The sequence below is a fragment of the Amycolatopsis sp. NBC_00438 genome, from assembly GCF_036026695.1.
In the GTDB taxonomy this organism is placed as follows: domain Bacteria; phylum Actinomycetota; class Actinomycetes; order Mycobacteriales; family Pseudonocardiaceae; genus Amycolatopsis.
Map to the genome: position 1 here is coordinate 2,953,261 of NZ_CP107923.1, position 57,671 is coordinate 3,010,931.

The following is a 57,671-nucleotide window of genomic DNA, read 5'->3' on the forward strand; positions in this document are numbered from 1 at the left end:
GCCGCAGCGCCTTGCCGGGGCCGTCCGGCAGCGGGAGCGTGAAGTGCTCCCCCGCGTACTCCAGCCGCTCGCGCCGCAGCGCCTTGCGCACGATCCCGGCGTACTCGCGGGTGCGGCCCAGCGGCGACGCGAACCGCACGCCGTGCCAGCCCTCGGACACCTGCGGGCCGGAGACGCCGAGGCCGAGCCGGAACCGGCCGCCCGACAGCGTGTCGAGCGTCGCGGCCGTCATCGCGGTCATCGCCGGGGTCCGGGCCGGGATCTGCAGCACCGCGGCGCCGACGTCGATCCGCGACGTCTGCGCCGCGATCCACGAGAGCACCGTCACCGCGTCCGAGCCGTAGGCCTCCGCCGCCCACACGACGGCGTAGCCCAGTTCGTCCGCTTGTTTCGCCAGGGCCAGGTTCGCGGGGTCGTTCCCCGCTCCCCAGTAGCCGAGATTCAGTCCGAGTCGCACGGGGCCAGACCCTAACGGGGGCCCTTGTGGGCGACACGACTCACCTTGGTCAGGTCGAAGCGGGGCGGCCCACTAGGCTCGGCGGTCGTGGAAAAGCGACAGCTGGGCCGCTCGGGACTGCGCGTCTCGCGGATGGCGCTCGGCACCATGACCTGGGGTGGCGACACCGACGCGGAGGAAGCGGCGAGCCAGCTGGTCGCCTTCGTCGACGCCGGGGGCACCCTGGTGGACACCGCCGACATCTACGGCGAGGGCGAAGCCGAACGGGTGCTCGGCTCACTTCTGGGTGATCTCGTCCCGCGCGACGACGTCGTCCTCGCGACGAAGGCGGTCGCCCGGCGCACCGACGGCCCGTTCGGCGGCGGCGCCTCCCGCGGCGCGCTGCTCTCGGCCCTCGACGGCTCGCTGAAGCGCCTCGGCACCGATCACGTCGACCTCTGGCAGCTGCACGCGTGGGACACCACCGTGCCGGTCGCCGAGACCCTCGCCGCGCTCGAGTACGCCGTCAACAGCGGCAAAGCCCGCTACGTCGGCGTCTCCAACTACTCCGGCTGGCAGCTGGCGACGGCCGCCGCCGGCGCCGCCGCGGTCGCGCCGCTCGTCTCCACCCAGGTCGAGTACTCCCTGCTGGAACGCGGCGTGGACCGCGAGGTCGTGCCCGCCGCCGAGCACCACGGCATCGGCCTGCTGCCCTGGGCACCACTCGGGCGCGGGGTGCTGACCGGCAAGTACCGCACCGGCACCCCGGCTGACTCCCGCGGCGCCTCCAGCGTGTTCGCCGGGTACGTCGAGCACCACCGCACCGACCGGGCCGCCCGGATCGTGCAGGCGGTCGCCACCGCCGCCGACGGGCTCGGGACGTCCCCGCTCGCCGTCGCCCTGGCCTGGGTCCGCGACCGGCCCGGCGTGGTCGCCCCGGTCGTCGGCGCCCGCGACACCGGCCAGCTCACGGGCTCGCTGACGGCGGAGGCGATCACCCTCCCGCCCGCCATCCGGTCGGCGCTCGACGACGTCAGCGCGATCGACGTCGGCTACCCGGAACGCTGGCCCCGATGATCGACACCGTGATCGACACCACGGCAGGTGTCTGTTGGGTGACATGCACGTGACGGCAGAACGATCGTGGAGGATGCTGGTGAGCACCACCCGCCGAGGAAAAACCGGAGGCCCCAACGTGCGTCGGCTCACCGCCGCGTCGCGGATCGCGATCCCGCTCGCCGGTGTCCTGGTGCTCTCGGGCTGCTCCTCGGCCAAGTCGGACAGCGACGACCTGCAGATCGTCGCGAACCCGGTGGCGGCCACCGCCGCCGTCTCCCCCGCGGTCACCGTGAAGCCCGCCGGTCAGGTCCTGCCGGGCGCGGCCGTCTCGGCCGTGGCCGTCTCGGGGTCGACGCTGGTCGTGGCTCTCGCTCAGCAGCCGTCTTTGCAGCTTTACGACCTGAACGCGCTCGCGTCCCCGCCGGTGAATATGGCGTTATACGGCACAGCCTCGCGGTTGACCGTGGCGCCGGGGCGGGTGGAGATCGCGGAGCCGGCTCAGGGTGTGGTGCAGCAGCTGTCCTTGCCGGACCGGAAGCTCTCGGAGACGAAGACGGGCGGGCAGCCGACGTCGAGCATCGCCTACGGCGCCGACCGGCTGGTCTCGATGGGGGCGGCGAAGGACATCCAGGTGCTGCCGGCGAGCGGTCCGGCGCGGACGATCGGCGGGCAGCTCTACAGCGCCGACGACGTCCTGGCCGCCGGGGACGGCGTGGTGGTGCTGGACCGGCTTCGCACGGCGGTGTTCTCCGTGGACGTCGCCGGCGGGAAGATCAACGAAGGCCTGCGGGCCGGTGACGGCGCCGCGAACGCCGTCGCGGACTCCTACGGCCGGATCCTGGTGACCGACGCGCGGGCGGGCGCGCTGATCGCCTTCTCGGCGTCGCCGCTGATCATGCGGCAGCGCTACCCGGTGCCGGGTGGCGCGTACGGGATCGCCTACGACGCGAAGCGGAGCCTGGCCTGGGTGACGCTGACGGAGCGCAACGAAGTGGTCGGGTTCGACGTCCGCGGCGGCGAACCAGTCGAGAAGTTCCGGTTCCCCACCATCCGCCAGCCGGACTCGGTGGGGGTCGACGACCAGAGCGGCCGGGTGATCATCGGCTCCGCCGCCGGAGAAGGGACCCAGGTGATCCAGCCATGACGACGGTCAGCGAGGCGGTGGTCGAAGGGGATTGGGAGTACCGCCGTCTGCACCTTCCCCCGGGCGTGTCCCGGCGTGCGGCGGCGATCCAGCTCTCCATCCACGCGGAGTTCGCGGGCTGGGAACTGCGGAACGTCCGGCTCTACGCCGACGGCACCCGCAGGGTCTGGCTGCGCCGCAAGAAGACGGCGGAATCCCTGCCCGGCGGCCTGCCCACCTGACCGCCCCCGGGTGGACGCACCCGGTACCCGAGCATTTCCCCCGGTCCGTGAAGGCCTCCTTGAGGGACTCAGAGTCCCTCAAGGAGGCCTTCACGGACTTGCGGGCGGCTTCAGACCACGCCGTCCAGTTCCGTGCGCAGGCCGATCGCCTTGACCAGCAGGTGCCGGCCGGCGAAGAGGAGCAGCACCGCCGCCGTCCCCACCGCCACCGCGGCGGCCGTGCCGAGCCAGAGGCCGATGACGTCCATTCCGTCCGCGGGCGACGGGATGTCGGCGAGGGTCACGTAGGCGAAGACGCCGGCGGTGACCACCGTCGCGGCCGCGGTCGCGCCGACCACGACGTTCGCCCCGGTGAGGGCCGACGGCTGGAAGACCGTGCCGCGGCTCGCCCGGCGCAGCAGCAGGCCGAGGCCGAGCAGCGCGGCCTGGCCGCAGGCCACGAACAGGATCGCGGCCGTCACCAGTGGCACCCGGTGCGGCGCGAGCGGCGGGAACAGCTCGACCTGGTCCGCCGCGGCCGTGGGGATCACCACGACCTGGGCGTACAGGCCCGCAAGGAACGCGCAGGCGACGACGGCGTGCAAGGCGGCGACGAGTAGACGAGGCATGTATCGATATTCGATGCCTACCACTCGATTGTCAATCGAACACGCGGGCCAGCCAGCTGCTCCAGGCCTTTTCTTCGGCTGCGGCGTCCGCGCCGGGCGTGAAGACGTGATGGGCCGCGACCATCGGACCGTGGAAGCCCCGGATGAACCGGATCATGGCGTCGGGCACGCGGATGCCGACGGCCTGGTCGTTCACCGCGTAGACGACACCCTCGACCGGCTCCCGGCCCTCCGGCTCCAGCCGCACCCGGTCGCCGGTCGCGGGCCGCGCGGACAGCCCCAGCGCCGCGCCCAGCGTCGCCCAGGCCGTGTCCCAGTCCCCCACCGGCGGGCCGAACGCGGTGATCGGCACCGCCGCGCGGCCGGTGAAGTGCGTGACGTATTCGACCAGCGTGCGGAAGAACAGCGCGCCGCCCGTGGTCATCGCCTCGAACTCGGCCTCCCAGTCGTCGCCGGGCAGGAAGCCGCTCGTGACGCACCGGATCACCGAGCTGCCGCCTTCGCGGCCCTCGATGAGGAACTCGTAGGCGATGCGACGGCCGTCCGGCGCGGCGTCGGTGCCGTAGACCAGCCGCTCGAGCGGCTCCCATTCGCGGATCCCGAATTCCGGCCGGTAACCGCCGAAGGCGCCGCGGATCACGCCGCCCGTGCCGCCCTCGACCTCGTTGCGGCCCATGAACCACGAGTCGATGCCCGGGCCGGTGGCGATGGCCTCCCACAGCTCTTCCGGTGTCGCGTCGACCTCGGCGGCGTCGGTCAGCTCGAATTCGTGCCCCACGTCAGGATCCTTCCGGGACGCTCGGATGGACGGCGACGATCACCCGGTGCTTGCGGCCCTTTGCGGCCGTCTCGTCGTGGTACTTCCCCACCAGCGTGGTGACGGCCGTCGCCAGCTCCTCGGCGAACGCGGCCCGGTCGGCCGGCGACGCGAACCGCACCTCGCCGTCGAGCGCGAAGGTGGCCACACGCTGGTTCGCCTTGGCCGCGCCGGTGATGAGCAGGCCGACGTCGCGCACCAGCCGTCCGGCCACCGCGAGCAGCCAGCGGGCCGAGAGCCGGTCCGGCGACCGGGCCGGGTCGGGCTGCACCGCGCCCAGCGCCGCCGGCGAGATGACGTACGACGACGCCGTCGCCCGCATCATCCGCTCGGTGACGTTGCCCTTCCGCCGCTCCTCGACCAGCTCCACCAGGCCGTGCGCTTCCAGCGCACGCAGGTGGTAGTTGACCTTCTGGCGCGGCAGGTCCACCCGGCCGGCCAGCATCGTCGCGGACGCGGGTTCCGCCAGCTCGGCCAGGAGCCGGGCCCGGATGGGGTCCAGCGACACCTCGGCCGCCGCCGGGTCTTCGATCACCGCCACGGAGAACATGCGCCCAGGATGCTACCGAACAGAGAAGTTGTCAAGAATCCTGGTCTTGTCGGTAGCTCGCGTTCACCAGGGCGACCACCCGGGGCAGCACCTGCGGCGCGGCCTCCAACGGCACGACGTGCCCGACGCCGGGCAGCACCACGGCCGTCCCCTCCTCCAGGCCACCCACCCACTGCTCGACGTCGCCGGCCCGGACGATGCGGTCCCGCTCCCCCACGATCGCCGTCACCGGCACGCCGCTGACCTGCGCCAACGCCGCGTCGCGGGCGTAGGCGTCCAGCGCCGGGCGGAAGAGCGAGACGGTGTGCGGCCAGTTGCCGCGGATCATCTGCACGGTCAGTTCGACCAGGTCCGGCTCGGGATCGTCGCCGAAGAGCCACCACCGCAGCCCCGCGCTCACCGCCCGGCTCGTGTGCTCGTGCACCACCCCGAACAGCTTCGAGCCGAGCACCGCTTCGAGGTCGCGCGCCAGCTTGCCCAGCGCGTTCGGCCAGGTCGCCGAGACCTCCGTCGCCAGCTTGCCCGACGACGTCGCGAGCAGCGCCAGCCCGGACACCCGGGCGCGGAACAGCGCCGGGTGCCGCTGGGACAGCGACATGATCGCCAGCCCGCCCATGTCGTGCCCGACCAGGACCACCCGCCCGGCCGGGACTTCGCGCTCCAGCAGCTCGGCGAGGTCGTCGCCGAGCTGGGACATCGTCGCCGTCCGGCGTCGCGCCCGCCCCGAGCCGCCGTGGCCGCGCTGGTCGTAGGTCAGCACGGCCACCGGGCCCTCCGCCGCGTCCGGCACGAGCGGCGCGATCCGGCTCCAGCTGCGCTGGTCGAGCGCGTAGCCGTGGACGAACACCACCGTGACCGGCGCGGCCGGGTCGCCCCTGCGGACGATCTGCAGGGGCGTGCCGTCGGCGAGCGCGAACCGCGTCATCAGGACGTGCGCAGGAACCGGTCCAGCACGCGGGTGCCGAACTTGAGCGCCTCGACCGGGACGCGCTCGTCGACGCCGTGGAACAGCGCCGAGAAGTCGAGGTCCGCGGGCAGCTTGAGCGGCGCGAAGCCGAAGTTGCGGATGCCGAGGTCCTGGAAGGACTTCGCGTCGGTGCCGCCGGAAAGCATGTACGGCAACGTCTTCGCGCCGGGGTCCTCGGCCAGCACGGCGGCGGTCATCGCGTCCACGAGCGCGCCGTCGAAGGTCGTCTCGACCGGCGGCAGCTCCATCCACTCCTTCTCGATGTCCGGGCCGAGCAGCTCGTCGAGCTCCCGGTCGAACGCCTCCAGCCGCCCCGGCAGGATCCGGCAGTCCACCGACGCCTCGGCGACCGACGGGATGACGTTCGACTTGTAGCCGGCGGTCAGCATCGTCGGGTTCGCGGTGTCGCGCAGGGTCGCGCCGATCATCCGGGAGATGTTGCCCAGCTTGGCGACCGAGCCCTCGATGTCGTCCTCCGGGAAGTCCCAGCCGGTGATCTCGGTGACGCCGGCGAGGAACTCCTTCACCGAATCGGTGAGCACCAGCGGGAAGCGGTGGTTGCCGAGCTTCGCGACGGCTTCGGCCAGCTTCGTCACGGCGTTGTCGCGGTGGATCATCGAGCCGTGCCCGGCGGTGCCGCGCACGCGCAGCTTCATCCAGCGGATGCCCTTCTCCGCCGTCTCGATCAGGTACGCCCGGACGTCGTCCTTCAGCGTGATCGAGAAGCCGCCGACCTCGCTGATCGCCTCGGTGACGCCTTCGAACAGCTCCGGCCGGTTCTCTACCAGCCACTGCGCGCCGAACTTGCCGCCCGCCTCCTCGTCGGCGAGGAAGGCGAAGACCAGGTCGCGCGGCGGGACGATGTTGTTCATCTTGTAGTGCCGGGCCAGTGCGAGCGCCATCCCGCACATGTCCTTCATGTCGACCGCGCCGCGGCCCCAGACGTAGTCGTCCTGGATCGCACCGGAGAAGGGATGGACCGACCACTCGGACGGGTCGGCGGGCACGACGTCGAGGTGGCCGTGGATCAGCAGCCCGCCCCGCGACCGATCGGCGCCTTCGAGCCGCACGATCACGTTGTGCCGGTTCTTGCCCCCCGACTCGACGTAGGTGATCTCGTAGCCGGCGTCGGTCAGCTTCTCCGCGACGTACTCGGCCGCCACCCGCTCGCCGACCAGCGTGTCGGGGTCGCCGGTGTTGGTGGTGTCGATGCGGAGGAGCTCGCTGGTCAGCGTGACGGCCTCGGCCGCGGCGGCTTCGATCAGGTTCGGTTCGGTCAGGTCAGGTTCGGTCACCGGCCATTCCTATCATTCGCCGGGGCCGGTACGCCGTATGTGGGATCAACCGCGGTCGAGACCACTTCGGACACCGGGCGCAGGTGCTGGTCGAGGACGCCCAGCGCCACCTCGGTGTCGTGGCGGTCGATCGCCGCGACCAGGGCACGGTGCTCGGCGCCGATCACCGGCAGCCGCCCGGGACGGGCGTGCAGGGCACGCACCGCGACACGCTGCCGGCGGGAGCGGAGTGTGTCGTACGACTCCGTCGGCACCGTGTTCCCCGCCGCGTTGACGATCGCGCGGTGGAAGGCGCGGTCGGGACCGGACACGGCGAACCGGTCCCGGCCTTCCCAGCCCGGTCCATGTCCTCGATCAGAGCGGCGCGGCTGCCTGGAATCCGACGTGGTCAACTCGCCCGGGTACCGCCACGCCGAACTGGCGGCGGGCGGCGCGACCGGCTCTACGACCGGATCCGCCGCCGGTGCTCGCGACGGCGGGGAGTCGGGCGGGGAGGCACCGGCCGGGCAGCTGCGACCGGGGAGAGCCCGCGCCACTGTCGGCGCACCCGGTCCAGCTCCCCGGCGGCCGGCCGGGCGCCGGTGGCCGGACCGGTGTCACTCCCCCGCGGTGCGGCCGCCCAGGGCGCCGGCCAGGTCCGGGCGGCCGTCGATCTTGAGCTTGCGGTAGGAGCTCGTCAGGTGCTTCTCCACCGCCCGGCGGCTGATGCTCAGCTGCTCGGCGATCTCGGAGTTCGTCCGGCCGCGCACGGCCAGTTCCGCCACCGTCGCCTCGCCGCGGGTCAGCTCGGCGGTCGCGCGGGCCGGCTCGGTGTGGGTCACCGGGCCGTTCTCGTGGGTCAGCAGCCGGCCCATGCCGCAGCTCTCCGCCAGCGACTGGGCGCGGGCCAGCAACCGTTGCGCCGCTTCGGGTTCCGTGGGCCGGAGCCGCTCGGCCAGGTCGGCGCGGGCCTTGGCCTCCTCGAGGTCGTCCGGCGAGCGGCCGAGCAGCTCGACCGCCTCCTGCAGCAACCGGATGCCGTCGCGGCCGCCGTCCAGCGCGGCGAGGACCCGCAGGGCACCACCCACGGTCGCGGGCGCGCCCCACGCGACGCAGCGGCGGTGGTGCTCTTCGGCCAGCCGGCCGGCTTCGTCGGCGCGGCCGAGCCGGTGGGCCAGCAGCGCCGCCGAGGCGCGCCACGGGTACATCGCCGGGTTGCGCCAGCCGGCCCGGTCGAGCCGGCGCCCGCAGTCGAGGAACTGCGCCAGCGCCGCGCCGGGGTCTCCGGCGGCGGCCAGCATCCCGCGCAGGCTCCGCTGTGCGGCGAGGACCGCGAGGCTGTCGTCGACCGGGAGACCGTCGAGCACCGTGCGCGCCAGGGCCCGGTCACCGGTCGCGGACGCGACCAGGCCGAGCGTCGTGGCCGGCAGCGCGAGCACGTCGTAACCGGCGGGCTCGGCGAGCCGGAACGCGCGGCCGGCCGGTTCCTGCGCCGCCGCGGCCCGGCCACGGGAGAGCAGCGCCAGCGCGCGGTGGACGTCCAGGAGGGAACGGGTCGCCACGGTGCCCGCCGCGCCCGTGGCCGACAGCCACGGCGTCACGGCGTCCACGTGACCCGCCGCAACCAGCACCATCGGGACGATCCGCAACGCCGCTCCGGCGCGGATGGACCGCGCGGGCTCGTGGTCCAGGAGGCAGCCCGCTCGGTGTGCGGCTTCGTCGGCGCTGATCCGCCCGGCCAGCGTCGCGGCCAGCAGCAGCACGGCCCGCAGTTCGCGTTCGGCCGCGCCGGGGCCCGACGGGGTGTCGGTCAGCTCGCGCAGCCGCGCCGGGGCGACGGCCAGCCGGGCCGGGTCTTCCAGCGCCGCGAACCAGTCGCGCGCCTCCAGCCGCAGGGCGAGGTCGCGGTCGTGCCCGGTCAGCGCGCCGGCCGGGCCGAGCGAGCCGGCGACGGCGCGCACGAGCTCGGTCACCAGCGGGCCGCGCGCGGAGATCGTGAACGGGATCCGGGCGACCGCCGCGGCCCGGTCGCGGATCGTCGGCAGCAGCGGCGCGGCCTGGACCAGGTGCCGCACGGCCGACGCGGGGTCGGGCCCGAGTTCGGCGGCGGCGAGCTCGACCAGCAGCGGCGCGCGGCCGGCGCTGCCCGGCGGCAGTTCGAGCAGGGCCCGCCGCAGGTAGCGTGCGGCGGGTTCCGGGGCCCCCCGGCGCAGGGCGGCGACGGCGGCCGCCCGCAGCGTCTCGATCTCCGGGCCGCCGTTCAGGGTGTCCACACGCAGCAGCTGCCCGGCGACGTCCTCCGCGGGGTAACCCTGCGCGGTCAGCAGCCCGGCCGCGGTGCGGTGGGCGGCGGCGGTGTCTGCGGCCGACGCGGTCTCCTCGACCACCCGCACCAGCGCGGCCTCGGGCACCAGCCGGCCGTCCGCGGCCACCGTGAGCCAGGGGCCCTCCAGGGCGGCGCGGGCCGCGGCGCAGGCGGCGTCGGCCAGCCCGCTCAGGCGCGCGACGAGCGCGGGCTCGGCGTGGCGCCCCAGTACGACCACGGCCCGGGCGAAGGCCTCGACTTCCCGATCACGCCGGACGAGGACCCGCAGCCGTTCCCGGCGGAGGTCCGCGCCGAGGGCCCGCAGTCGCGCGCGGTCGTCGGCCTTCGCCGTCAGCCGCGCGGAGAACGCCCGGTCCAGCAGGGCGCGCAAGTCCTTGGGACGGCCGCCGGTGAGCTCGTGGCAGGCGGCCGCGAACTCCGGGTCGTGGCCGGCGTCGAAGCGCGCGGCGACCAGCCGCCCGGTCGCGGCGACCGACAGCGGCTCGGCCCGCACGTGGTAGCGGGCTGCGGCCTCGATCTCCGGCACGAGCGCCGTGCGCGCGCCAGCACCGTCGCGCAGGACCGCGCCGATCAGGACGCGCATGCCGGACAGCCTGGCGACCAGGAAAGCCAAGGCACGCAAGGAAAGCTCGTCCACCCAGTGCAGGTCGTCGACGAGCACGACCAGCCCGCGCGTCCGGCTCAGCCGGGCCAGCAGCGCGTGCAACCCGTGCAGCAGCGTCGCCAGTTCCGCCGGGCCGGCCGAGCCGTCGGTCAGCGGGCCGAGCGCCTGCCGGGCCACCGGTGGCAGCGCCGGATCGTCCGGGCCGGCGAAGATCGGCAGCACGAGCTGCCGGACGACGCCGAGCGGGAAGGCCTGTTCGAGCTGTGCGCCGCTCGAGCGCAGGATCCGCGCCCCGTGGGCCGCGCCGAGGTGGGCCAGGTGCCGCAGCAGCGCCGAGCCGCCGGCGCCGGCCTCCCCGTGGATCAGCAGCAGGCCACCGCTGCCGGCGTCGGCGTCCCGCAGCGCCTCGTCCAGCACCGACAGGTGGGCTTCCCGTTCCAGCAGCACCGGTCAGTCCCCCAGCGTCCAGGTCGCCCAGCGCTCGGTGAGCGCGGACCGGCCCTTGAGGCCGAGCTTCCGGTACACCTTCGTCAGCCGCAGTTCGACCGTGCGCAGCGCGATCGAGAGCTCCCGGGCGATTTCGCGGTTCGGCAGCCCGCGCGCGGCGAGCGCGGCGACGTCCTGTTCGGCGGGCGAGAGCACCTCCGGCCGGCGCGGCTCGAACCGGCGTCCGGCCGGCAGCACGGGCTCGGGCACCGGCTCGACGGGCCGCCGTTGCGCGGGCACGCTGCGCCGCAGTTCGGCGACCGCGCGCTCCCGCAGGGAGTCGAAGGCCACGACGGTGCCCCAGTGGCCGGCCAGCGCCTGTTCCTCGGCCACCAGGGCCGACGCGGCCGCGGCGTCGCCGAGGGTGCGCAGCGCGAAGGCGGCGAAGGTGCGCCACGGGGCCAGCATCGGGTTGACCCACTGCCGGGACCGCAGGATCCGGCCGCACTCGCGCGCCGCGGCGAGGGCGGCTTCCGGCTCGTCGGCGGCCAGGGCCAGCTCCGCCCGCGCGTAGAGGAGGAACGCCGGGGCCGCGGTGTGCTCGCCGCCGCGCGGGAGCGGTTCGGCGGCGAGCCGCCGGGCGCGCTCCACCCGGCCCAGCTTGAGGTGCGCGGAGATCTCGACGGCGAGGTAGGCCGGGACGAGCGCGGGGTGCCAGGACCGGACGGGCAGCTCCCGCCCGGCGGCGGTGAGGTCGTGGAGGGCGTCCTCGGGCCGGTTCCGCCGCAGGTCGACGACGGCCCGGTACAGCAGGGCCTGGGCGGCCGCGGTCCGGGCGTCGCGCCGGCGGGCCGCGGCGGCGACGGCGGTGAGCCCTTCGGCGGCGGACTCGGGCTCGTCGCAGCACAGCAGCGCCCGGCAGGCGGCGATCCGCGGCATGAGCGGCGCGTCCTCGCGCACGATCAGGGCCTGTTCGGCCAGGTCGAGCGCGCGGCGGCGGTCTTCGCCGCGGGTGGCGAGCCGCCAGGCTTCGGCGCCGGCTTCGGCGGGACCGCCGGGCCGGGTGGGCCACCGGAGCGGCGCGACGGGCATGTCCGGATCCACCGCGGCTTCCTCTTCGGCGAGCCGGCCGAGCGCGATCAGGTCCGAGTCCACAGTGGACGAGTCGTCGGCCGCACGCCGGGCGGGGTCGCGGATCTCGGTGTCCATAGTGGACGATTCCGGGGCCGGTTCACCGGACCGGGCGTGCGCTTCCGCCCGGCCGCGAAGCTCGGACACCGCGCGGCGGGTCGTCTCGACGTCGCCGCGGGCCAGGAGGAGGTCCGCCGCGGTCACCGCCGCCGGCAGTGTGCTCAGTTCGGGTTCCGCCAGGATGCGGCGCAGCCGGCCGTCCGCCGCGTCCGGATCCTGCGTGACCTCCATCGACGCCAGGCGCAGCAGCAAAGCCGCGCGATCCGCCGGTTCGAGCGGCTCCAGCAACGCCCGGCGCAGCGCGTCGGCCGACGCCGAGGTGCGGCCTTGGAGGAACCACTGCTCCGCCGCCTCCACCAGGACCGTCCGCGCCCACGGCTCCCCCACCGCCGGCGCCGCGCGGAGCAGGTCGGCCGCCACCGTCGCCCCGGCGCCGGTGGCGTGCGCCAGCTCCGCCGCCCGCCGGTGCAGGTCGCCGCGGGCGTCGGCGTCCAGCTCCGCCAGCACCTCCGCCGCGAGGTGCGGCTCGGCGGGGCGGCCCGCCGCCACCAGGCCGCTCGCCACGAGCGGCTCCAGCGCGCCGGTCACCGCGGACTCCGGCAGGCCGGCCAGCCGGCCCGCGAGCACGACGTCCGACGTGGACACCGACATCGCCCGCAGCAGCGCCAGCGCATCCGGCGGCAGGCCGCGCCGGACACGGGCCGCGCGCGCCGACGTCACCGCGCGGCCGATCCGCACCAGGTGCGGTACTTGCTCGGGCTCGGGGCCGTGCCCACCGGACGTCCAGCGCGCCACGATGTCGCGCAGCACAGCGGGCCGGCCGGCGGCGATGCTCAGCACGGCCGCGGTGAACGCCGCGCCGCCCGGCTCCCCCGGCGTCTCCCGCAGCAGGGCCGTGGCATCCGCTTCGGTCAACGGCGGCAGGTCCAGCTGGTGGCGGGTGCCCGGCCCGGCGTCGTCGCCGAGGTAGTGCGACAGCGGCCCGTGCGCGGCCGCGACCAGCAGGATCGGGCCGGGCCGGGCGGCCATCGCCGTGAAGCACCGCAGCGACCAGGCGTCCGCCCACTGGAGATCGTCGACGGCCAGCACCAGCGGTCCGTCGACGGCCAGTTCGGCGAAGACGTCGCACAGCAGCGGCACCGTGCCTTCGCAGGGGCCGGCGAAGCACTCGGTCGTCAGGTCCGCGAACCGCGCCGGCGGGTGCAGGGCGGCGACCAGCTGCGACGCCGTGCTGAACGGGATCCCGGCCTCCACCGGCGAGCACGTGGCCAGGCCGGCGACGGCGCCGCGGTCGCGTGCGGTGGCGAGCAGCCGGCGCAGCAGCGCCGTGCGGCCGGTCCCGGCCGCGCCCGAGATGCCCACGCGGGCGGGGCGCCCGGCGAACAGGCCGTCGACGAGGTCGTCGAGCACCGCGAGCTGGCGTGCCCGGCCGATCAACCGCCCGGCCGGGCGGTTGTGCCCGGAGTTGATGACGGACAGTGGCCGGTGGTACGGCACGGACGACCTCCCTCGGCGCATCGACGGGCGCTCGGACCGGTGGATCCACCAGGGAGGCTAGCTCCGCACTACGGCATCCGCGGGCCCCGCGGGTGCCGCCAGGGAATTTCCGTCCCCCTTGACCATTCCGGGTGGCACAAGCGGGCAATGCGTGACGCCGGGTAAGCAGTGGCAAACGGAGCCGGGCCGGGGACTCCGCCACCCGGACCCCGGAGAGCGTTCACCAGGTGCGCAGGGCCCCCGCGAGGTCCGCCCGGCCCTTGATGCCGAGCTTGCGGTAGACGCTGGTCAGGTGCACCTCGACGGTCCGCTGGGTGAGGAACAGCGACTCGGCGATCTCCCGGTTGGTCGCGCCGGTCGCGGCCCGCTCGGCGACCCGCCGCTCGCTGCCGCTCAGCGCGTCGGCCGGCGAGTCGGTCCCGCGGCGCATCCGCCCGCCCGCCTCGGTCAGCGCCGGCAGCGACAGCCCGAGCTGCTGCTTGTCCCGGCTGAGCACGGACAGGTCGATCGACCGCCGCAGCCGTTCCCGGGCGCCCTCGGTGTCGCCGCGCCGCAGCAGGCGCCGGCCCAGCAGGTACTCGGCCTTCGCGTGCTCCAGCTTGGCGGGCGAGCCGGCCAGCACCTCGGCGGCCGCCGTCAGCCGGTCGATCGCCGCGTCGCCCTCGGCCAGGACACCGCGGGCGGTCTCCAGCATGCCGAATCCCCGCGCGGTGCCCCAGCGGCGGATCGCCGGCTCCACGGCGTCGAGGACGTCGACGCCCTCGGCCGCGCGGCCGAGGCCCGCCAGCAGCTCCGCGGTGTCGAACCACCACGGCGCCAGCACGGGGTTGCCGATGCCGCTGCCGCGCAGGCTGTCCCCGCACGTGCGCAGCACGGCCAGGGCGCCTTCGGCGTCACCCTGCGCGGCCCGCGCCCGGGCCCTGGCCATCAGGAACCAGTGGTACTCCAGGGTGAACTCGGCCAGCCGGGGCCGGGTCACCGTGTCGAGCACCTGCTCGGCGCGGACCGGGTCGCCCTGCCGGACCAGCATCGCGCCGAGCGCCGCCTGCGGCATGGTGACGCCGGGGGCCCACCGCTCCTGCGTGACGACGTCGAACGAGTACTGCGCGTCCGACAGCGCTTCCGCGAGGTTGCCGGTGAACTCGTGCATCAGCGCGCGGGTGCTCGCGCCGAGGGCGTAGGTCCACGCCTCGCCGCGGTTCTGGGCGTGGTTGAGCAGCTCGTTGATCGCGGTCAGCGCCGGCTCGCCGTGGTCGCCGAGGTAGAGCGAGAGGACGGCGCCGAGCACGGCCCAGCCGCCGGGGGCGACGTCGCCGATCAGCAGGACCCGGCTCGCCTGGTCGGCCACCTCGGCCGCCGGCCGGCCCTGCAGCGTGCCCAGTGACGAGAGCATGCCGAGCAGCTGGCGTTCCTCGGCGGTGTCGCCGGGCGGCGGCGTGACGTCGCGCAGCCGCGCGCTCACCCGCGGCACGGAGGACTTCTCGTCGAGACCCGAGAGCAGCAGCGCGGACTCGGCCAGCATCCGCAGCGCCCGGTCGGCGGGCGAGGGATCGGGACCGCTGACCGCGACCAGGGCGTCGAGCGCCTCCTCCCCCAGCGCGTAGGCCCGCTGGGAGTTCTGCGCGGCCAGTGAGATCATCGTGTACTGCATGACGACCGGCACCCGGCGGCGCGGGTCGGTCACCAGGCCGAGCACGCGCTCCAGGTGCCGCAGCGACGACGCCGGGTCCAGCTGCCCCTGCACCCGCGACAGGTGCACCAGCACGGCGATGTCGTCCTCGTCGGCCCGCAGGGCGCGGGTCAGGTACCGGGCCGCGGCCGCGGGCGCGCCGCGTCCCTCGGCCGAGACGGCCGCGTCGCGCAGGACGTTCACCATCCACGGCTGCGGCACCGAGTCGAGCAGCAGCAGGTGGACGGCGACTTCCTCGGCGGGCCGGCCGCGGTCGTTGAGCAGCACGGCCGCGCGTTCCCGCAGCCGGGCGAGCTCGGCGGGCGGCACCGAGTCCAGCACGGCGGTGCGGATCAGGTCGTGCGCGTAGTCCAGCCGGTCCGGCACCAGCAGCTCACCGGCGCGCAGGGCCCGCACGGCCCCGCCCGCCGGGCCGGGCTGGGTCCCGGCGAGCGCGGCGATCGTCTCCAGGTCTTCGCCGCTCAGCACGGCGATCGCGCGCGCCACGGCGAACGCGCCTTCGGGCAGCCGGTCCAGCAACGGCCGCGCCACGACCTCGCGGCCGACCCGGTCCAGCAGCGCGATGTGCTCGGCGCCCGGCGCCCCCTCGTCGCGGATCCGGCCGACGACCCGGTCGAGCAGGAACGGGTTCCCGCCGGTCAGGTCGAGGACGCGGGCGGCGAAGACCGGGTCCGGCGGCCCGCCGAACGCCGCTTCCAGGACGTCGGAGACGGCGTCGGGAGACAATGGCGCCAGGTCGACCGTCAGGCAGCTCAGGGCCGCGCCGATCTCGCCGAGCACCTCGGGGGCGGGCTCGTCCGGCCCCGTCCGCTGGGTCATCAGCACCAGCAGCGGCAGGTCTTCCGCCCGGCGCAGCAGGAACCCCAGCCACCGCAGGGACGTCTCGTCGCACCACTGGACGTCGTCGAGCGCGAGCACCACGAGGCCGCGGGCGGCCAGGCCGGCGGTGAGCCAGTGCAGGCCGTGCATCACGGAGTAGGTGTCGGCGGTGCCCTGGCCCTCGCCCAGCGCGGGCACCAGGGCCGGCAGCGCCAGCCGGGCGCTGCCGGTGAGCAGGTCGGCCGCGGCGGCGCCGGCCGGCTGCAGCGGCTCGAACAGCGCGCGGACGGCTTCGTAGGCCGCGACCCCGCTGTCCGGGCAGGCCACGGTGAGCACGGTGGCGGCGATCCCGTCGAGCTCGTCGAGCGCGGCGGCGAGCAGCTTGGTCTTCCCGATCCCGGCGGGTCCGCGCAGCAGCACGGCCTGTCCCGCGCCGACGGCGGCGGCCCGGGCCCGGTCGGCGAGCAGCCGGACCTCCCACTCCCGGCCGGCCAGTTCTGTCCCGGGCAAGGCCCGGAGGCCGCTGCGTAGGGCCACGGATCTCCAGTCTCAGGTGCGATGCGAGGTCCCGGGGCGGTGCCGGGCGGTGGATCGCACCGCCTTGCGCTCGCCTACCGGAGCTCGGGACGCCGCCGTCGCGACGTCTCCCAGCAGGGCCGAAACCCTCCGGACACCTTACTGGCCGGGCCTCGGAATCCGATCACCCCGCCGGGTGCCGGCCGGGATGACAGGATGCGGCCATGGCTTCCCTCCCGCTCGCCGGCGTCACCGTCGTCTCCTGCGAACAAGCGGTCGCGGCGCCCCTGGCGACGCGGCACCTGGCCGACCTCGGCGCGCGGGTGCTCAAGATCGAACGGCCGGGCACCGGCGACTTCGCGCGTGCCTACGACGAGACCGTCCGCGGGCTTTCGAGCCACTTCGTCTGGCTGAACCGCTCGAAGGAGAGCGTCACCCTCGACCTGAAGCACGAAGCCGCGCCCGAGGTGATGGGCCGGCTGATCGACGGCGCCGACGTCTTCGTGCAGAACTTCGCCCCCGGCGTCGCCGAGCGGCTCGGCCTGGGCGCCGCCGCGCTGCGGGCGTCCCGGCCGGGGCTGATCACCTGCTCGATCTCGGGCTACGGCTCGACCGGCCCGTACCGCGACGCGAAGGCGTACGACCTGCTGATCCAGTCCGAGGCCGGGCTGGTGTCGGTGACCGGAACGGCCGAGGAGCCAGCGAAGAGCGGCATCCCGGCGGCCGACATCGGGGCGGGCATGTACGCCTACTCCGGCATCCTCTCGGCGTTGTTCCACCGGGAACGCACCGGCGAGGGCACCGAGCTGGAGGTCAGCCTGTTCGACGCGCTGATCGAGTGGATGGGCTTCCCGCTGTACTACACGGGTTTCGGCGGTACCCCGCCGCCGCGGGCCGGCACGAGCCACCCCGCCATCGTGCCGTACGGCACGTTCACCGCCGGCGACGGCACCCAGCTGGTGCTGGCCGTGCAGAACGACCGCGAGTGGGCCGCGTTCTGCCGGCACGCGGCCGGCCGTCCCGAGTGGACGTCCGACGAGCGTTACGCGACGGGCAGCGCGCGGGTCGCCCACCGGGCCGAGCTGGAGCGGGAAATCAACGCTGTTTTCGCCTCGCTGACCGGTGAGGAGCTGGTCGCCCGGCTGAGCGAGGGCCGGATCGCGCACGCCCGGCGGCGTGAGCTGCCGGAGGTGCTGGAGCACCCGCAGCTGACCGAACGCGACCGGTTCGCCGAGGTCGGCTCACCGGTGGGGCCGTTGCGGCTGACGGTGCCGCCGGTGACGGTGCCCGGCCGCCCGCCACGCCTCGACCCGATCCCGGCGCTGGGCGAGCACACGGACGCGGTGCTCGCGGAGTTCGGCTTCGACGCGGCGGACCTTCGGCGGCGCGGCTTGTCGTGAGTGGTCAGGGCGGTTCTAACCGCCCTAACCACTCACGACGGGCCACGGCAGACTCGTCCAGGCGCCCCTTCCCCCGTACTCGCGCTACGCGGTCGAGGCCAGTTCCTCCAGGCGGCGGCCGTCCGGCTTTCCGTTGCGGTTCAACGGGAAGCTCTCGACGACGACCACCCGGTTGGGGACCTCGTACGGCGGCAGGATCCGGGCCATCCGCTCGCGCCAGTACGCCGGGGCGTGGCCGTCCTCGTCCTCGACGAAGGCCACCAGGCGGCTGCCGTGGCGTTCGTCGGGGACCGCGACCACCTTGGCGCAGCAGCCGGCTTCCGCGACGCGCAGCTCGATCATGTCCGGGTACAGCGTGTAGCCCATCCGGTGGACCGCGCGCTTGCGGCCGAGGACGTGGAGGTTGCCGGCGCCGTCGACCAGGCCGAAGTCGCCGGTGCGGAACCAGCCGGCCGGTGCCGGGGTCAGCTCGCCGTCGTCGTCCAGCACGCCGGCCGGCAGGTCGGGAGTGCGCACGAGCAGCTCGCCGACTTCGCCGGCCGCGACCGTGACGCCGTCGTCGTCGACTACGCAGACGTCCACCCCGCGGACCGGGCGGCCGGTGGCGACCGGGTTGGCGGGCACGGCGAAGGAGATGTTGCCGAGCTCGGTGCTGCCGTAACCGTCGAGCAGGGGCTTGCCGAACTCCGCGCGGTACTCGGCGACCAGCCGGTGGTTCAGCGGCGCCGCGCCGACGCACAGCATCCGCGCGCGCCGCAGCGCGGCCCGCAGGACCGGCCGCTGCCGCGTGATGTTCAGCATGCTGCGGTAGGTCGAGGGCGCGGCGTCGAGCACGGTCGCGCCGCGCAGACCGGCCAGGCCGAGCGCGTGGTCGAGCCGCCGGTAGGGCACGACGACCAGCGAGCAGCGCACCAGCCAGGCCAGCAGCACGATCGACAGTCCGTACTGGTGGGAGAACGGCAGGAACGGCGCGAGGACGTCGGAGCGGGTGTAGTCGAGCGCCTCCGCGGTGCGCCGGAGGTTGGCGAGGAACACGGCCCCGGACTTCACGACCACCTTCGGCCGCCCGGTCGACCCCGAGGACGACATCAGCAGGCCGTCGGGCAGCGCGGCCCACGCGGCGGCGTCGATCCCGCCCGGCACGGGCCGGGCGGCCGCGGCCAGCTCCGCCAGCCGGATCGCCGGGGCCGGGGCGACGTCGGCCGGGTCGTCGACCAGGCACACCTTGACCTTCGCACGGACGAGGACGTCGCGTGTGGCCACCGGGCTGTCCCGGTGGTCGAGCAGCACGATCGACGCGCCGAGGTGGACCAGGGCCAGCACCGCCGTGACGTAGCCGATCGAGTTGTCCGCCTTGAGCAGCACGCGGTCGCCGGGGCCGAGACCCCGCGCGGCGAGCTCGGCCGCTGTCCCCGCCGCGTCGGCCTCGAGCTCCTCGAGGGTGTACGCCGCATCGGTCCCGCAGATGGTGGCCATCGCCCGCCCCTTCGTCGCCGGCAAGCTCCTGGCCCGAGTCTCGCCGATCGGGTTCAAGGATTTGTCCAGTACCGGCCGGACGGGTGGCGAGGTGTGCGCATCGCACTAGATTTTCCGCCCGGTGCTGGGCAGTGGCCGAGAGTCCACGATCCACTGGCGTCTCCCGCGCGAGGGCAGTAGGAGACGGAGAAGGGGTACCGGGCACATGCGGATGGCTGAGCTGAGCACCGAATCGGGGGTCCCGGTCGCGACCGTCAAGTACTACCTGCGGGAGGGTCTGCTGCCCGCCGGGCGGCGGATCGGGCCCAACCAGGCGGAGTACTCCGACGAGCACCTCCGGCGCCTCCGGCTCGTCTGCGCGCTGCGGGAGATCGGCGGCCTCTCGCTGGCCGAGGTGGCCGCCGTGCTGGCCGCGCTCGACTCCGGCCACGCCTCCCCCGTCGTGCTGGGCGTCGCGCAGGACGGCCGGGTCAGCACCCGCCCCACCGGTGAAGCCGCCCGGGCGTGGGCGCTGGACCGGGTCCGGGCGCTGCTGGGTGCACACGATGTCCATCTCGGTGGCCCAGTGGACACCGCCGATCCCAGCATCGCGAACCTCGTGACCGTCCTGGCCACGTTCCACGCCCTCGGCCACAGCGCCGTCACCGGCAAGCTCGCCGACTACGCCGCGCTCGCCCGGGCGACCGCCGAGGTCGACGCCGGGCTGATCGCGGACGTCGGGCCCGCCCGGCGGCCCGCCGAGACGGCGTTGATCACGACCCTGCTCGGGGAACGGCTCTTCGCCGGTCTCCGCCACCTCGCGCTCGTCGACGTCGTCCGGACCGAAAGCGCCGATTCGTTGGAGGTCACGGAGGCCTGACACGCAGCGGCGTCCGGCCTCCGTGACTTCCTTTCCTCAGCGCACCTTCCGGGTCAACGGGTGCCGGCCCGCGTACCGGGCGGCGGTGCCGAGGTCTTCTTCGATCCGCAGCAGCTGGTTGTACTTGGCCGTGCGGTCGGCGCGGGAGAGCGAACCCGTCTTGATCTGGCCGCAGTCGACGGCGACCGCGAGGTCCGCGATGGTGGTGTCCTCGGTCTCGCCGGACCGGTGCGACAACACGACGCCGTAGCCGGCCTGGTAGGCGACCTCGACCGCCTCCAGGGTCTCGGTGAGCGTGCCGATCTGGTTGACCTTGACCAGGATCGCGTTGCCGACGTCGTGCTCGATGCCGTGCTTGAGCAGCTCCACGTTGGTGCAGAAGACGTCGTCGCCGACGAGCTGGCAGCGCTCGCCCAGCACCCGCGTGACGAGCTGCCAGCCGGCGATGTCGTCCTGCGCCATGGCGTCTTCGATCGACGCGATCGGGTACCGGTCGACGAGCCCGGCCAGGTAGTCGACGTGCTCCTCGGCCGAGCGCTTCCGCCCTTCGCCGCGGTAGTGGTAGACGCCTTCTTCGGCGAACTCCGACGCCGCGAGGTCGAGCATCAGCACGACGTCCTCGCCCGCCGCGTAGCCGGCCTGCTCGATCGCGCGGACGACGTAATCGAGCGCCTCGTCGGCCGAGCCGAGCTGCGGGGCGAAGCCGCCCTCGTCGCCGACGTTGGTGTTGTGCCCGGCGTCGCGGAGGATCCTGCGCAGCGTGTGGAAGATCTCGGCGCCGATCCGGACGGCGTCGGCGAAGTTCGTCGCGCCGACCGGGGCGATCATGAACTCCTGGTAGTCGATCCCGTTGTCGGCGTGGGCGCCGCCGTTGACGATGTTCATCATCGGCGTCGGCAGCAGGTGCGCGTCGGGGCCGCCGAGGTGGCGGTAGAGCGGCAGGACGTGGGTCTGGGCGGCCGCTTTCGCGGCGGCGAGCGAGACGCCGAGGATGGCGTTCGCGCCGAGGCGGGCCTTGTTCGCCGTGCCGTCGAGCTCGATCATCGCGCGGTCGACGGCGGCCTGGTCGTCGGCGTCGAGCCCGAGGACCGCCTCGGCGATCTCACCGTTCACGGCCGCGACCGCGCCGATGACGCCCTTGCCCAGGAACCGGTGCGGGTCGCCGTCGCGCAGCTCGACCGCTTCCCGGGTGCCCGTCGACGCGCCCGAGGGCACCGCCGCGCGCCCGAACGAGCCGTCGGCCAGCTCGACGTCGACCTCGACGGTCGGATTGCCCCGGCTGTCCAGGATCTCCCGGCCCGTGACTTGGACGATCGCTGTCATTTCACTCCTCGGCGGCGGGTGCCCGCGACTTCGGCGCACCCTGGGATTCGGTTGCGGGAAGTCGTCGTCGACACCACACGCACCCGCCGGGCCGCGATCGCGTCGTCGCCGGCCGCCGGGTGCGCCTCGTTGTACCGCGTCCCCCACTGGGGAAAACCCCAGCGATGGGTCACAGCCGCCCGGCGCGGCGCGGCCGTCACGCTATGTTCGACGGGTTCCCCCGCCGGAAATCGAGAGGACCTGACCGATGCCCATCGCGACCCCCGAGGTCTACGCGGAGATGCTGGATCGGGCCAAGGCGAACGAGTTCGCCTACCCCGCCATCAACGTGACCTCGTCCGAAACCGTGAACGCCGCCATCCGCGGCTTCGCCGAAGCGGAGAGCGACGGGATCATCCAGTTCTCCACCGGCGGCGCCGAATTCGCCTCCGGCCAGAAGATCAAGGACATGGTCGTCGGCGCGTCCGCGCTGGCCGAGTTCGCGCAGGTCGTCGCCGCGCGCTACGACGTCAACGTCGCCCTGCACACCGACCACTGCCCCAAGGACAAACTCGACGGGTTCGTCCGCCCGCTGCTGGAGATCTCCGCCGAACGGGTCAAGAACGGCGGGCTGCCGCTGTTCCAGTCCCACATGTGGGACGGCTCCGCCATCGACCTCGACGAGAACCTCGTCATCGCGCAGGAGCTGCTGGCCAAAGCCGCCGCCGCGAAGATCATCCTCGAGGTCGAGATCGGTGTCGTCGGCGGCGAAGAAGACGGCGTCGAAGCCGAGATCAACGAGAAGCTCTACACCGCCGAAGGCGACTTCCTCAAGACGATCGACGCGCTCGGCTCCGGCGAGAACGGCCGCTACCTGCTGGCCGCGACATTCGGCAACGTCCACGGCGTCTACAAGCCCGGCAACGTGAAGCTGCGCCCGGACGTCCTCAAAGGCGGGCAGGAAGCCGCGTCGAAGAAACTCGGCCTCGACGCCGGCTCCAAGCCGTTCGAGCTGGTCTTCCACGGCGGCTCCGGGTCGCTGCCGGAAGAAATCCGCGAAGCCGTCTCGTACGGTGTGGTGAAGATGAACGTGGACACCGACACGCAGTACGCGTTCACCCGCCCGATCGTGGATCACTTTTTCAAGAACTACGACGGTGTGTTGAAGATCGACGGTGAGGTCGGCAACAAGAAGGTCTACGACCCGCGGTCGTACCTGAAGGCTGCTGAGGGTGGCATGGCTGCCCGGATCGTGGAGGCCTGCCAGGCCCTCGGCTCGGCCGGCACCAAGCTCAAGTAAAGCCCATGTGAAGGGGCCGCACTTTCATAGAGAAAGTGCGGCCCCTTCGTGTGCCCGCGGTCAGTCCCAGTCGGCGCTCAGCTTCTCGTCCAGGAGGGCGAAGACGTCTTCGTCGCTGGCGGCGTCGAAGTCGAAGCCGTCGCCGTCCTCCTGGCGGGCGCTCCACGTGCCGCGCAGCTGCTCCAGCCGGGTCGCGATCTCCTCGTGCGAACCGGGGTCGAGCACGACCTCCTGCAGCACCTTCTCCAGCCGCGCGAGGTCGGCCAGGATCGCCTGCTCCGGCTTCTCCTCCGGGGCGACCAGTTCCGCGAGGTAACCGGCGAGGTCGCGCGGGGTCGGCTGGTCGAACGCCAGGGTCGCCGGCAGCTGCAGCCCGGTGACGCCCTCCAGCCGTCGCCGCAGTTCGACCGCCGTCAGCGAGTCGAAGCCGAGTTCGGTGAACGCCTGGTCCGCGCCCACGACGTCCGCCGGTCCGTGCTCCAGCACCACGGCGACCGCGTCGGCGACGACGTCGAGGAGCACTTCGATCCGGTCCGCCGGGGACAGCCCGGCCAGCCGCGGCGCGAGGTCCGCCCGCGCCGGAACCGACGACACGGTCCGCCGCGGCGGCACCAGCTTCCGCAGCACCGGCGGGACGTCCTGCCCGCGCAGCAGCGGCAGGTTCAGGTGGACCGGCACGGACAGGGGTTCGCCGCCGGCGCGGACCGCGTCGAACACGGCCAGCCCGTCTTCGGCGGCGAGCAGATCGACGCCGGCCCGGGCCAGGCGCCGGATTTCGGTGTCGGGCAGGGCGGCGGTCATGCCCGCCTCGGCCGTCCACGGGCCCCACGCCAGCGACACCGCGGGCAGGCCGTGGGCGTGCCGGTGGACGGCGAGGGCGTCGAGGAACGCGTTCGCCGCGGCGTAGTTGGCCTGTCCCGCGCCGCCGAAAGTGCCGGCGAGGGACGAGAACAGCACAAAACCCGCGAGATCCTGCCCGGCGGTGAGTTCGTGCAGGTGCCACGCGCCGTCGGCCTTCGGCCGCAGCACCGTCCCGAACCGGTCCGGGGTCAGCGAGCCGAGGACGCCGTCGTCGAGCACTCCCGCGGCGTGCACGACGGCCGTGAGGTCGACGCCCTCGAGCAGAGCGGCCAGCGCGGCGCGGTCGCCGACGTCGCACGCGGCGACGGTCACCGAGGCCTCCAGCGCGCGGAGGTCGTCTTCGAGGCCGGCCTCGGCGGTGCCGGATCGGCTGACCAGCAACAGTTTCCGCTGCCCGGCCGCCGCGAGCCGGCGTGCCACGAGCGCGCCGAGACCGGCGGTGCCGCCGGTGATCAGGACCGTGCGGTCCGGGTCCCACTCGGTGACGTCGGCGCCGGTGGTCGCCCGATCGAGCCGGGCCGCCGACGCGGCACCGTCGCGAAGGGACAGTTCCGGCTCCCCGGCGCCGAGGAAGTCCCTCACGGGCAGCGAACCATCGGAGTCGGCCAGGACGAACCGGCCCGGATTCTCCTGCTGCGCCGAGCGCACCAGGCCCCACACCGCGGCGGCCGCGAGGTCGTCGCCGGTCAGGGCCCCGCTGGTGCGCAGGACGAGCACGTCGTCGAACCGCGGATCCGCCAGCCAGGCCTGCAGCAGCGCCAGGACGTCGGTGGTCGCGGCGCGGGTCGCGGCCGTCGGGTCGCCCGGATACGCCGGGACCGTGACCACGACCGGACCGTCGGTGCCGAGCGCGGCCAGGTCGTCGAGCGCGCGGGCCGGGTCGGTCAGGGTGTGGTCCGGGGCCGTCACCTCGGCCGCCGGAGCCGCGGACAACGGGGCCCAGGTGAGCCGGTACAGGTGGTTGGCCTGGCGCTGGCCGGCGGCCGGTTCGCGGACCGTCAGGCCGTCGACCGACACCACGGAGGCGCCCGCCGGGTCGGTGACGGTGATGCTGATCGTGTCCGGGCCCGCCGGGGCCAGCCGGACCCGCAGGTCCGCCGCGCCGGGCTGGTGCAGCGAGACGCCGCGCCAGGTGAACGGCAGCGCAGGCTTGCCGTCCGGGTCGGCGACCATGGTCGGGTGCAGCGCGGCGTCGAGCAACGCCGGGTGCAGCCCGAACGCGCTCGTCTCGGGATCGTCGAGCCGCACGTCGGCGAACAGTTCGTCATCACGCCGCCACAGCGCCGTCAGGCCCTGGAACACCGGGCCGTAGGCGAAGCCGCGGTCGGCCAGTTCGGCGTAGGCGTCGGTCAAGTCGACCGGCGACGCTCCGGCGGGCGGCCACTCGCTCGTGTCGAGCCCGGGCATCGGGGTGGCCGGGGCCAGGACACCGGCGGCGTGCCGGGTCCAGGTGCCGCCTTCGAGCAGGGAGTGGATCTCGACCGGCCGGTTCCCCGCGTCGTCGGCCGGACCGGCCGAGACCTGGATCGTGGCCACGCCGTCGTCGGCCAGGACCAGCGGTGCGAGCAGCGTCAGCTCGTCGACGCGGTCGCAGCCCACCTGCGTCCCGAGGTGGCGGGCCAGTTCGAGGAACGCCGTGCCGGGCAACAGGATCGAGCCGAAGATCGTGTGGTCGGCCAGCCACGGCTGGGTGGCCGGGGAGAGCCGGCCGGTGCAGACGGCGCTCCCGGACGCGCCCAGGTCGAGCACCCCGCCGAGCAGCGGGTGCCCGGCCGCGCCCCGCGCGTCACCCTGACGCACGGGCGGCCAGAACCGGCGGTGTTCGAACGGATACCCCGGCAGGTCCGCCCGCGGCCCGGAGCTGTCCCAGGCGATGTCGACGCCGGAGACGTACAGCTGCGCCAGCGCGGTCAGGAACGTCCGCTCCTCGTCGCGGTCGCGGCGCGCCACCGGGACGACGAGCGCGCCCGGGACGTCGACCAGGCTCGCGAGCACCGCGTCCGGGCCGACCTCGACGAACCGCGTCACACCGGACTCGGCGAGGCGGTCGACCGCGTCGGCGAACCGCACCGCGTCGCGCACCTGGCGGACCCAGTACTCCGGCGACGTCACGTCGCCCGCCGCGATCATCGGCACGGCCGGCGTCGAAAACTCCAGACCCGCGACGACGTCGCCGAACTCGGCCAGCATCGGTTCCATCAGCAGCGAGTGGAACGCGTGTGACACACGCAGCCGGCGCTGCTTCCCGAACTTCGCCGCCACCGCCTCGACGGCGTCTTCCAGGCCGGACAGCACGACGGACTCGGGGCCGTTGACCGCGGCGATGTCCACGCCGGCGCCCAGTAGCGGCAGGACGTCCGCTTCGGACGCGCGGACGGCGATCATCACGCCGCCTTCGGGCAGCGCGCCCATCAGGCGCGACCGGGCGGAGACCAGCGTGCACGCGTCTTGGAGCGTCAGCACGCCGGCGATGTGCGCGGCCGCGATCTCCCCCACCGAGTGGCCCGTGACGAAGTCCGGGCGCACGCCCCGCGCCTGCAGGAGCCGCGCCGAGGCGACCTCGAACGCGAACAGCCCGGGCTGGGTGTACTCGGTGCGGTCGACGAGATCGGTCTCCAGCGCGGCCCGGACGTCCGGGTCCAGCAGGCCGAGGACCTCGTCGAACGCCGTGGCGAACACCGGGAACCGCTCGGCCAGCCGCCGGCCCATCCCCGGTCGCTGCGCGCCCTGTCCGGAGAACAGGAACGCGGTCGTCCCGGTCCGGGCGGTGCCCTCGACGACGTCGGCGGCGGTGCCGGACTCGACGTACGCCGCCAGCGCGGCCGCCGGGTCCTCGGAGACCACCGCGGCGCGGTGCGGGAACGGCGACCGCAGAGCCAGCGACCGGCCGACGTCGCCCGCGTCCAGGCTGCCGACGACGCCGGCGAGCCGCGCGGCCTGGTTGCGCACCGCGGCGGTGGAGCGTGCGGACAGTGGCCAGACCGCGAGGCCGGCCGTCGGCGCGGCGGGCGTCTCGGGAGCCTGCTCGATGATCACGTGGGCGTTCGTGCCGCTGATCCCGAACGACGAGATCCCGGCCCGCCGCGCCCGGCCGACCGCCGGCCAGCCGCGCGTTTCGCCGACGACCTCGACGGCACCGGCGTCCCAGTCCACATGGGACGACCGCTCGCCGACGTGCAAGGACTTCGGCACGATCCCGTGCCGCATCGCCTCGACCATCTTGATGATGCCCGCGACCCCCGCGGCGGCCTGGGTGTGCCCGAGGTTGGACTTCACCGAACCCAGCAGTAGCGGGGTTTCCCGCTCCTGACCGTAGGTGGCGAGCAGGGCCTGTGCCTCGATCGGGTCGCCGAGTTTCGTGCCGGTGCCGTGGGCTTCGACGACGTCGACGTCCGAAGTGGACAGTCCGGCGCTCGCGAGGGCCTGGCGGATGACACGCTGCTGCGAGGGACCGTTCGGGGCCGTGAGGCCGTTGGACGCGCCGTCCTGGTTGACCGCGGAACCGCGCACGACGGCGAGGATCTCGTGGCCGTTGCGGAGCGCGTCCGAGCGGCGCTCCAGCACCAGCAGGCCGACGCCCTCGGACCAGCCCGTGCCGTCGGCGTCGTCGGAAAACGCCTTGCACCGGCCGTCCGGGGACAGCCCGCGCTGACGCGAGAACTCCACGAAGGTGGCGGGGGTCGACATCACCGTGACACCACCGGCCAGCGCGAGGGAGCACTCCCCCGCCCGCAGGGCCTGGGACGCCCAGTGCAGCGCGACCAGCGACGACGAGCACGCCGTGTCCACCGTGACCGCCGGTCCTTCGAGGCCGAGCGTGTAGGCGACGCGGCCCGAGGCGACGCTCGGGGCGCTGCCGTAACCCTGCTGGCCCTCGTACTCGCCGCCGGTGAGGAGGCCGCCGTAGTCGCTGTACATCACGCCCGCGAACACGCCCGTCGACGAGCCGCGCAGGGTCACCGGGTCGATCCCGGCGTGTTCCAGGGCTTCCCACGACGTCTCCAGGAGCAGCCGCTGCTGGACGTCGGTGGCGACGGCCTCGCGCGGGCTCATCCCGAAGAACGCCGCGTCGAACTCGGCCGCGGCGTGCAGGAAACCGCCTTCGCGCGTGTAGGTCGTGCCCACGTGGTCGGGGTCCGGGTCGTAGAGCGTGCCGAGGTCCCAGCCGCGGTCGGCCGGGAAGCCGCCGATCGCGTCGGTGCCGGCCGCGACCAGATCCCACAGTTCCGCCGGGGAACCGGCGCCGCCCGGGTAGCGGCAGCCCATGCCGACGATGACGATCGGGTCGTCGTCGGCCGCGCGGACCGGCCGCGTCTCGACGGCCGTTTCCGTGGTGCCGACCAGTTCGGCGAGCAGGTGGGCCGTCAGCGCGGCCGCGTTCGGGTGGTCGAAGACGAGCGTCGTGGGCAGCCGCAGCCCGGTCGCCGTGGCGATCCGGTTCCGCAGCTCGACACCGGTGAGCGAGTCGAAGCCCATCGCCGAGAACGCCCGGCCGGGGTCGATCGACGTGCTGTCGGCGTGGCCGAGCACCGCGGCGACCTGGCCGGCGACCAGGTCCGCGACGACGTCCCGGCGTCCGGCTTCGGTGAGCCCGGCCAGCCGCCGGCCCAGTTCGCCCGTCCCGGACGTCTTGGCGCGCCTGGTCGTCGCGCGGACCAGCCCACGCAGCGGCGGGGCGACTTCGCCGGTCGCCGACGCGGCCGGGCGGACCGGCGCGAGCACCGGTGTCCCGGCGCCGAGCGCGGCGTCGAACAGCTCCAGGCCGTCTTCGGCGGTGAGGACCGAGATGCCGTCGCGGGCCATCCGGCGGACGTCGGCGTCGGTGAGGTCCGCCGTCATGCCGCCGGCGCCGGACCACGGGCCCCAGGCCAGCGACACGGCGGGCAGCCCGAGCGCGGCGCGGTGGTGGGCGAGCGCGTCGAGGAAGGCGTTGCCCGCGGCGTAGTTCGCCTGGCCCGCGCCGCCGATGGTGCCGGCGATCGAGGAGAACAGCACGAACCCGGCCAGGTCGGTGGTCAGCTCGTGCAACGCCCAAGCGGCGTCGACCTTGGGCCGCAGGACGCGGTCGAGCTGGTCGTCGGTGAGGGTTTCGACGGTCGCGTCGTCCAGGACGCCGGCCGCGTGGACGACGGCGGTGAGCGGGTGCTCGAGGCCGTCGATCAGGGCCTTGAGGGCGGCGCGGTCGGTGACGTCGCAGCGCGCGACGGTCACCTCGGCACCGAGGTCGATGTCGACCTGAGCGCTGCGGCTGACCAGCAGCACGTGCCGCATCCCGTGCTCGCGCACCAAGTGCCGGGCCAGCAGCCGGCCCAGTCCCCCGGTGCCGCCGGTGATCAGGACGGTCCCGTCGGGATCCCAGGTCCACGGCTCGGGCGTCACGTCGGCGCGCACCAGGCGCGGCACGGACAGTTCGCCGTCACGCACGCGGACCTGCGGTTCTCCGGCGGCGAAGGCGAGTTCGCCGTCGACGAGCAGGAAGCGGTCCGGGTGCTCGGTCTGGGCGGACCGGACCAGGCCCCACACGGCGGCCGCGGCGAGGTCCGTGCCGTCGGTGGCGCCGTGGGTGTGGAAGACCAGCTTCGCGTCGGCGAAGCGCGGGTCGGCGAGCCAGTCGCGGATCAGGGCGAGCGCACCGGCGGTGACTTCGCGGACGTCTCCCCCGGTGATCGGGACGACGACGTGGTCCGGTACCTCCGCCAGGTCGGCCAGCGTGCCTTCGAGGACCACGGACGATGTGCCCGGTGCGGCCGTCGCCGGGATCCAGTCGAGGCGGAGCAGCGCGTCCTTGACGGCGGACCGGGACCGGGCGATCGCCGCGGGGCGGAACGTCACGGCGTCGACCGAGGCGACGGGGGTGCCGTCGGCGTCCGCGAGGGCCAGGGAGACGGTGTCGGTCCCGGCCGGGGTGATGCGGGCCTGGAGGAACGACGCGCCGGTGGCGTGCAGGCGGATGCCCTGCCAGCCGAACGGCACGTGCGGGCGGGTGTGGTCGGAGGTGAGGGCGACCGCGTGCAGGACCGCGTCGAGCAACGCGGGATGCAGGCCGTACGCCCCGGTGTCCTCGTCCAGTTCGATCTCGGCGAAGACGTCGTCGCCGCTGCGCCAGAGCCGGCACAGGCCCTGGAACGCCGGCCCGTAACCGAGGCCGAGCGCGGCGAGCTTTGCGTAATCGACCTCGACCGGGGTCGCGTCGGCCGGGCGGGTCACGTCGAGCGTGGCCGTTCCGGCCGACGGCTCCAGGACACCGGTCGCGTGCCGGGTCCAGCTGCCGTGGTCGCCTTCGGCCCGGGAGAACACATCGACGTCGCGCAGTCCCGCGGCGTCCGGTGCGGCGACGCGGATCTGCAGGTGCGCCGCCGTGTCGAGGACCAGGGGCTCAAGGAGGGTCAGCTCGCGGACGGCCGGGCAGCCGGCCTCGTCGCCGGCGCGGCGGACGAGTTCGACGAACGCCGTGCCGGGCAGCACCGTCGTGCCGAGGACGGTGTGGTCGGCCAGCCACGGCTGGGTCCGCGTCGAGAGCCGGCCGGTGAACAGCAGCCCGGCGTCCTCGGCCAGTTCGACCGACCCGCCGAGCAGCGGGTGCCCGGGCGCGCCGAGGCCCAGCCCGGCCGGGTCACCGGCCGGGTCACCGGCCGCGACGCGGGCCTGCGGCCAGAAGCGCCGATGCTGGAAGACATACGTGGGCAAGGAAACCGGGCGTCCCTCGACCAGGCCGTCCCACGACACCGGCAGGCCGGAAACGAAGAGGCGGGCGAGCGCGGTCAGGAACGTGCGGGCCTCGTCGTGGTCCCGGCGCAGGGCCGGGACCACGACGGCGTCTTCGCCGACGACGTCGGCCGCGAGCCCGGCGAGCACCGCGTCCGGGCCGAGTTCGACGTACCGGTCGACGTCCCACGCTTCGAGGGCCCGCAACGCGTCGAGGTAGCGGACGGGCTCGCGCACCTGGCGGACCCAGTACCCGGGCGAGGTGACGATGCCGGCGGCCACGACCGGGATCGACGGCTCGTGGTAGGTCAGTCCCGCCGCGACGGCGGCGAACTCGGCGAGCATCGGGTCCATCAGCGACGAGTGGAACGCGTGCGAGACGCTGAGCCGCTTGGCGTCGTCGAACTGTTCCGCGACGGCCAGCACGGCGGCCTCCGGGCCGGCGATCACGACCGAGCGGGGGCCGTTGACCGCGGCCAGGGAGACGTCGTCGCCGAGCAGCGGGAGGACGTCGGCTTCGGTGGCGCGCAGGGCGACCATCGCGCCGCCCGGCGGGAGGGCCTGCATCAGCCGGCCACGCGCGGCGACCAGGCGACACGCGTCATGCAGGGAGAACACCCCGGCGACGTGCGCGGCGGCGATCTCGCCGATCGAGTGCCCGGCGACGTAGTCCGGGCGGACGCCCCGAGCGGTCAGGGCCTCGAACAGCGCGACCTCGACGGCGAAGAGCGCGGCCTGCGTGTGTTCGGTGCGGTTGAGCGCGGCGGCGTCGTCGCCCCACATGACCTCGCGGACCGCCGGGGCGAACCCGGCGAGGACAGTATCCAGCGCGGCCGCGAACACCGCGTCGGCCGCGGCCAGGTCCCGGCCCATGCCGAGGCGCTGGGAACCCTGGCCGGAGAACAGGAACGCCGTCCGGCCGGTGGTCTGAGCACCGGTCACGACGTCCGGGTGCGTGCCGCCCGCGGCGAGTGAGGCCAAGGCCGCGTCGTGGTCCGGACCGGCGAGGACGACGGCCCGCGCGTCGAAGCGGGACCGGCCCTGGGCGAGGGTCCACGCGATGTCGCGGTGGTCGGCGCCCATGACGTGCTCGCGCAGGACGGAAGCCTGGGCCCGCAATGCCTCCGGGGTCTTGGCGCTGAGCAGCCACGGCACGGTCGCGGCTTCGGGACGTGCGGCGGCAGGGGCCGGCGCCGCGGGCTGTTCGAGGATGACGTGAGCGTTCGTTCCGCTGATCCCGAACGACGAGACGCCGGCGCGGCGCGCGCGACCCGCGTCCGGCCAGGCAGTTTCGGCGGTGATCAGCTCGACGGCGCCCGCGGTCCAGTCGACGTGCTTCGACGGTTCGGTGACGTGCAGCGTCCGCGGCACGACGCCGTGACGCATCGCGTGGACCATCTTGATGATCCCGGCCACGCCGGACGCGGCCTGGGTGTGCCCCAGGTTCGACTTGACCGACCCCAGCAGCAGCGGGGTCTCCCGCTCCTGACCGTAGGTGGCCAGCAGGGCCTGGGCCTCGATCGGGTCGCCGAGTTTCGTGCCGGTACCGTGCGCTTCGACGACGTCGACGTCCGAAGTGGACAGTCCGGCGCCGGCGAGGGCCTGGCGGATGACGCGCTGCTGGGACGGGCCGTTCGGCGCGGTGAGACCGTTCGACGCGCCGTCCTGGTTGACTGCGGAACCCCGTACGACGGCGAGGATCTCGTGGCCGTGGCGCTGGGCGTCGGAGAGGCGCTCCAGGACCAGGATGCCGACGCCTTCCGACCAGCCGACGCCGTCGGCGCTGTCGGAGAACGGCTTCGAGCGGCCGTCGGCGGCGAGGCCGCGCTGGCGGGAGAACTCGACGAACGCCGCCGGCGTCGACATCACCGTGACGCCGCCCGCGAGGGCGAGGTCGCAGTCGCCGGCGCGCAGGGCCTGCGACGCCCAGTGCAGGGCGACCAGGGACGACGAGCACGCGGTGTCGACGGTGACGGCCGGGCCTTCCAGCCCGAGCGCGTACGACACGCGCCCGGAGGCGACGCTGCCCGCGCTGCCGCTGGTCTTGTAGCCCTCGACGTCCTCACTGCCGTCGAGCAGGCGGCTGTAGTCGCTGTACATCACGCCGGCGAACACGCCGGTCGCGCTGCCGCGCAGCGAAACCGGGTCGACGCCCGCGCTTTCCACCGCGGCCCACGACGTCTCGAGGAGCAGCCGCTGCTGGACATCGGTCGCGACGGCTTCGCGCGGGCTCATCCCGAAGAAGTCCGCGTCGAAGTCCGCGGCGTCGTGCAGGAACCCGCCGTGGCGGGTGTAGGACGTCCCGGCGTGGTCCGGGTCGGGGTCGTAGAGCGCGGCGACGTCCCAGCCGCGGTCGGCGGGGAACTCGCTGATCGCGTCGCCGCCTTCGCGAACGAGCCGCCACAGGTCCTCGGGTGACGCCACGCCGCCCGGGTACCGGCAGGCCATGCCGACGATGACGATCGGGTCGCCGTCCACGACACCGGTCGCGCGGACGGTCTCGACGGGAGCGTCGCCGAAGATCTCCCCGACGATGTGCGCGGCCAGGGCCCCGACGGTCGGGTAGTCGAACACGAGCGTCGCGGGCAGCCGCAGTCCGGTGGCGGAGTTGAGGCGGTTGCGCAGCTCGACGGCAGTGAGCGAGTCGAAGCCGAGTTCGGCGAAGGAGCGGGTCGGCGCGATCTTGCGGGTGCCGGTGTGGCCGAGGACGTGCGCGACCTCGCTGGCGACGACGACGCCCGCTTCCTGCAGGCGTTCCTCGGCGGACCGGGTCCGCAGGCGGCGTTCGAGCGCGCCTTCGGTGACCGCGAGGGTGCGGCGGGCGGGCGCGCGGACCAGGCCGCGCAGGGGGTGCGGGATGTCGTCGCGGGCCTGGAGGGCGGCGCGGTCGAGCCGGACCGGCAGCAGCACCGGCGCGGCCGCGGACAGGGCCGCGTCGAACAGCTGCAGGCCCTGCTCGACGGACAGGGGCGGGAAGCCGGCGCGGGCGAGGCGGTCGAGCCCGGCCTCGCCGAGGTCGGCGGTCATGCCCGTGGTCGGGACCCACGGGCCCCAGGCGAGGGAGACGGCCGGGAGACCCTGGGCGCGGCGGTGCGCGGCGAGCGCGTCGAGGAACGCGTTGGCGGCGCCGTAGTTGGCCTGCCCGGGGATGCCGAGGGTGCCCGAGACCGAGGAGAACAGCACGAACGCGGCCAGGTCGCCGGTCAGTTCGTGGAGCAGCCAGGCGGCGTCCGCCTTCGGCCGCCGCACGGTCGCGAGCCGCTCGGGGGTCATCGCTTCGAGCGGCGCGTCGTCGAGGACGCCGGCGGCGTGGATGACGGCGGTCGGCGGGTGGTTCGCCAGCAGGGCGGCGAGCTGGGCGCGGTCGGCGACGTCGCAGGCTTCGACGACGACGTCGGCACCGGCGGTCCGCAGCTCCGCCACGAGGTCCGCGGCACCCGGGCTCTCGGCCCCGCGACGGCTGACCAGCACCAGGCGCCGTGCCCCGTGCCCGGTCACCAGATGCCGGGCCAGGACGGCGCCCAGTCCCCCGGTGCCGCCCGTGATCAGGACGGTCCCCTCGGGCTCCCAGGCTCCGCCTTCCGTCGGCACGGCGGGTGCGAAACGGGCCGCGAGCAGTTTGCCGTCACGCAGCGCGAGCTGGGGTTCTTCAACGGCGAGCACCGCCGGCGGCAGTACAGAGCCGTCGAGTTCGAGGAGGCCGAAGCGGCCCGGGTGCTCAGCTTGCGCGGCCCGGACGAGACCCCACACGGCGGCGGCCGGGAGGTCGCCTTCGCGGGTCACGAACACCAGCTTCGTGTCGGCGTAGCGGTCGTCCGCGACCCAGCGCTGGGCCAGGTCGAGGGCTCGTTCGGCGAGGTCGGCCGCCGAGCCCGGCACGTCGGCCGGGTCGCCGGTCAAACAGGTGACGACGACGTCGGCGCGGTCGTCCAGCGCGGCCACTCCGATGCCGAAGGGATCGTCGCCCAGGAGCGCGACCGACAGCGAGGTCGCGTCCGGGATCGGCACCGGTGTCCAGTCGAGCTGGAACAGCGCGTCGTTGCGGCGCACGGCGTCCCGGGCGGCTTCGCGCACGACCAGGGAATCGATGGTCGCTACCGGGTCACCGTCGGCAGTGGTCAGGTCGAGCCCGATGCCGGGGGTCACCCGGACTCGCAGGGCCACGGCACCGGCGGCGTGCAGCGAGAAGCCCTGCCAGGAGAACGGCAGCTCACGCGCGGCCGGGGCGTCCGGGCGGAGCGTCACGGCGTGCAGGGCCGCGTCCAGCAACGCCGGGTGCAGGCCGAACCCGGCCGCTTCGGCGTGGTGGGCGGGATCCAGTTCGACCTCGGCGAAGACGTCGTCGCCGAGCCGCCAGGCCGCGCGCAGGCCGCGGAATCGCGGGCCGTACTCGAAGCCGTCCGCGGCGAAGGTCTCGTAGAAGCCCTCCAGGGGAACGGGAATCGCCTCCGGCGGCGGCCAGGCCGTAGTGTCCGATGTAGACACTGGGGTGGCCGGGCTCAGCGTGCCCGTGGCGTGTTCGGTCCAGGCGTCCGCGGCCCGTGAGTGGATGCCGACCGGACGGCGGCCGCGGTCGTCCGACTCGCCGACCCGGACCTGCACCTGGATACCGCCCTGCGGCGGCAGGACCAGGGGGACGGCCATGGTCAGCTCGTCGATGCGGGGGCAGCCGGTCTCGTCGCCGGCGCGGACGGCCATCTCCGCCAGCGCCGTGCCCGGCACCACGACCTGGCCGAACACGACGTGCTCGGCCAGCCACGGCTGGGTCCGCAGGGAAAGCCGGCTGGTCAGCACGACCTCGTCGGAGCCGGCGAGGCGGACGGTCCCGTCGAGCAGCGGGTGCCCCGGCGCGCCGAGCCCGTGCGACGTGGCGTCGCCGCCGGTCCGGGTGACCGGCGGCCAGAACAGCTCACGCTGGAACGGGTAGGTGGGCAGGTCGGTACGGCGGCCACCGGCCAGGGCCGGCGTCCAGTCGACGTCGGCGCCCGAGACTTGCAGCCGCGCGACGGCTTCGGTGAAGGCGATCTCCTCACCGCGGTCGCGGCGCAGCAGCGGCACCGCGACGGCGTCCGGTGCCACGTCCGCGACCAGCGCGGACAGCACTCCGTCCGGGCCTGCCTCGACGAAGCGGGACGCGCCCGCGGCCACCAGCGCCGTGACGCCGTCGGCGAACCGGACGGCGTCCCGCGCGTGCCGCACCCAGTGCTCGACGGTGGTGACGTCGGCGTCGGCGCTCACGGTGGAGACCAGCGGCAGGCGCGGTTCGTGGAAGGTCAGGCCCGCGAGGACGTCGGCGAAGTCCGCGAGCATCGGCTCCATGAGCGGCGAGTGGAACGCGTGCGAGACGGTGAGCCGCCGCGTCTTCTCGAACCGCGCGGCGATGGCGACGACCGCTTCTTCCGCCCCGGCGACGACGACCGAGCGCGGCCCGTTCACGGCGGCGATCGAGACGTCGGGGCCGAGCAGCGGACGCACTTCGTCCTCGGTGGCCTGCAGCGCGATCATCGCGCCGCCGGCCGGGAGCGCCTGCATCTGCGCGCCGCGGGCGGCGACGAGCGTGCACGCGTCTTCGAGGGACAGGACGCCCGCGGCGTGGGCCGCGGTGATCTCGCCGATCGAGTGGCCGGCGACGAGGTCGGGTTCGACGCCCCACGACGCGGCCAGTCGCAGCAGCGCGACCTGGAGGGCGAACAGCGCGGGCTGGGCGAACTCGGTGCGGTCGAGCGCGTTCTGGTCGTCGCTGCGGACGACGTCGGCGATGCGGTCGCCGAACCGCGCGAGCACGGCGTCGTGGGCCTCGGCGAACACCGGGAACCGCTGGGCCAGCTCATGGCCCATGCCGGTGCGCTGGCCGCCCTGTCCACTGAAGACGACCGCGGTGCGGCCCGGGACGACCTCGCCGGTGACGGCCGCGGGGTGCGATCCGAGTGCGGTCAGGGCGTCGGCGTGGTCGGCGAGTACGACAGCCCGGTGCGCGAACCGGGAGCGGGTCGTGGCCAGGGAGTGGCCGACGTCGAGGGGGTCGGCGGTCAGTCCGGCCAGCTTCGCGGCCTGGGCGTGCAGGGCCTCTTCGGACTTCGCGGACAGCACCCAGGGCACGACTTCCGGCCGGGGCGCTGCGGGGGCGGTCGGTGTGGCGGGCGGCTGTTCGACGATTGCGTGGGCGTTCGTCCCGCTGATGCCGAACGACGAGACGGCCGCGCGGCGCGGGCGGCCGGTCTCCGGCCATGGCATCGGCTGGGCGAGCAGCGTGACCCCGCCCTCGGCCCAGTCGACGCGCGACGACGGCGTCTCGGCGTGCAGGGTCCGGGGCAGCAGGCCGTGGCGCATCGCCAGGACCATCTTGATCACCCCGGCGACCCCGGCGGCGGCCTGGGTGTGCCCGAGGTTCGACTTCACCGAACCCAGCAGCAGGGGCGTTTCGCGGTCGCGGCCGTAGGTGGCGAGCAGGGCCTGGGCTTCGATCGGGTCGCCCAGCGACGTCCCGGTGCCGTGGCCTTCGACCGCGTCGACGTCCGATGTGGACAGTCCGGCGTTGGCGAGGGCCTGGCGGATAACGCGTTGCTGCGACGGGCCGTTGGGCGCGGTGAGGCCGTTCGAGGCGCCGTCCTGGTTGAGCGCGGAGCCGCGGACGACGGCCAGCACCGGGTGCCCGAGCCGTTGCGCGTCGGACAGCCGTTCCAGCAGCAGCATCCCGGCGCCTTCGGACCAGCCGGTGCCGTTCGCGCCGTCGCCGAAGGAGCGGCAACGGCCGTCTTCGGACAGGCCGCGCTGGCGGGAGAACTCGACGAACGTCGACGGCGTGGACATCACCGTGACGCCGCCGGCCAGCGCCAGGTCGCACTCCCCCGACCGCAGCGCCTGCGCGGCGAGGTGCAGCGCGACCAGCGACGACGAGCACGCCGTGTCGACCGTGACGGCCGGGCCTTCCAGGCCCAGCACGTAGGACACCCGGCCGGAGGCGACGCTGCCCGCGCTGCCGCTGGTCTGGTAGCCCTCGGCGTCCTCGCTGCCGTCGAGCAGGCGGCTGTAGTCGTGGTACATCACGCCGGCGAAGACGCCGGTGGCGCTGCCGCGCAGCACGACCGGGTCGATCCCGGCGCGCTCGATCGCCTCCCACGACGTCTCCAGCAGCAACCGCTGCTGGACGTCCGTGGCGACGGCTTCACGCGGGCTCATGCCGAAGAACTCGGCGTCGAACTGGCCGGCGTCGTGCAGGAACCCGCCGTGGCGGGTGTAGGACGTGCCGGCGTGGCCGGGGTCCGGGTCGTAGAGCGCGTCCAGGTCCCAGCCGCGGTTCACCGGGAACTCGGAGATGGCGTCGCCGCCGTCGTTGATCAGGTCCCACAGCTGCTCGGGCGTGGTGACGCCGCCGGGGTAGCGGCAGCTCATGCCGACGATGACGATCGGGTCGGTCGTGGTCGCGGCTTTGCGGACCTCGCTGACCGGCGCGTCGGCGTCGAACAGCTCGGCCAGGAGGTGCTCGGCCAGCGCCGTGACGGTCGGGTGGTCGAAGACGAGCGTGCTCGGCAGCCGGAGTCCGGTCGCCGCGGCGAGGCGGTTGCGCAGGTCGACGCCGCTGAGCGAGTCGAACCCCAGGTCGGAGAACGCGCGCCCGGGCTCGATCGCGGCCGCGTCGGCGTGGCCCAGGGCGAGGGCGACGTGGGTGGCGACCAGGCCTTTCAGCGCGTCGGCGCGCTCGGCGACGGGGAGCTGGGCGAGCGTGCCGGCGAGGTCCCCGGCGGCCGCGGTGGCCCGGCGGCGGGCGGGGCGGACGAGGCCGCGCAGCACGTGCGGGATCGCCGGCTGCCGCCGCACGGCGGCCAGGTCGAGCGGCAGGGGCAGGACGGCGGGTTCGGCGCTGCCGCGAGCCGCGTCGAACAGCGCAAGACCGTCCTCGGTGGACACCGGCGGCATGCCCGCTTCGGCGAGGCGCCGCAGGTCGGTGTCCGAGAGCGTCGCCGTCATGCCGCTGCCGGACTCCCACGGGCCCCAGGCGAGCGAGCGCGCGGGCAGGCCGTCGTGGTGCCGGCGGCGGGCCAGGGCGTCGAGGAAGGCGTTGGCGGCGGCGTAGTTCGCCTGTCCCGCGCCGCCGAACGTGCCGACGACCGAGGAGAACAGCACGAAGTCGGTGAGGGCGCTGCCGGTGGTCAGCTCGTGCAGGTGCCAGGCGCCGTCGGCCTTCGCCCGCAGGACCTGCTCGAAGCGTTCGGGGGTGAGGGCGGCGAGGGTGCCGTCGTCGAGGACGCCGGCGGCGTGCACGACGGCGGTGATCTCACGGCCGTCCAGGAGCTTCTCGACGGCGTCCCGGTCGCCGACGTCGCACGCGGCGACCTCGACGTGCGCGCCCAGCGCGGCCAGGTCGTCGAGCAGGCCGGGCGCGGTGCGGCCGGACCGGCTGACCAGCAGGAGGTCACGGCGCCCGCGTGCGGCGAGGTGTTTCGCGACGGCGCTGCCGAGGCCGCCGGTACCGCCGGTGATCAGGACGGTGCCGTCCTGCTCGTCGATCTCCTGCGGTGTTTCGGTGATCCGGGCGAGCCGGGCGGCGTGGACCTGGCCGTCGCTGATCTTGAGCACCGGTTCGCCGGTGGCCACGATCGCCGTGGTCAGCGGTGTGGAGTCGTCGGTGTCGACGAGCACGAAGCGGCCGGGGTGCTCGGCCTGGGCGGAGCGGACGAGCCCCGCGGCGGCCGCGGCGACCGGATCGGTGCCATCCCACGCGCCCCGCGTGACGACGACCAGGGTGGCCGCGCTGTCCCGCGTCAGCCAGTTCTGCAGTTGCGTCAGGACCCGGCCGGTCTCGCGGCGCAGGGACAGCGGCACGGCACGCAGGTCTCCGGCGACCGGCCAGGCCACGAACTCCGGCGCCTCCGTCAGCGACGCGGGATCCTCGGTCTCGAAGACCGGGTCCGCCGCCGGCACCGGGATCGGCGTCCAGTCCAGGCGCAGCAGGGAGCGGGCCTGCGTCCGGGCGGCCGGGCCGGTGCGGCGCAAGGTGAGGCGGTCCACCGTGACGACCGGGGTGCCCGACGGGTCGGCGGCGGTGACGCGGATCGCGTCGCCGTCGCCCGGGGTGAGCCGCACGCGCAGGGCGGACGCGCCGGTGGCGTGCAGGGAGACGCCGTGCCACGAGAACGGGACGCTGCCCGTGAAGTCGGGGCTCAGCAGGGAAACCACGCGCAGGGTCGCGTCGAACAGGGCCGGGTGCAGGCCGTAGGCGTCCGGCTGGTCCGTGCTCGGGAGCGCGACCTCGGCGAAGATCTCGCCGTCGCGGCGCCAGGCGGCGGACGGGCCGGGGAACGCGGGGCCGTACCCGAGGCCGTCTTCGGCGAGCCGTTCGGTCAGGCCGGTCAGGTCGAGGGGTTCGGCGTCGGCGGGCGGCCAAGCCTCGAAGTCGGCGGGGGCTGCGGTGTCCGGGACGAGCCAGCCCGCGGCGTGCCGGGTCCAGGGGTCGTCGGTGCTGCCGTCGGTCCGGGACGAGAACGTGAACTCGCGGGCGCCCGCGTCGCCGGGGGCGCTGATGCGCAGCTGGAGCTGCCGTCCGCTCGACTCGAGGACCAGCGGGGCCTCGATGGTGAGTTCTTCGACGCGCTCGCAGCCGAGGTCGGCGCCCGCGGCGAGGGCGAGTTCGACGAACGCGGTGCCGGGCAGGACGGTCTCGCCGTGCACGGTGTGGTCGGCGAGCCAGGGCCGGGTCGCGGTGGTGAGCAGGCCGGTGAGCACGACGCCGCCGTCGTCGGCGAGGTCGAGCGCCGCACCCAGCAGCGGGTGCCCCGCCGCGGCCAGGCCGGCGCCGCGGAGGTCGCCGGTGGCGCGCGCGGCGGGCCAGAACCGCGTGCGCTGGAAGGGATAGGTGGGCAGGTCGACGACCCGCGCGCCGCGGCCGGCGAACCAGCCGGCCCAGTCGACGGTGGTCCCGGCGACGTGCACCCGGGCGAGGGCTTCGAGGACCGCCACGGTCTCGGGACGGTCCCGGCGGAGCACCGGCGTGACGACGGCGTCCGCGTCGACCATCCCGGTCAGCACGGCGTCCGGCCCGACCTCGACGTACGTCGTGACGCCGGCGTCGGCGAGCCGGCCGAGGGTGTCACCGAAGCGGACGGTGGCGCGGACGTGTTCGACCCAGTACTCCGGCGACGTCACGTCTCCGGCGGCGATGATCGGCAGCCGCGGCTCGTTCAAAGTCAGGTCGGCGACGACCGTGCGGAAGTCGTCGAGCATCGGGTCCATCAGGTGCGAGTGGAAGGCGTGGCTGACCTTGAGCCGGGTGGTCTTCTCGAAGCCGGCCGCCACCTCCAGCACGGCGGTCTCGGTGCCGGACAGCACGACCGAGCGGGGGCCGTTGACGGCCGCGATGTCGACGCCGTCGGTGAGCGCCGCGCGCACGTCCTCTTCGGACGCCCGCACCGCGACCATGGCGCCGCCCGGCGGCAGGGCCTGCATCAGGCGGCCACGCGCCGACACCAGGGCACACGCGTCTTCCAGGGACAGGACACCTGCGACGTGGGCGGCCGCGATCTCGCCGATCGAATGGCCGGCGACGTAGTCGGGACGCACCCCCCAGGTGTCGAGGAGCCGGGCGAGCGCGACTTCGATGGCGAACAGCGCGGGCTGGGCGGTTCCGGTCTCGGCGATCAACGCGGGATCCGTGCCCCAGATGACGTCCCGGAGTTCCGGGTCGAAGTGCGTCAAGACCTCATCGAGGGCCTGCGCGAAGACCGGGTATTCCTCCGCCAGCTCGCGGCCCATGCCGAGCCTCTGGGCGCCCTGGCCGGTGAACAGGAAGGCGACGCTTGGTGCCGCCGCTTGTCCTCGGGCCGCCTCCCGCACGCCGTCCGGCGTCGCCAAGAGGACGGCTCGGTGGGCGAAGGTCGCGCGGGTGGTGACCAGGGAGTATCCGGCGTCGAGCGGGTCGAGCCCGGCCAGCCGCTCGGTCTGCGCGTCGAGGGCGGCGTCGGAGCGGGCCGAGAGCACCCACGGCACGACCGGCGGGACCGGCCGCGGTTCGGGGGTGTGCGCGGGCGCGGGGGCTTCGATGACGACGTGGGCGTTGGTGCCGCTGATCCCGAACGACGAGATCCCGGCCCGCCGCGCCCGGTCGACCGCGGGCCAGTCGCGGGCCTCCGCAACCAGCTCGACCGCGCCGGTGTCCCACTCGACGTGGGACGACGGCGTCCCGGCCCAGAGCGACTTCGGGACGACGCCGTGACGCATGGCGAGGATCATCTTGATGATGCCCGCGACGCCGGCGGCGGCCTGGGTGTGGCCGAGGTTGGACTTGACGGAACCCAGCAGCAGCGGCGTTTCGCGGTCCTGGCCGTAGGTGGCCAGGAGAGCCTGGGCCTCGATCGGGTCGCCCAGTTTCGTGCCGGTGCCGTGCGCTTCGACGACGTCGACGTCCGAAGTGGACAGTCCGGCGCCCGCGAGAGCCTGGCGGATGACACGTTGCTGCGACGGGCCGTTCGGGGCGGTGAGGCCGTTCGACGCGCCGTCCTGGTTGACCGCACTCCCCCGCACGACGGCGAGGATGCGGTGGCCGTTGCGGAGCGCGTCCGACTGGCGCTCGAGGACCAGGAGGCCGACGCCTTCGGACCAGCCGGTGCCGTCGGCGTCGTCGGAGAAGGACTTGCAGCGCCCGTCGCCGGCGAGGCCGCCTTGGCGGGCGAAGTCGAGGAAGGTGGCCGGGGTGGACATCACCGTCACGCCGCCGGCCAGCGCGAGGGAGCACTCCCCCGACCGCAGCGCTTGCGACGCCCAGTGCAGCGCGACCAGCGACGACGAGCACGCCGTGTCGACCGTGACGGCGGGGCCTTCCAGGCCGAGCGCGTAGGAGACGCGGCCCGAGGCGACGCTGCCGGCGGTGCCGTTGACGTCGAAGCCGCGCGCGTCCGGGTCCTGCCCGGCGGCGACGGCCGCGTAGTCGTGGTACATCACGCCGGCGAAGACGCCGGTGTCGGATCCCTTGAGCGACAACGGGTTGATGCCCGCCTGCTCGAACGCCTCCCACGACGTCTCCAGCAGCAGCCGCTGCTGCGGATCGGCGCTGAGCGCGTCACGCGGGGAGATGCCGAAGAAGTCGGCGTCGAACTCGGCGGCGCCGTGCAGGAAGCCGCCGGCGCGGGTGAAGTCCGTGTCCGGGACGTGCCAGCCACGGTCGGACGGGAAGTCGGTGATCCCGTCGCGGCCCTCGGTGAGGAGGTCCCACAGCTCGTCCGGCGTGGCCACGTCACCCGGGTAGCGGCAGGCCATGCCGACGATGACGATCGGATCGTCGGTGCGCGCGGCGGCTGTGGTCCGGGTGAGCGCCGGGCTGTCGCCCTCGACCAGGGACTTGAGGAACGCGCTGACGGCGTCCGGGGTCGGGTGGTCGAACACGAGGGTGGCGGGCAGCCGCAGCCCGGTCGTTTCGGCGAGACGGTTGCGGAGTTCGACCGACGTCAGGGAGTCCAGGCCGAGTTCGCGGAAGGTCAGGGCCGGGTCGACGCCGGCCGGGGAGGCGTGGCCGAGGACGTTCGCGACGGTGGTGACGACGACGGCGCCGAGGTCGGTCGCGGGTTGCCCGGTGGCGACGGCGGCGCGGCGCGGGCGCGGCGGGACCAGGCGGTGCAGGACGGGCGGCACGGAGTCGAGGGCCCGCAGCGCGGCGCGATCGAGGTGCGCGGCGACGACGACCGGGTCTTGTCCTTCGAGCGCGGCGTCGAACCAGGCGAGGCCGTCTTCGACGGAGTGCGTCGGCAGGCCGGCGCGGGCCATCCGCCGCAGTTCCGTGTCGGACAACGTCCCGGTCATGCCGCTCTGCTGCGCCCACGGCCCCCACGCGAGCGCCCGGCCGGACAGCCCGGCTTCGACTCGGACGCGGACCAGCTCGTCGAGGGCCGCGTTGGCCGCGGTGTAGGCGCCCTGGCCGCCGTTGCCGAGCACGCCGAAGACGGAGGTGAAGACGACGAAGTTCGCGAGGCCCGGCAGGAGTTCGTGCAGGTGCCAGGCGGCGTCGACCTTGGGCGCGAGGACCCGGGCGAGGCGCTCGGGGGTGAGGGCGTCGAGGACACCGTCGTCGAGGACACCCGCGGCGTGGACGACACCGGTGACGGGGTGCTGGGCGAGCAGAGCGTGGAGCGCGCCGCGGTCGGAGACATCACAAGCGGCGACAGTGACCTCGGCGCCGTGTTCGGTGAGTTCGGCGGCCAGTTCGGCGACACCGGGAGTGCCGGCCCCGCGGCGACCGGCGAGCACGAGCCGGGTGACCCCGTGGCGGGTGACGAGATGCCGGGCGACGTGGGCGCCGAGCCCGCCGGTACCGCCGGTGATCAGAACAGCCCCATCACCCCAGCCGACTGCGGCCGGTTCCGCGGGGGTCGGTTCGGCGACAGTCGCAGATTCGTCGGCCGCGGCCGGTTCGGCGACGGCGCCGACCGCAGCCGGGCCGGTCGCAGGTATGGGGGCGAGCCGGGGTACCTCCACCCGACCTCCGCGCACGCGGATCTGGGTCTCCCCCGACTCCGGCAGCGCGGCCAGGGCCGCCGCCACCACCGTCTCGTCCACTTCGGACTGTGCGTCTTCCAGCGACAGCAGGGAGAACCGGCCCGGGCGTTCCGCCTGGGCCGAGCGGACCAAGCCTTCCGCGGCTGCCGCGGCCGGGCCGCCTCGGGTCACGAAGACCAGCTGGGCTTCGTCCTCCAAGTGATCACGCAGGTGACCCAGCACCGCCGACGTCACCAAGCGGATGCCGTCCGGGACCGGGAGTCCGACCGGGTCCGGGACCGGGACCACGAGCACGTCGGCCGCCGAGGGCACCGCGCGGCGGCCCGGCAGCAGCGCACCCAGGTCGTCCGGGCCCACCGAAGCCCACGTCAGGTCCGCCGGCGCGCCGAGGTCCTTGGGCGTCCACTCCACGCGCAGCAGCGGCGGTGGACCCGCCGGCACCGGGTCGGCCGGGGGGCGCAGGACCAGGGACCCGACCGTCGCGACCGGGGCGCCGGAGGCGTCGGTCAGCGACAGCGTCACCGTGTCCGGGCCCAGGCGGCGGATCCGCAGCCGCAGCGCCGACGCGCCCACCGCGTGCAGTGCGACGTCCGACCACACGAACGGCAAGCGAGCGCGTGGTTCGGCGTCCAGACCCAGGAACGGGACCAGGTGCAGCGCCGCGTCGAACAGCGCCGGGTGCAGCAGGTAGCCCTCGGCGTCACCGGCGGCGGACGGCAGGGCCAGGTCCGCGCACAGGTCCTCGCCCTCGTGCCACGCCGCCTGGACGCCGCGGAACGCGGGACCGTAGTCCAGGCCGGCCGCGGCCAGGGTGCGGTACATCTCCTCGACGTCGAGTGGCGCGGCCGCGGGGGCCGACGACGTCAGGACCGGCGCGGCGGCCGACGGCGCCAACCGGCCGGTCGCGTGCCGTGTCCACGAACCCCCGGGAGTGCGCGAGTGGACGGCGACCTCACGCCGTCCCGCCGCGTCGGGGCCGCCGACGCGGACCCGGATGCTCACGCCGTCGCGCTCCAGCGGCAGGGGCGCGGTGACCGTCAGCTCGGCGAGCGCGCCGCAGCCCAGTTCGACGCCCGCGCGCAGGGCCAGCTCGACGAACCCGGTGCCGGGGAACAGGATCCGCTCTTCGACGACGTGGCCGGCCGGCCACGGCAGCGACGTCGGCGACAGGTGGCCGGTGAAGACCGAACCGTCGTCGCCGGGCAGCTCGACGGCCGCGCCGAGCAGCGGGTGCCCGGGCCGGTCCAGGCCCAGCTCCACCGGGGCGGGACGCGCGGTGACCCAGAAGCGCTCGTGCTGGAAGGGGTACGTCGGCAGCGCGACGCGACGCGCGCCCGTCCCGGCGAAGTAGGCGTCCCAGTCCAGGGGGACGCCGAGCAGGTGCAGCCGGCCGAGTGCGGCGGCGACGGCCGGTTCCTCGGCGCGGTCGGCACGCAGCAGCGGCACGGTCGCCGCGCCGGGCAGGGCCCGCGCGATCATGCCCGACAGCGTGGTGTCCGGGCCGATCTCGACGAACGCCTCGGTCCCCGCGGCCTGCAGTGTGGTCACGGCGTCGGCGAACCGCACGGTCGCGACGACCTGCTCGACCCAGTACCCGGGGTCGGTCAGCCCGGGCTCGATCCGGCCGGTGACCGTCGAGACGACCGGGATCGACGGCTCGTGGAACGTCAAGCCTTCGGCGACGCGGCGGAAGTCGTCGAGCATCGGGGCCATCAGCGGCGAGTGGAAGGCGTGCGACACCGAAAGCCGCCGCGTGTCCTCGAACGCCGAAGCAACCTGCAGAACCGCATCCGTGACGCCGGAGATCACCAGCGACGTGGGGCCGTTGATCGCGGCGATCGTGACGCCGTCGGCCAGCAGCGGCCGGACCTCGTCCTCGGACGCGCGCAGCGAGACCATCGCGCCGCCCTCGGGCAGCGCCTCCATCAACCGGCCGCGCGCGGCGACCAGCGTGCACGCGTCGGCCAGCGACAGCACACCGGCGACGTGGGCCGCGGCCAGCTCGCCGATCGAGTGCCCGGCGACGTGGTCGGGACGCACCCCGAGCGATTCGGCGAGGCGGAACAACGCGACCTCGAGCGCGAACAATGCGGGCTGCGCGGTGCCGGTCCGGTTCAGGACGGCGGCGTCGTCGGTGCCGATCGCGGCGTCGAAGTGGCCGATGACCTCCTGGTACGCGGCGGCGAACACCGGGAACCGGGCGGCGAGCCCGGCGCCCATGCCGACGCGCTGGGTGCCCTGGCCGGCGAACAGCACCGCGACGAGCGGTTCGACCGGCGGCGCCGTCCCGCGGGCGACCTCGGCGACGCCGTCGGGTCCGGCGAGCAGCACGGCCCGCCGGTCGAACGAGGACCGCGTGGTGATCAGCGAAGCGCCGACGTCGACCGGATCCGCGTCGACCGCGCGCAGCTGCTCGACGGCCACGTGGAGAGCGTCGTCGGACTGCGCGGACACGACCCACGGCACCACGGCCGGGACGACGTCGCGTGCGGGCTCGCCCACCTCGAAAGCCGGCGCCTGTTCCAGGATCACGTGGGCGTTGGTGCCGCTGATGCCGAACGACGACACCGCGGCGCGGCGCGGCCGCTCCCCCGCCGGCCAGTCACGCGCCGCCGTCGCGAGTTCCACCGCGCCGGCCGTCCAGTCCACGTGAGACGACGGGACGTCGGCGTGCAGCGTGCGCGGCACCGTTCCGTGGCGCATCGCGAAGATCATCTTGATCACGCCGGCCACCCCGGCCGCGGCCTGGGTGTGCCCGATGTTCGACTTCACCGAGCCGAGGACCAGGGGGCTCGGGCGGTCCTGGCCGTAGGTGGCCAGTGCGGCCCGGGCTTCGATCGGGTCGCCGAGGCGGGTGCCGGTGCCGTGGGCTTCGAGGACGTCGACGTCCGATGCAGCCAGTCCGGCGTCGCCGAGGGCCTGGCGGATCACGCGTTGCTGCGCGAGGCCGTTCGGGGCGGTGAGCCCGTTGGACGCGCCGTCGGAGTTGACCGCCGACCCGCGCACCACGGCGAGGACATCGTGGCCGAGCTCCCGGGCGCGGGAAAGCCGTTCGACGACGACCATGCCGACGCCTTCGGCCCAGCCGGTGCCGTCGGCGCCGTCGCCGAACGCCTTGCAGCGGCCGTCTTCGGACAGCCCGCCCTGCTTGGCGAACTCGACGAAGATGCCGGGTTCGGCCATCACCGTGACGCCGCCCGCGATGGCCAGGGACGTCTCGCCGGACAGCACCGACCGGACGGCCAGGTGCAGCGCGACCAGCGACGACGAACACGCCGTGTCCACCGTGACCGCGGGCCCTTCGGTGCCCAGCACGTACGCGAGCCGGCCGGAGACCAGGCTCGGCGAGGTGCCGGTGAGGACGTAGCCCTCGGCGTCGCCGGTCGCTTCGGCGAGTTTCGGGCCGTAGTCCTGGGCGGTGGCCCCGACGAACACCCCGGTCGGCGTGCCGCGCAGGGACAGTGGCGCGATGCCGGAGCGTTCCAGGGCCTCCCAGGCGACTTCGAGGACCAGCCGCTGCTGCGGCTCCATCGACTGCGCTTCGCGCGGCGAGATGCCGAACAGGCCGGCGTCGAAGCCGGCGACGTCGTCGAGGAACCCGCCGGGACGGCCGGTGTCCAGGACGGCGGCGGGCCAGCCGCGGTCGCCCGGCATGGCCGCGATCGCGTCGACTTCGCCGTCGACGAGGCGCCACAGGTCTTCGGGCGAGCGGACGCCGCCGGGGTACCGGCAGCCGATGCCGACCACGACGACCGGGTCGGCCGCGCCCCCGGTGGCCGGCGCGGGCGCGGCGGCTTCGGGCAGCACGCCGGCCAGGTACCCGGCGAGGTCGCGGGCCGTGGGGTGGTCGAAGACCTCGGTCGTGGCCAGCGTCCGGCCGGTGGCCGCGCCGACGCGGACCGCGAGGTCGACGTTCATCGCCGAGTCGAAGCCCAGTTCGCGGAAGGAGGTGTCGGGGTCGACGCCGCCGGTGACGCCGAGGACCGCGGCGGCCTCGCCGCGCACGAGCCGCAGCAGGTCGCGATCGGCCGGCGGCGCGGGTGCGGTCCGGGCGGGCTCGGGCGTGTCGAACCAGTGGCGCTCCCGGTCGAAGGCGTAGGTCGGCAGGTCCAGCACCGCGCCGCCGCCGGTCACGGCGGTCCAGCCGACGTCGATGCCGTGCACGTACAGCCCGGCCAGGGCCGTGACGACGCCGTGCTCCTCGGAGCGGCCGGACAGCGAGGCCCGCACGGTGACGGGTGCGCCGTGGCCGTCGAGGGACGCGCGGACGAGCGAGGTGAGCGTGCCGTCCGGGCCGAGTTCGAGGAACGCCGTGACGCCTTGGCGCCCCAACGTCGTCACGGCGTCGGCGAACCGGACCGTGTCGCGCGCCTGCCGGACCCAGTAGTCCGGCGACTGCAGCTGCGCCGCGCTCAGCGGGCGGCCGGTCACGGTCGAGACGACCGGCAGGGTCGGGGGCCGCAGGTCGAGCTGGTCGACGACGCCGCGGTACTCGGCCAGCATCGGGTCCATCAGCGGCGAGTGGAACGCGTGGCTCACCGGCAGCCGCGTCACCTTGCGGCCGTCGGCTTCGCACCGCGCGGCCAGGGCCAGCACCGGCTCTTCCGGCCCGGCGACGACGACGGACGCGGGGCCGTTGACCGCGGCCAGCACGACGTCGCCGGTCAGGTGCGGCTCGACCTCCCCGGCGGCGGCGCGGATCGAGACCATCGCGCCGCCGGCGGGCAGCGAACCCATCAGCCGGCCGCGGGCGGTGACCAGCATGCAGGCGTCGTCCAGCGACAGGACGCCGGCGACGTGCGCGGCGGCGAGCTCGCCGATCGAGTGCCCCGCGACGAACGCCGGGGCGACACCCCACGACGCGAACAGCCGGTACAGCGCGACCTCGAACGCGAACAGCGCGGGCTGGGTGTGCCCGGTCTCGTCGAGCACCGCGGCCTCGGCCGAGCCCTCCTCCGCGAACAGGACGTCCCGCAGCGGGCGTTCGGTGTCGCAGCGCGCGCAGATCGCGTCGATCACGTCGGCGAAGACGGGGAACCGCGTGTACAGGTCACGCCCCATGCCGGGCCGCTGGGCGCCTTGACCGGGGAAGAGCACGGCCAGGCGGGGAGCGTCGGTGGCCGTGCCCGAGACGACGTCGGCGGCCGGATCGCCGGCGGCGAGGGCGGCCAGGGCGGCGGCCCGGTCGGCGGCCAGGACGACGGCGCGGTGCGGGAAGGCGCTGCGCGTGGTGACGAGGGAATGCGCGACGTCGAGCGGGGCCGCGTCGAGGGTGCTCAGCTCGGCCGCCTGGCCGCGCAGGCCGCCCGGCGTGCGGGCGGACAGGACCCACGGGACGACCGAGCCGTCCGTGCGGGTGCGTCCGGTCGGCTCGACCCGCTGCGGCGGGGCGGACAGGACGAGGTGGCAGTTCGTGCCGCCCATGCCGAAGGACGAAACACCGGCGTAGGCCGTCGCCTGGGGCCACGATTCGACGTCGGAGGTGACGCGCAGGCGCCACTCGTCGAAGCGGATGGCCGGGTTCGGGTGGTCGTGGTTGCGGCTGGGCGGTACCTCGCCGTGGGCCAGGGACAGCGCGACCTTCAGCAGGCCGGCGATGCCCGCGGCGCCTTCGAGGTGGCCGATGTTGGTCTTCACCGAGCCGACCCACAGCGGGTCGTCGCCGGGCCGGCCGGGCGCGAACACCGCGCCGAGCGCGGCCGCTTCCAGGGGGTCGCCGACGCGGGTGCCGGTGCCGTGCAGCTCGACGTAGCGCACCGCGTCGGCCGGGACGCCCGCGCGGCGCAGCGCGGCCCGGACGACCGCTTCCTGCGCCTGCGCGCTCGGGGTGGTGAGGGTGTCGCTGAAGCCGTCGTTGTTGACTGCGCCGCCCTCGATGACGCAGTGGATGCGGTCGCCGTCGGCCAGCGCCGCGACCAGGGGCTTGAGGACGACGAACCCGCCGCCCTCGCCGCGGACGTAGCCGTTGGCGCGCTCGTCGAAGGTGTAACAACGGCCGTCGGGTGAGAGGCCGCCGAACCGGTCTGCGGCGACGGTGCTCTCCGGGGCGAGGTTGAGCTGGACGCCACCGGCCAGCGCCAGGTCAGCTTCGCCGCTGCGCAAGGCTTCGCAGGCGAGGTGCACGGCCACGAGCGAGGACGACTGCCCGGTGTCGACGGACATGCTGGGCCCGCGCAGCCCGAACGTGTAGGAGATGCGGTTGGCGACGACGGCGCGGCTCTGGCCGGTGAGCGTGTGGTGCCCGATGGCGGCGGCGCCGCGCTGCTTGAGCAGCGTCGCGTAGTCGTCCGCGCTGGACCCGACGAACACGCCGGTCGCACTGCCTTCGAGGCGGGCGGGGACGATCCGCGCGTCCTCCAGGGCCTCCCAGCCCAGTTCCAGGGCGAGGCGCTGCTGCGGGTCCATCGTCGCGGCTTCCCCCGCCGGCACGCCGAAGAAGGCGGCGTCGAAGGTGTCCACATCGGACAGGAAGCCGCCGCGGCGGGTCTCCGGCGGCACCGAGGACCGGCGCTCCGGCGGGACTTCGGTGGTGCCGTCGGCGCCTTCGCGCAGCAGCGTCCAGAACGCGCCGGGCCCGTCGGCCGACGGCAGCCGGCAGGCGAGGCCCACGACCGCGACGGCACCTGCACGGGCAACGGCACGCTCGTCAGGCACGTGCTCGGATCGTTCCACCGCGGCGCTCCCAAGGGTTCGGACGGGGTCCGTTCCGGCGGGCGCTGGGAAGCCGCGGTGCGCCGCCGCCCGAACCACCGCCGACACGGAGGTCAGGCAGACTATGCCGTCACCCGGACCCTGTTTTCCCTAGCTGTTGCGGCCGATCCGGCCCGGTGGAGAGCGAACTCTACGGTTTTCCCCACTGTCTTCGCGCCACACTCTTCGCGCCGGTTCCTCCCACGGAAGGCCCACCATGTCACGCATCGGAACGGCGCTGAGACGCCCCTGGATCGTCCCCTTCTACTTCCTCGCGTTCGGTTTCCTCGCGTTCCGGCTGCCCAACTACGTCGGCTTGGATCCGAGCAAGTCGACGGCGGCGACCCGGCTGGACGTGCCGTTCTACTACCCGTTGCTGGTGGCGCACATCTTCTTCGGCTCGGTCGCGTTCGTGACCGCGGCGATCCAGGTGTGGCCCAAGCTGCGCAACAAGTACCCGAAGCTGCACCGCGTGTCCGGCCGGATCTACGTCTTCGGCGGCGCGCTGCCGGCCGGGATCGCGATCCTGACGATCACGCCGCTGCTCACGCACGGCCCCGGCCAGAAGGTCGGCAACGCGATCCTCGGCCTGCTCTGGCTGATCACCACGATCACCGGCTTCCGCCGCGCCCGCCAGGGCCGCATCGTGGAGCACCGCGAGTGGATGCTGCGCAGCTTCGCGCTGTGCTTCTCGATCCTGGCGTCCCGCTTCTGGCTCGGCCCGGCGATCCTCTGGCTGGAGCCGGAGGTCTTCACGATGGGCGTCGACGGCCCGGCGGCGGTGCAGGACCAGGTGTCCACGCTGACGTCGTGGGTGCCGTGGGTGGTCAACCTGCTGATCGCCGAGTTCTTCATCAACCGCGCCCGGTACAAGAAGCTGGGTGAGCAGGCCGCGAAGCGCAAGGCGGCCCAGGCCCGCGCCGTCGCGTCGGAGACGGCCGATGTCACTCCCACTGAGGCGACCCTGGTCCCGGACGCGAAGACGCCGCTGCTGGACGCACGGCCGTCGCCCGATCCGGTGGCCTGACCCCGAGAACGCGCCTTCCCCGGCGGCGGACGAGCCCGGCACCATCCCCCGGTGCCGGGCTCGTCCGCGTGTCCCGTCAGACGAGGACGACGATCTTCCCCTGCGTGTGGCCGCCTTCGGACTCCCGGTGCGCCTCGGCGATCTCGTCCAGCGGGTACGTCGCGGCGAGGTGCGGTGTGTAGCCGCCACGGGCGCCCAGCGCGGCGCCTTCGGCGAGCAGCGCGGAGTTGTTCTCCGAGTTGCGGGCCCGGACTCCGAGTCCACCCGCACGGGCCGCGTCGGCGACCGTCACGACCCGGTCCGGGTCGCCGGCGATGGCGACGAGGTCGGCCAGCGAGCCGGAGGCGGCCGTGTCGAGCACGGCGTCCACACCGCCGGGGGCGAGATCGCGGACGCGGTCGGCCAGACCCTCGCCGTAGGTGGTGGGCAGGGCACCCAGACCGCGCAGGTACTCGTGCTTGCCCGCGCTCGAGGTGCCGATGACGGTGGCGCCGCGCGCCACGGCCAAGGCGACGGCGGCGCTGCCCACCCCGCCGGCCGCGCCTTCGACCAGCAGCGTGCGGCCGGCCAGGTCGCCGAGCGCGTCGAGCCCGCTGCCGGCCGTGTCGACGGCCAGCCCGGCGGCGGCGGCCTGCGTCAGGGTCCACCCGTCCGGCACCGGCGCCCACGCGGACAGCGTGGCGTACTGCGCGGACGCCCCGAACACGCCGCCGAGCCCGAACACCCGGTCACCCACGGTGACACCGGTGACGCCTTCGCCGACCTCGTCCACCACGCCGGCGGCGTCGCGGCCGGGGATCGCCGGGAAGCCGACCTCGAACATCGCGCGGGCCGCCCCCGAGCGCACTTTCCAGTCGACCGGGTTCACACTGGCGGCGGCGACGCGGATCCGGACCTCGCCGGGCCCGGCGTGCGGTTCCGGGACGTCCTCGACGACGAGCACGTCCGCCGGGCCGTAGTCGTGGTAGCGGGCTGCGCGCATGGTGACTCCTCGATCCGCGGATGCTTTCCTTGGAAACTAACTTAAAGTCAGTTACTTTCCATGGCAAGTGTCTCGCAGATCACTTTCCGCGGAAAGTGACTGCGTGTACAGTCACGCCCGTGGAAGCGGATGACAGCTTCGCCCCGGCCGAGGCGGACACCTGGGAGTCGCTGCTGTCCGTGATCCTGTGGCTGCCCGCGGCCCTGGAGGGGCGGCTCAAGCAGGACGGCCTGAGCCACGCCGAGTTCCTGATCCTGTGGTGCCTGTCGCAGCACCAGGACCGCACCATGACGTCGCTGGCGGAGATGTCCCGGGTCACGCCGTCGCACCTGTCCCGCATCGCGTCTCGGTTGGAGAGGCAGGGCTGGCTGGTCCGCAAGTCCGACCCGGCCGACACCCGCTACACGATCGCGTCACTGACCCCGGCGGGGTTGAGGAAGTACGACGAGTCGGCACCCGGCTACTACGCGACCCTGCGCGAGCACGTCTTCGGCCTGCTGACCGAGGAGCAGCTCGGTCAGCTCGGCGGCATCACCGGGATCGTCGCGCGGTCCCTCGACCCGACCGCGACCTAGCGCCCGAGCCGAGCCCGCGGCTTTGTGAGTCTGCCGCGGCTTGTCGTGAGTGTTTAGGGCGGTTAGAACCGCCCTAAACACTCACGACAAGTCTGGGCGCTGTCAGCCGTCAGCCGACGTCCGGGAGCCAGGCCCGGACCGCCGCCACCGCTTCGGCGATGTGTTCCTCCACGATCGTGAAGTGGTTGCCCGGGACGTCGGTCACCGTGTCCGCGTGGGCCCAGGCCGAGCGCCACTCGACTTCCGCCTGCTCGGCCACGATCGGCTCCGACGCCCGGACCAGCAAGGTCGGGCACGGCAGCGGGCCCAGGTCCCAGCCTTCCATCAGGTCGAAGCACCACGCCATCGCCGACAGCCCGGCGCTCGTGACTTCGGTGTACTGCTGGTTCCGCTTGTACAGCCCCGTCATCAGGCCGCCGCCCGCACTCGCGACGAACTGGCTGTCCACCGCGTACGGGTCCAGCAGCGCCACCCCGGCCGGCGGCGTGCCGCGGCGGGCCAGTTCCGTGGCGATCGCGTGGACCAGCAAGCCTCCGGTGGAGACGCCGAGTACCACGAACGGCTCCCCCGCCGCGTAGGCGAAGATCGCGTCGGCCTCGGCCGCGACCAGCGCGTCCCGGTCGGCCGGCAGCGCTTCGCCGTCGGTGAAGCCCGGGATCGGGACCGCCGAGACGTCGTACTGGCCGCGACACGACGCGGCGAACAGCGAGTACTGCTGCACCCCCGCCATCGCGACCAGAGCCGGAACGCAGATCAGGTGCGGGCCGGGCGCGGCGTCCGGGTCGCGGCGGGCCAGGCGCAGCGGGCGGATCGGGCGGGTCAGCTCGTCCGACGTGCGGAACTTCGGACGCAGGGTCGCCGCGGCGCGCAGGAAGTCGATCGCGTCGGCTTGTTGGCCGTTATACAGGGCCTGCGTGAACAAGCCGGAGATCGTCTCGTTCGCTTGCGCGGACACGGTTTCCGGCGCCGTCGAAGACTCGGCGGGCCGCGAAACGCGCTCCAGCTCGGCGCCCAGGTGGCCGGCCAGCTCGAGCGGGGTCGGGTGGTCGAACACCACGCCGACCTGCAGGATCAGGTCCGTCGCGGCCTGGAGGCGGTTGCGCAGGTCCATCGCGGTCAGGGAGTCGAAGCCGAGTTCGGGGAAGCCGCCGTCGACGGCCACCGCGGCCGCGCTCGGGTGACCGAGCACCGCGGCGGCGAGCGTGCGGACCAGGTCCAGGACGGCCGCGGGACGGCCCTCTTCCGGCAGGTCGGCGTACGTCTTGGCGAACGAGCCCACCGCTTCGGCCGAGACCGCCGAGCGGCGCGACGGTGGCGGGACCAGCACCCGCATCATCGGCGGGACCTCGCCCGACGCGCGCATCGCGGCCAGGTCCAGCCGGATCGCGGCCAGCACCGGGTCGGCCGGGCGGGCCAGCGCGGCGTCGAACAGCGCGACGCCCTGCTCCCCCGTCAGTTCCAGGGCCCCGCCACGCGCTTGGCGGCGGCGGGCGGCGTCGTCGAGCTGCGCGGCCATGACGCTGTCGTTGCGGACCCAGCTGCCCCAGGCCACCGACGTGCCCGGCAGGCCGAGCCCGTGGCGGTGCCGGGCCAGCGCGTCGAGGAACGCGTTGGCGGCGGCGTAGTTGCCCTGCCCGGCGGTGCCGGCCAGGCCGGCGAACGACGAGAACAGGACGAACGCCGCCAGGTCGCGGTCGCGGGTCAGCTCGTGCAGGTGCCAGGCCGCGTCGAGCTTCGGCGCGAACACCGTCTCGAGCTTCTTCGGCGTCAGGGAACCGAGGACGCCGTCTTCGAGCGCGCCGGCGGTGTGGACGATCGCCCGGACCGACGGCTCGGCGTCGAGCAACCGGGCCAGTTCGTCCCGATCGGACACGTCGCAGGCGCGATAGTCCACCACCGCGTCGAGTTCCGCGGCGAACTCCGCCGCGCCCGGGGCCGTACCGCCGCTGCGGCTCACCAGCAGCAGCTCGCGGACGCCGTGTTCGGTCACGAGGTGCCGCGCGATCGTCCGGGCGAGCGCGCCGGTGCCGCCGGTGATGAGGACCTTGCCCGCGTCGCGCCAGACCTCCGCCGGCGAGGCGTCGCCGCGGACGCGGGCGAGGCGCCCGACGTGCGGGACGCCGTCGCGCAGGGCCACCTGGGGTTCGCCCGAGGCGAGCAGGCCGGGCAGCATCGGGAGCAGGTCGCGGATGGACTGGTCGCCGGACTCGTCCAGGTCGACGAGCACGAGCCGGCCCGGGTTCTCGGTCTGCGCGGAGCGCAGCAGGCCCCAGGCGGCCGCGGCGGACAGGTCGGCGCCTTCGGTGGCGCCGCGGGTGACGAAGACGAGCCGCGTGGTGCGCAGCCGGTCTTCCTCGAGGAACGCCTGGACCTGGCCCAGCACCCACTTCGTCAGCAGGTGCGCCGATTCCCGCGGGTCCTCGGGCCGCACGTGCACCAGCGGCACCAGGATCAGCTCGGGCGGCTCCAGGCCGTCGTCGAGGGCGGCGGACAGCGTGCCGATGCCGAGGAACGTCTCGACCGCGCGGCCGAGGGTGTAGACGGCGCCGGTGAGGCCGAACTCGTCGGCGCCGGCCACGACCCAGCTGCCGTCGGCCAGGCGGCCGGGCTCCGGCGCGGGCACGGCCTGCCACTCCCAGCGGAACAGGCTGTCGCCGAAGGTGGCCGGAGCAGCATCGACGGCGGCCGCGCGCAGCAGCAGCGAGCCGACCGATGCCACGGGTGCACCGGTCGCGTCGGCGAGGTCGATGCGGACGCTGCCGGAGCCGGAGGGCGCGATCCGGACCCGGGCCCGCGACGCGCCGACCGCGTACAGCTCGACGTCGGTCCACGAGAACGGAAGGCGGCTCTGGCCGCCGTCGCCGGTGAAGGACGTGGCGTGCAGGGCGGCATCGAGCAGCGCGGGGTGCAGCGCGCACGCGGCCGCTTCGGCGCGGTTCGCCTCGGGCAGCGCGACTTCGGCGTAGACCTCTTCGCCGAGGCGCCACACGGATTCCAGGCCGCGGAAGAGCGGCCCGTATCCGAAGCCGTTTTCGGCGGCCTGGTCGTAGAAGCCGGTGAGGTCGACGCGCTCGGCGCCCGGCGGCGGCCACTCGGCGGGGAACTCCCCCGCCGCCGGCTGCTCGCCGGCGCGCAGGACACCGTTGGCGTGGCACGTCCACGGTTCGTCCCCGTCGGTGTCGGGCCGGCCGTAGACGGCGAGAGTGCGACGGCCCGCCGGCGTCAGCGGGCCCAGCACGAGCTGCGTCCGGACGGCCTGGCCGGCCGGGACGACCAGCGGCACGGCGAGGGTCAGCTCTTCGACGACCGGGCAGCCGGCCTCGTCGCCGGCGCGGATCGCCAGCTCCAGGAACGCGGTGCCGGGCAGCAGCACCGAGCCGCCGAAGGTGTGCTCGGCCAGCCAAGGGTGTGTGGAGACCGACAGCCGCGAGGTGAACAGGAAACCTTCGGTGTCCGGCAACGCCGTCACCGCGCCCAGCAGCGGGTGGTTCGCCGCGCCGAGGCCCAGCGCCGAGATGTCACCGGCCGGCTGCAGGCTCGTCTGCGGCCAGATGTTCGTGCGCTGGAAGGGATACGTCGGGAGCGCGACGCGGCTGCCGGCCGGCAGGTTCCAGTCGACGTCGGCGCCACGGGCGAACGCGGCTCCGACGGCGACCAGGAAGCGGTCCAGGCCGCCGTGGCCCAGCAGCAGGGTGGCCGACGCCGTCGCGCCGGTGCCCGACTCCTCGAGGATCGCCTGCAGCCCGAGGCTCAGCACCGGCTGTGGGCTGACCTCGACGAAGTGCCGGCCGCCGAGTTCCAGGGCGGCGTGGACACCGGAGTCGAACCGCACCGTGCGTTCCAGGTTGCGGTACCAGTACTCGGCGTCCAGTTCGGAGCCGTCGAGCCACTTCTCGTCGGCGGTGGAGAAGAACGGGATCGCGGACGCCGCAGGGTGCAGCTCGCCGAGGAGGGCGACCAGTTCGTCGTGCAGCACGCGCACCTGCGGGCTGTGCGCGGCGAAGTCGATGCCCTCGACGCGCCAGCGCATCAGGCCGGCCGCCGAGAGGCGCTTTTCGAGGGTGGTGAGCGCGCCGGGCTCACCGGCGACGGTCACCGTGCGGGGGCCGTTGACGGCGGCGATCGACAGGGTGCCGTCGAAGTCGCCGAGCAGGGCGCGGACGTCCTCTTCGGACGCCATCACCGAGAGCAGGCCGCCGTGGCCGGCGAGCCGGTCGCCGATCAGGCGGCTGCGCAGGGTCACGATGCGCGCGGCTTCGGGCAGCGGCAGGGCGCCGGCGAAGCAGGCGGCGGCGATCTCACCCTGCGAGTGGCCCAGCACCGCGGCCGGGCGGACGCCGTAGGAGCGCCAGAGGTGCGCGAGCGACACCATCACCGAGAACAGGACGGGCTGCACGACGTCGACCCGGTCGACCGAGGGCGCGCCGTCGGCGCCGCGCAGGACGTCGAGCAGCGACCAGTCGACGTACGGGGCGAACGCCTCGGCGCACTCCTCGATGTGGCGGCGGAAGACGGGCGCGGTGTCGAGGAGGCTCGCGGCCATCTCCGGCCACTGCGAGCCCTGGCCGGGGAACACGAACACCGGCCCGGTCGTGGTGGTCGCGGCGCCGGTGGCCGCGTACGGCGACGGGACGCCGGCGGCCAGCGCGGACAGGCCTTCGCGCAGGGTGGCGACGCCGGTGCCGGCCACGACGGCGCGGTGGTCGAAGCGGCTGCGGGCCAGCAAGGTGCGGGCGATCGCGGCCGGGGGCTGCCCGGTGTGCTCGTCGAGGTGGGCCAGCAGGCCCGCGGCCTGGGCGGCCAGTGCTTCCGGCGACTTCGCCGACAGCACCCACGGCACGGCGGGCGGTTCCGCCGCCGCAGCCAG

The 57,671-nt window shown here is 74.4% G+C and carries 22 protein-coding genes and 1 pseudogene (2 of these 23 only partly in view); 8 read left to right on the forward strand and 15 right to left on the reverse strand.

Annotation, left to right across the window (positions count from 1 at the left end; all coding sequences use genetic code 11):
• Positions 1-457, reverse strand: partial view of an LLM class F420-dependent oxidoreductase gene (locus tag OG494_RS13625; protein ID WP_328455548.1) — the beginning only. The gene continues 581 nt to the left of window position 1, outside the view; 457 of the gene's 1,038 nt are visible here — the first part of the coding sequence; its start codon is at positions 455-457; its stop codon lies off the left edge, out of view.
• An 87-nt stretch (positions 458-544) separates the two neighbouring features.
• Here OG494_RS13625 and OG494_RS13630 point away from each other — a divergent pair, with 87 nt between their 5' ends.
• The 3 genes from OG494_RS13630 (at position 545) to OG494_RS13640 (ending at position 2,860) form a co-directional block, all read left to right on the forward strand.
• Entirely contained in the window at positions 545-1,513 is a 969-nt protein-coding gene (locus OG494_RS13630) for an aldo/keto reductase (protein ID WP_328455550.1), read from the forward strand.
• A gap of 118 nt (positions 1,514-1,631) precedes the next feature.
• Complete coding sequence (locus OG494_RS13635) at positions 1,632-2,639, forward strand: YncE family protein (protein ID WP_328455552.1); 1,008 nt, start codon at positions 1,632-1,634, stop codon at positions 2,637-2,639.
• Positions 2,636-2,860, forward strand: coding sequence for a DUF5703 family protein (locus tag OG494_RS13640; protein ID WP_328455554.1), 225 nt, complete (start codon positions 2,636-2,638; stop codon positions 2,858-2,860). Before OG494_RS13635 ends, OG494_RS13640 begins: the two co-directional genes overlap by 4 nt.
• Positions 2,861-2,970: 110 nt before the next feature.
• Here OG494_RS13640 and OG494_RS13645 read toward each other — a convergent pair whose 3' ends face one another.
• The 9 genes from OG494_RS13645 to OG494_RS13685 all read right to left on the reverse strand — a co-directional run bounded on the left by OG494_RS13645 (position 2,971) and on the right by OG494_RS13685 (position 16,166).
• Positions 2,971-3,468, reverse strand: coding sequence for a DUF2975 domain-containing protein (locus OG494_RS13645; protein ID WP_328455556.1), 498 nt, complete (start codon positions 3,466-3,468; stop codon positions 2,971-2,973).
• A gap of 31 nt (positions 3,469-3,499) precedes the next feature.
• Positions 3,500-4,246: an SRPBCC family protein gene (locus tag OG494_RS13650; RefSeq protein WP_328455558.1), complete on the reverse strand. Its 747-nt coding sequence runs from the start codon at positions 4,244-4,246 to the stop codon at positions 3,500-3,502.
• Position 4,247: 1 nt separating this feature from the next.
• The gene (locus OG494_RS13655) at positions 4,248-4,835 is read right to left on the reverse strand and encodes an ArsR/SmtB family transcription factor (RefSeq protein ID WP_328455560.1); all 588 of its coding nucleotides are present in this window, start codon (positions 4,833-4,835) and stop codon (positions 4,248-4,250) included.
• Positions 4,836-4,866: 31 nt separating this feature from the next.
• Positions 4,867-5,760: an alpha/beta fold hydrolase gene (locus OG494_RS13660; RefSeq protein ID WP_328455562.1), complete on the reverse strand. Its 894-nt coding sequence runs from the start codon at positions 5,758-5,760 to the stop codon at positions 4,867-4,869.
• Positions 5,760-7,082, reverse strand: coding sequence for a M20/M25/M40 family metallo-hydrolase (locus OG494_RS13665; protein ID WP_328458936.1), 1,323 nt, complete (start codon positions 7,080-7,082; stop codon positions 5,760-5,762). Before OG494_RS13665 ends, OG494_RS13660 begins: the two co-directional genes overlap by 1 nt.
• Positions 7,083-7,093: 11 nt before the next feature.
• A complete protein-coding gene (locus tag OG494_RS13670) occupies positions 7,094-7,408 on the reverse strand; it encodes an FCD domain-containing protein (RefSeq protein WP_328455564.1) in 315 nt (104 codons plus the stop codon).
• A 285-nt stretch (positions 7,409-7,693) separates the two neighbouring features.
• Complete coding sequence (locus tag OG494_RS13675) at positions 7,694-10,453, reverse strand: AAA family ATPase (protein WP_328455566.1); 2,760 nt, start codon at positions 10,451-10,453, stop codon at positions 7,694-7,696.
• A 3-nt stretch (positions 10,454-10,456) separates the two neighbouring features.
• Positions 10,457-13,120, reverse strand: a complete 2,664-nt coding sequence (locus OG494_RS13680; RefSeq protein ID WP_328455568.1) for an AAA family ATPase — start codon at positions 13,118-13,120, stop codon at positions 10,457-10,459.
• A 220-nt stretch (positions 13,121-13,340) separates the two neighbouring features.
• On the reverse strand, positions 13,341-16,166 hold the full coding sequence (locus tag OG494_RS13685; RefSeq protein WP_328455570.1) for an AAA family ATPase: 2,826 nt from the start codon (positions 16,164-16,166) through the stop codon (positions 13,341-13,343).
• 203 nt (positions 16,167-16,369) lie between these two features.
• On the opposite strand from OG494_RS13685, the gene OG494_RS13690 reads away from it, so the two are divergent.
• A complete protein-coding gene (locus OG494_RS13690) occupies positions 16,370-17,545 on the forward strand; it encodes a CaiB/BaiF CoA transferase family protein (protein ID WP_328455572.1) in 1,176 nt (391 codons plus the stop codon).
• A gap of 84 nt (positions 17,546-17,629) precedes the next feature.
• Here the strand turns inward: OG494_RS13690 and OG494_RS13695 are convergent, their stop codons facing one another.
• Positions 17,630-19,021, reverse strand: coding sequence for a class I adenylate-forming enzyme family protein (locus OG494_RS13695; protein ID WP_328455574.1), 1,392 nt, complete (start codon positions 19,019-19,021; stop codon positions 17,630-17,632).
• 211 nt (positions 19,022-19,232) lie between these two features.
• On the opposite strand from OG494_RS13695, the gene OG494_RS13700 reads away from it, so the two are divergent.
• Complete coding sequence (locus OG494_RS13700; RefSeq protein ID WP_328455576.1) at positions 19,233-19,880, forward strand: MerR family transcriptional regulator; 648 nt, start codon at positions 19,233-19,235, stop codon at positions 19,878-19,880.
• A gap of 36 nt (positions 19,881-19,916) precedes the next feature.
• Here the strand turns inward: OG494_RS13700 and eno are convergent, their stop codons facing one another.
• Complete coding sequence (gene eno / locus OG494_RS13705; RefSeq protein WP_328455578.1) at positions 19,917-21,203, reverse strand: phosphopyruvate hydratase; 1,287 nt, start codon at positions 21,201-21,203, stop codon at positions 19,917-19,919.
• 247 nt (positions 21,204-21,450) lie between these two features.
• On the opposite strand from eno, the gene fbaA reads away from it, so the two are divergent.
• Positions 21,451-22,482, forward strand: a complete 1,032-nt coding sequence (fbaA, locus tag OG494_RS13710; RefSeq protein ID WP_328447163.1) for a class II fructose-bisphosphate aldolase — start codon at positions 21,451-21,453, stop codon at positions 22,480-22,482.
• A gap of 60 nt (positions 22,483-22,542) precedes the next feature.
• Here the strand turns inward: fbaA and OG494_RS13715 are convergent, their stop codons facing one another.
• On the reverse strand, positions 22,543-50,184 hold the full coding sequence (locus tag OG494_RS13715; RefSeq protein WP_328455580.1) for an SDR family NAD(P)-dependent oxidoreductase: 27,642 nt from the start codon (positions 50,182-50,184) through the stop codon (positions 22,543-22,545).
• Positions 50,185-50,437: 253 nt separating this feature from the next.
• On the opposite strand from OG494_RS13715, the gene OG494_RS13720 reads away from it, so the two are divergent.
• Positions 50,438-51,247, forward strand: coding sequence for a DUF2306 domain-containing protein (locus OG494_RS13720; RefSeq protein ID WP_328455582.1), 810 nt, complete (start codon positions 50,438-50,440; stop codon positions 51,245-51,247).
• Positions 51,248-51,323: 76 nt separating this feature from the next.
• Here the strand turns inward: OG494_RS13720 and OG494_RS13725 are convergent, their stop codons facing one another.
• On the reverse strand, positions 51,324-52,229 hold the full coding sequence (locus tag OG494_RS13725; protein WP_328455584.1) for an NADP-dependent oxidoreductase: 906 nt from the start codon (positions 52,227-52,229) through the stop codon (positions 51,324-51,326).
• 119 nt (positions 52,230-52,348) lie between these two features.
• Between OG494_RS13725 and OG494_RS13730 the strand changes: the two genes are divergently transcribed.
• Positions 52,349-52,804, forward strand: coding sequence for a MarR family winged helix-turn-helix transcriptional regulator (locus OG494_RS13730; protein WP_328455586.1), 456 nt, complete (start codon positions 52,349-52,351; stop codon positions 52,802-52,804).
• A gap of 109 nt (positions 52,805-52,913) precedes the next feature.
• Here the strand turns inward: OG494_RS13730 and OG494_RS13735 are convergent.
• Positions 52,914-57,671 (reverse strand): annotated as a pseudogene (locus OG494_RS13735) (SDR family NAD(P)-dependent oxidoreductase) (its annotated part continues 1,380 nt past the right edge of the window); the annotation flags it as partial.

What these genes read in the sequence shown, in the direction of transcription:
- OG494_RS13640 (WP_328455554.1), top strand. Translation starts at nt 2,636, where the DNA reads ATGACGACGGTCAGCGAGGCGGTGGTCGAAGGGGATTGGGAGTACCGC.
- OG494_RS13645 (WP_328455556.1), bottom strand. Translation starts at nt 3,468, where the DNA reads ATGCCTCGTCTACTCGTCGCCGCCTTGCACGCCGTCGTCGCCTGCGCG.
- OG494_RS13655 (WP_328455560.1), bottom strand. Translation starts at nt 4,835, where the DNA reads ATGTTCTCCGTGGCGGTGATCGAAGACCCGGCGGCGGCCGAGGTGTCG.
- OG494_RS13660 (WP_328455562.1), bottom strand. Translation starts at nt 5,760, where the DNA reads ATGACGCGGTTCGCGCTCGCCGACGGCACGCCCCTGCAGATCGTCCGC.
- OG494_RS13690 (WP_328455572.1), top strand. Translation starts at nt 16,370, where the DNA reads ATGGCTTCCCTCCCGCTCGCCGGCGTCACCGTCGTCTCCTGCGAACAA.
- OG494_RS13695 (WP_328455574.1), bottom strand. Translation starts at nt 19,021, where the DNA reads ATGGCCACCATCTGCGGGACCGATGCGGCGTACACCCTCGAGGAGCTC.
- OG494_RS13700 (WP_328455576.1), top strand. Translation starts at nt 19,233, where the DNA reads ATGGCTGAGCTGAGCACCGAATCGGGGGTCCCGGTCGCGACCGTCAAG.
- eno (WP_328455578.1), bottom strand. Translation starts at nt 21,203, where the DNA reads ATGACAGCGATCGTCCAAGTCACGGGCCGGGAGATCCTGGACAGCCGG.
- fbaA (WP_328447163.1), top strand. Translation starts at nt 21,451, where the DNA reads ATGCCCATCGCGACCCCCGAGGTCTACGCGGAGATGCTGGATCGGGCC.
- OG494_RS13720 (WP_328455582.1), top strand. Translation starts at nt 50,438, where the DNA reads ATGTCACGCATCGGAACGGCGCTGAGACGCCCCTGGATCGTCCCCTTC.
- OG494_RS13725 (WP_328455584.1), bottom strand. Translation starts at nt 52,229, where the DNA reads ATGCGCGCAGCCCGCTACCACGACTACGGCCCGGCGGACGTGCTCGTC.